Origin of the sequence: Kitasatospora sp. NPDC052896, from assembly GCF_044547075.1 — a bacterium.
GTDB lineage: Bacteria > Actinomycetota > Actinomycetes > Streptomycetales > Streptomycetaceae > Kitasatospora.
Window position 1 is genome coordinate 116,097 of sequence record NZ_JBITZU010000014.1, and the last position, 57,671, is coordinate 173,767.

At 69.8% G+C, this 57,671-nt stretch carries 51 protein-coding genes and 2 pseudogenes (2 of these 53 cut by a window edge); 10 read left to right on the forward strand and 43 right to left on the reverse strand.

Features of this window, described 5'->3' with window-relative positions; translation table 11 throughout:
- The 6 genes from ACIGXM_RS25190 to ACIGXM_RS25215 all read right to left on the reverse strand — a co-directional run.
- Positions 1-88, reverse strand: partial view of an esterase gene (locus ACIGXM_RS25190; protein WP_396564533.1) — the 5' portion only. It extends 248 nt beyond the left edge of the window; only the first 88 of its 336 coding nucleotides appear in the window; it begins with the start codon at positions 86-88; its stop codon lies off the left edge, out of view.
- Between the two features lie 97 nt (positions 89-185).
- Positions 186-398, reverse strand: coding sequence for a hypothetical protein (locus ACIGXM_RS25195; protein ID WP_396564535.1), 213 nt, complete (start codon positions 396-398; stop codon positions 186-188).
- Positions 399-445: 47 nt separating this feature from the next.
- A complete protein-coding gene (locus tag ACIGXM_RS25200) occupies positions 446-715 on the reverse strand; it encodes a hypothetical protein (RefSeq protein ID WP_396564537.1) in 270 nt (89 codons plus the stop codon).
- A 29-nt stretch (positions 716-744) separates the two neighbouring features.
- Positions 745-1,086 carry a MarR family transcriptional regulator gene (locus ACIGXM_RS25205; protein WP_396564539.1) on the reverse strand — a complete coding sequence of 114 codons (342 nt, stop codon included), beginning with the start codon at positions 1,084-1,086 and terminating at the stop codon, positions 745-747.
- Between the two features lie 58 nt (positions 1,087-1,144).
- The gene (locus ACIGXM_RS25210) at positions 1,145-1,582 is read right to left on the reverse strand and encodes a hypothetical protein (RefSeq protein ID WP_396564541.1); all 438 of its coding nucleotides are present in this window, start codon (positions 1,580-1,582) and stop codon (positions 1,145-1,147) included.
- A 47-nt stretch (positions 1,583-1,629) separates the two neighbouring features.
- A complete protein-coding gene (locus ACIGXM_RS25215) occupies positions 1,630-1,953 on the reverse strand; it encodes a DUF317 domain-containing protein (protein WP_396564542.1) in 324 nt (107 codons plus the stop codon).
- Positions 1,954-2,172: 219 nt separating this feature from the next.
- Between ACIGXM_RS25215 and ACIGXM_RS25220 the strand changes: the two genes are divergently transcribed.
- Positions 2,173-2,439 (forward strand): hypothetical protein, encoded by a 267-nt coding sequence (locus ACIGXM_RS25220; RefSeq protein ID WP_396564544.1) that lies wholly within the window; start codon positions 2,173-2,175, stop codon positions 2,437-2,439.
- Positions 2,440-2,443: 4 nt separating this feature from the next.
- On the opposite strand, the gene ACIGXM_RS25225 is transcribed toward ACIGXM_RS25220, so the two are convergent.
- The 33 genes and pseudogenes from ACIGXM_RS25225 to ACIGXM_RS25385 all read right to left on the reverse strand — a co-directional run bounded on the left by ACIGXM_RS25225 (position 2,444) and on the right by ACIGXM_RS25385 (position 29,829).
- Positions 2,444-2,938, reverse strand: coding sequence for a hypothetical protein (locus ACIGXM_RS25225; protein ID WP_396564546.1), 495 nt, complete (start codon positions 2,936-2,938; stop codon positions 2,444-2,446).
- Positions 2,939-2,963: 25 nt separating this feature from the next.
- A complete protein-coding gene (locus ACIGXM_RS25230) occupies positions 2,964-3,491 on the reverse strand; it encodes a hypothetical protein (protein WP_396564548.1) in 528 nt (175 codons plus the stop codon).
- Between the two features lie 22 nt (positions 3,492-3,513).
- Positions 3,514-4,377: a DUF317 domain-containing protein gene (locus tag ACIGXM_RS25235; RefSeq protein ID WP_396564550.1), complete on the reverse strand. Its 864-nt coding sequence runs from the start codon at positions 4,375-4,377 to the stop codon at positions 3,514-3,516.
- 21 nt (positions 4,378-4,398) lie between these two features.
- A complete protein-coding gene (locus ACIGXM_RS25240; protein WP_396564552.1) occupies positions 4,399-5,232 on the reverse strand; it encodes a DUF317 domain-containing protein in 834 nt (277 codons plus the stop codon).
- 95 nt (positions 5,233-5,327) lie between these two features.
- A complete protein-coding gene (locus ACIGXM_RS25245; RefSeq protein ID WP_396564554.1) occupies positions 5,328-6,155 on the reverse strand; it encodes a winged helix-turn-helix transcriptional regulator in 828 nt (275 codons plus the stop codon).
- Between the two features lie 37 nt (positions 6,156-6,192).
- Positions 6,193-6,750, reverse strand: coding sequence for a hypothetical protein (locus ACIGXM_RS25250; RefSeq protein WP_396564556.1), 558 nt, complete (start codon positions 6,748-6,750; stop codon positions 6,193-6,195).
- 23 nt (positions 6,751-6,773) lie between these two features.
- A complete protein-coding gene (locus ACIGXM_RS25255) occupies positions 6,774-7,271 on the reverse strand; it encodes a hypothetical protein (protein ID WP_396564558.1) in 498 nt (165 codons plus the stop codon).
- Positions 7,268-7,918 carry a hypothetical protein gene (locus tag ACIGXM_RS25260; RefSeq protein ID WP_396564560.1) on the reverse strand — a complete coding sequence of 217 codons (651 nt, stop codon included), beginning with the start codon at positions 7,916-7,918 and terminating at the stop codon, positions 7,268-7,270. The genes ACIGXM_RS25255 and ACIGXM_RS25260 overlap by 4 nt, the downstream gene beginning before the upstream one ends.
- Positions 7,915-8,382, reverse strand: a complete 468-nt coding sequence (locus tag ACIGXM_RS25265; protein WP_396564562.1) for a hypothetical protein — start codon at positions 8,380-8,382, stop codon at positions 7,915-7,917. The genes ACIGXM_RS25260 and ACIGXM_RS25265 overlap by 4 nt, the downstream gene beginning before the upstream one ends.
- Positions 8,379-9,137: a glycosyl hydrolase gene (locus ACIGXM_RS25270; RefSeq protein WP_396564564.1), complete on the reverse strand. Its 759-nt coding sequence runs from the start codon at positions 9,135-9,137 to the stop codon at positions 8,379-8,381. The genes ACIGXM_RS25265 and ACIGXM_RS25270 overlap by 4 nt, the downstream gene beginning before the upstream one ends.
- Positions 9,134-9,721 (reverse strand): DUF4913 domain-containing protein, encoded by a 588-nt coding sequence (locus tag ACIGXM_RS25275; RefSeq protein ID WP_396564566.1) that lies wholly within the window; start codon positions 9,719-9,721, stop codon positions 9,134-9,136. Before ACIGXM_RS25275 ends, ACIGXM_RS25270 begins: the two co-directional genes overlap by 4 nt.
- A gap of 133 nt (positions 9,722-9,854) precedes the next feature.
- Positions 9,855-10,553, reverse strand: coding sequence for an HAD family hydrolase (locus tag ACIGXM_RS25280; RefSeq protein ID WP_396564568.1), 699 nt, complete (start codon positions 10,551-10,553; stop codon positions 9,855-9,857).
- A 31-nt stretch (positions 10,554-10,584) separates the two neighbouring features.
- Positions 10,585-11,790 carry an MFS transporter gene (locus ACIGXM_RS25285; protein ID WP_396564570.1) on the reverse strand — a complete coding sequence of 402 codons (1,206 nt, stop codon included), beginning with the start codon at positions 11,788-11,790 and terminating at the stop codon, positions 10,585-10,587.
- A 784-nt stretch (positions 11,791-12,574) separates the two neighbouring features.
- Positions 12,575-12,826 (reverse strand): annotated as a pseudogene (locus ACIGXM_RS25290) (DNA cytosine methyltransferase); the annotation flags it as partial.
- A gap of 115 nt (positions 12,827-12,941) precedes the next feature.
- Positions 12,942-13,121: pseudogene (locus ACIGXM_RS25295) on the reverse strand (DNA cytosine methyltransferase); the annotation flags it as partial.
- A gap of 1 nt (position 13,122) precedes the next feature.
- Positions 13,123-13,695 (reverse strand): hypothetical protein, encoded by a 573-nt coding sequence (locus ACIGXM_RS25300; RefSeq protein WP_396564572.1) that lies wholly within the window; start codon positions 13,693-13,695, stop codon positions 13,123-13,125.
- Between the two features lie 77 nt (positions 13,696-13,772).
- The gene (locus tag ACIGXM_RS25305; protein ID WP_396564574.1) at positions 13,773-14,918 is read right to left on the reverse strand and encodes a DnaB-like helicase N-terminal domain-containing protein; all 1,146 of its coding nucleotides are present in this window, start codon (positions 14,916-14,918) and stop codon (positions 13,773-13,775) included.
- Positions 14,915-15,133: a hypothetical protein gene (locus ACIGXM_RS25310; RefSeq protein ID WP_396564576.1), complete on the reverse strand. Its 219-nt coding sequence runs from the start codon at positions 15,131-15,133 to the stop codon at positions 14,915-14,917. The genes ACIGXM_RS25305 and ACIGXM_RS25310 overlap by 4 nt, the downstream gene beginning before the upstream one ends.
- A gap of 36 nt (positions 15,134-15,169) precedes the next feature.
- Positions 15,170-16,093 carry a hypothetical protein gene (locus ACIGXM_RS25315; RefSeq protein ID WP_396564578.1) on the reverse strand — a complete coding sequence of 308 codons (924 nt, stop codon included), beginning with the start codon at positions 16,091-16,093 and terminating at the stop codon, positions 15,170-15,172.
- Complete coding sequence (locus ACIGXM_RS25320) at positions 16,090-17,877, reverse strand: type IV secretory system conjugative DNA transfer family protein (RefSeq protein WP_396564580.1); 1,788 nt, start codon at positions 17,875-17,877, stop codon at positions 16,090-16,092. Before ACIGXM_RS25320 ends, ACIGXM_RS25315 begins: the two co-directional genes overlap by 4 nt.
- A 102-nt stretch (positions 17,878-17,979) precedes the next feature.
- Positions 17,980-18,414: a hypothetical protein gene (locus ACIGXM_RS25325; protein WP_396564582.1), complete on the reverse strand. Its 435-nt coding sequence runs from the start codon at positions 18,412-18,414 to the stop codon at positions 17,980-17,982.
- 29 nt (positions 18,415-18,443) lie between these two features.
- Positions 18,444-18,950 carry a hypothetical protein gene (locus ACIGXM_RS25330; RefSeq protein WP_396564584.1) on the reverse strand — a complete coding sequence of 169 codons (507 nt, stop codon included), beginning with the start codon at positions 18,948-18,950 and terminating at the stop codon, positions 18,444-18,446.
- A complete protein-coding gene (locus ACIGXM_RS25335) occupies positions 18,884-19,681 on the reverse strand; it encodes a hypothetical protein (protein WP_396564586.1) in 798 nt (265 codons plus the stop codon). Before ACIGXM_RS25335 ends, ACIGXM_RS25330 begins: the two co-directional genes overlap by 67 nt.
- Positions 19,682-19,695: 14 nt before the next feature.
- A complete protein-coding gene (locus tag ACIGXM_RS25340; RefSeq protein ID WP_396564588.1) occupies positions 19,696-20,973 on the reverse strand; it encodes a hypothetical protein in 1,278 nt (425 codons plus the stop codon).
- Positions 20,974-21,097: 124 nt separating this feature from the next.
- Positions 21,098-21,595 (reverse strand): hypothetical protein, encoded by a 498-nt coding sequence (locus ACIGXM_RS25345; protein WP_396564590.1) that lies wholly within the window; start codon positions 21,593-21,595, stop codon positions 21,098-21,100.
- Positions 21,596-21,622: 27 nt separating this feature from the next.
- On the reverse strand, positions 21,623-22,399 hold the full coding sequence (locus tag ACIGXM_RS25350) for a hypothetical protein (protein ID WP_396564591.1): 777 nt from the start codon (positions 22,397-22,399) through the stop codon (positions 21,623-21,625).
- A 138-nt stretch (positions 22,400-22,537) separates the two neighbouring features.
- On the reverse strand, positions 22,538-24,040 hold the full coding sequence (locus ACIGXM_RS25355; RefSeq protein WP_396564593.1) for an ATP-binding protein: 1,503 nt from the start codon (positions 24,038-24,040) through the stop codon (positions 22,538-22,540).
- 32 nt (positions 24,041-24,072) lie between these two features.
- Positions 24,073-24,525, reverse strand: coding sequence for a DUF6238 family protein (locus ACIGXM_RS25360; protein WP_396564595.1), 453 nt, complete (start codon positions 24,523-24,525; stop codon positions 24,073-24,075).
- 36 nt (positions 24,526-24,561) lie between these two features.
- Positions 24,562-26,019, reverse strand: a complete 1,458-nt coding sequence (locus tag ACIGXM_RS25365; RefSeq protein ID WP_396564597.1) for an SCO6880 family protein — start codon at positions 26,017-26,019, stop codon at positions 24,562-24,564.
- Positions 26,020-26,160: 141 nt separating this feature from the next.
- Entirely contained in the window at positions 26,161-27,558 is a 1,398-nt protein-coding gene (locus ACIGXM_RS25370) for an ATP-binding protein (RefSeq protein WP_396564599.1), read from the reverse strand.
- A 25-nt stretch (positions 27,559-27,583) separates the two neighbouring features.
- Positions 27,584-28,291: a hypothetical protein gene (locus ACIGXM_RS25375; RefSeq protein WP_396564601.1), complete on the reverse strand. Its 708-nt coding sequence runs from the start codon at positions 28,289-28,291 to the stop codon at positions 27,584-27,586.
- Positions 28,291-28,599, reverse strand: coding sequence for a DUF6112 family protein (locus ACIGXM_RS25380; protein WP_396564603.1), 309 nt, complete (start codon positions 28,597-28,599; stop codon positions 28,291-28,293). The genes ACIGXM_RS25375 and ACIGXM_RS25380 overlap by 1 nt, the downstream gene beginning before the upstream one ends.
- A gap of 87 nt (positions 28,600-28,686) precedes the next feature.
- Positions 28,687-29,829, reverse strand: coding sequence for a C40 family peptidase (locus ACIGXM_RS25385; protein WP_396564605.1), 1,143 nt, complete (start codon positions 29,827-29,829; stop codon positions 28,687-28,689).
- Positions 29,830-30,414: 585 nt separating this feature from the next.
- On the opposite strand from ACIGXM_RS25385, the gene ACIGXM_RS25390 reads away from it, so the two are divergent.
- Positions 30,415-31,161: a DNA-methyltransferase gene (locus ACIGXM_RS25390; RefSeq protein ID WP_396564607.1), complete on the forward strand. Its 747-nt coding sequence runs from the start codon at positions 30,415-30,417 to the stop codon at positions 31,159-31,161.
- Between the two features lie 91 nt (positions 31,162-31,252).
- Here ACIGXM_RS25390 and ACIGXM_RS25395 read toward each other — a convergent pair whose 3' ends face one another.
- Entirely contained in the window at positions 31,253-32,197 is a 945-nt protein-coding gene (locus ACIGXM_RS25395; protein ID WP_396564609.1) for a DUF5655 domain-containing protein, read from the reverse strand.
- A 308-nt stretch (positions 32,198-32,505) separates the two neighbouring features.
- On the opposite strand from ACIGXM_RS25395, the gene ACIGXM_RS25400 reads away from it, so the two are divergent.
- From ACIGXM_RS25400 to ACIGXM_RS25425, 6 genes are all read left to right on the forward strand, one after another.
- On the forward strand, positions 32,506-33,657 hold the full coding sequence (locus ACIGXM_RS25400) for a serine/threonine-protein kinase (RefSeq protein ID WP_396564611.1): 1,152 nt from the start codon (positions 32,506-32,508) through the stop codon (positions 33,655-33,657).
- 180 nt (positions 33,658-33,837) lie between these two features.
- Positions 33,838-36,858 carry an SNF2-related protein gene (locus ACIGXM_RS25405; RefSeq protein ID WP_396564613.1) on the forward strand — a complete coding sequence of 1,007 codons (3,021 nt, stop codon included), beginning with the start codon at positions 33,838-33,840 and terminating at the stop codon, positions 36,856-36,858.
- A complete protein-coding gene (locus ACIGXM_RS25410; RefSeq protein WP_396564615.1) occupies positions 36,858-42,257 on the forward strand; it encodes a hypothetical protein in 5,400 nt (1,799 codons plus the stop codon). The genes ACIGXM_RS25405 and ACIGXM_RS25410 overlap by 1 nt, the downstream gene beginning before the upstream one ends.
- Positions 42,254-49,039: a DEAD/DEAH box helicase gene (locus ACIGXM_RS25415; protein WP_396564616.1), complete on the forward strand. Its 6,786-nt coding sequence runs from the start codon at positions 42,254-42,256 to the stop codon at positions 49,037-49,039. The genes ACIGXM_RS25410 and ACIGXM_RS25415 overlap by 4 nt, the downstream gene beginning before the upstream one ends.
- The gene (locus ACIGXM_RS25420; protein WP_396564618.1) at positions 49,036-51,354 is read left to right on the forward strand and encodes a UvrD-helicase domain-containing protein; all 2,319 of its coding nucleotides are present in this window, start codon (positions 49,036-49,038) and stop codon (positions 51,352-51,354) included. The genes ACIGXM_RS25415 and ACIGXM_RS25420 overlap by 4 nt, the downstream gene beginning before the upstream one ends.
- A gap of 75 nt (positions 51,355-51,429) precedes the next feature.
- Entirely contained in the window at positions 51,430-52,524 is a 1,095-nt protein-coding gene (locus ACIGXM_RS25425) for a hypothetical protein (RefSeq protein ID WP_396564620.1), read from the forward strand.
- Between the two features lie 23 nt (positions 52,525-52,547).
- Here the strand turns inward: ACIGXM_RS25425 and ACIGXM_RS25430 are convergent, their stop codons facing one another.
- Positions 52,548-52,829, reverse strand: a complete 282-nt coding sequence (locus ACIGXM_RS25430) for a hypothetical protein (protein ID WP_396564622.1) — start codon at positions 52,827-52,829, stop codon at positions 52,548-52,550.
- A 129-nt stretch (positions 52,830-52,958) separates the two neighbouring features.
- On the opposite strand from ACIGXM_RS25430, the gene ACIGXM_RS25435 reads away from it, so the two are divergent.
- Positions 52,959-53,645: a ribonuclease H gene (locus ACIGXM_RS25435; RefSeq protein WP_396564623.1), complete on the forward strand. Its 687-nt coding sequence runs from the start codon at positions 52,959-52,961 to the stop codon at positions 53,643-53,645.
- A gap of 112 nt (positions 53,646-53,757) precedes the next feature.
- Positions 53,758-54,558 (forward strand): trypsin-like peptidase domain-containing protein, encoded by an 801-nt coding sequence (locus ACIGXM_RS25440; RefSeq protein WP_396564625.1) that lies wholly within the window; start codon positions 53,758-53,760, stop codon positions 54,556-54,558.
- A gap of 36 nt (positions 54,559-54,594) precedes the next feature.
- Here ACIGXM_RS25440 and ACIGXM_RS25445 read toward each other — a convergent pair whose 3' ends face one another.
- Complete coding sequence (locus ACIGXM_RS25445) at positions 54,595-55,488, reverse strand: PIN-like domain-containing protein (RefSeq protein ID WP_396564627.1); 894 nt, start codon at positions 55,486-55,488, stop codon at positions 54,595-54,597.
- A gap of 655 nt (positions 55,489-56,143) precedes the next feature.
- Positions 56,144-57,671: the 3' portion of a DUF6119 family protein gene (locus ACIGXM_RS25450; RefSeq protein ID WP_396564629.1), read on the reverse strand. 152 nt of this gene lie beyond the right edge of the window; the window shows 1,528 of its 1,680 coding nt (coding positions 153-1,680); the start codon falls outside the window, past its right edge; it ends in the stop codon at positions 56,144-56,146.

The following is a 57,671-nucleotide window of genomic DNA, read 5'->3' on the forward strand; positions in this document are numbered from 1 at the left end:
AGCTGGCGGGCAGCCACCGGACGTCCAGGGGGCCGTCGGGGCGAATGGTGACGCGCTGGACGAGCGCGCCGCGCGCGCCGGGCGGCATCGGCCGCAGGGCCAGATCCGTGAGGGCAGTGGGGCTCGTCGTGGGGTTGTGGGTGATTGGGGCCTCCTGGCTCGGTGGGGTGGACGCTGGTGGTCGGTCATCCCCAAGTGAGGGCGTCGCGGACGGCGGGCGGCAGGTAGCCCTCCTGGCCGTCGTCAGCGATGAAGGCGTCACCGTCCTGCACGACGATGTCGGCGCCGACGTAGTGGGTGAAGGGCCAGTCGGGGTTGACGGCGAGTCGGATCGGCAGGCCAGGGTCGATGTTCTGGAGCTGGCGGAGAAGGTGGCCGACGGTCAGGTACTGGGGCACGGGGACCTCCGGGGTAGGCGGGATCGGGGCGGCGGCGGGAGCTGGAGTTACTCGGCGTCGAGGCGGAGCAGGTCGCGCAGGACCTTGGGGCCGCCGGGTGTGGGCTTCGGGTTTGTGGTGCGGTGTCGCTTGCGCTCCTCGTCGGCGTAGCCCTTGCCGGGGCACTGGAAGTCCCAGCCGCACGTGCAGGCGGCTCGGGTGTAGGCACGACCGGGGCAGTCGGGGTGGGTGGGCTTGCCGGTGACGGTGTACTTGTGCTCCTTCGGACAGATGGAGCTGTCAGCGTGGTGGTTGGTGAGGGTGGTCTTGTGGGGCACGAAGGTGTCCGTTCCGTTGCAGGGCGGGGTCAGAGGCTCAGGCTGAAGGTGGTGGCATCGGAATCGGCGGTCGCCGAGTGCCTGACCGCAAGCCCGTCAGCAACCAGGTTGGACAGGGTGCTCGCGGCGGTTCGGGGCCGAAGGCCGAGTGCGGAGCTGACCTGCGCGGCGGAGGCCAGCGGGTGGCGGGCAAGGTAGGCGGCCACGCCGACCTGGTGGCCCTGCGCGGCGCCTCTGACGATCTCCGTCGCAGTGAAGAGCGCCATGGTGGCGCCGAGAGTGAGCCAGGAGTGGTACCAGGCACTGGTGCCGACGGACGCGCAGGTCAGGGCGGCCGTGGTGATGGACACGATGGTGTTGGTGAGCTTCAAGTGGGTTCCTTTCGTAGGGGCGGCCCGATGCGATTCGGGCCGCCCCGGTGGCGGTCGGTCAGGCCGACAACTGGTAGGTCGGCGTGGCCAGCAAGCTGTTCCGGCTGCCGTGCTGTTCGTGAGGAGGCTGGCGGGCCTTGAGCCAGGCGGAGACGGCCGAGACGCAGGCGGCGGTGTCCTCGGGGTGGGAGAGGGTGCCGTCGCCGATGTAGACCTCAAGGGGCTCGTCGTCGATGTCGTCCTCGACGCTGCGGTAGAAGCAGGCGACCCAGGTGCTGTGGAACTCGGCGGGTCGGGCGATCTGGGCGTCGTCGTCCGTGATGAGGATTTCCCCGTCGGGCAGTTCGAGCCACAGGGCGAAGTAGCCGCCACCGGTGTGGATGGGCTCGAAGGGCAGACCGCGTGCCTGGAGGGTCTGGTAGAGGAGGCGCCCGGCGATCGGGGACTCTCCCTTGGGCAGGTCGTCGGCGAGCGCGGACTCGATGCTGCGGGACACGGTGGTTGCTCCTTCGGTCGGTTGGGCCTATGGGGTCGCTGCTGGTGTCAGCCGGTGAGTGTGGCGAGGAACGCGGCGACGGCCTCGGAGGGGGCGTCGATGCTGAACTCCTGGGTCCAGGGCTGGCCTTCGCGCGGCGTGACCTCGAGCCGCCACACGATTCCCCGCACCCAGGCGCCGGGGTCCTCAGGGAGCCACGCGAGGTAGAGGCGGGTGTCCGGGCTGGTGGCATGGAAGTTGGCTTCGGGAGTCTGGACCACGGTCCAGCCCAGGGCGTCGAGCAGGAGCAGGACGTGCTCCGCGCAGTGGTCGCTGACGAGGCGGTCGCGGTCCTGCGGGGTGTAGTGGGCGAGGGTTGCAGAGGCGGTCACGGTTGGACGATCCCTTCGTTGACCTGCGGTTTTCCCGACACCCGTACGTTGGCATGGCGCATGCCGAAGTACGTAGTCGTTTCACGGGGATGGGCGTCTGCCGTAGGCGAACTGCCAGAGGTAAGGCGCGCCGCAGACACGCACGGGAATGAATACGGCCCTGTCCGTGTCGTAAGTGGGTTGCGGCGAACGGCCGCAGCAAGACGAAGGGGGAACGCAGTGACCGAGCGGGCAAGCAGACACCGGGACGGGGCGGCGCTGGAGCGCAAGATCCGGTCGGCCGGACGGCCTTGGACGGTGGGTGACATCGCGATGGTCGACGACGGGCAGTGGGCGGTGCGCACGCGCCGGGAGCGGCCGGCGCTGGATGCGGTCGTGCGGGAGCGTGCCGCAGACGGCGGCCGGATCGAGCTGACCCTGGACGAGCTGGCCCGCGCGGTCGGCTCCTCCTGGCAAGGCGCCGACCGCGAGCAGCACGAAGACTGAACCGCTATCGCCTGGGCCCGGACACGGCCGCCGCAGGGCCGCTGGAAGCCAACGGCGCCAGCTCACCGGGTGGTTGGCCCAGAGGGCGCGGGGCGTGCGCGGAGCGGGCCACAGCGGCCTGCGCGAGGCGGACCGCCGGCGGCTGCCCTGCGGCAGTGGCGGCATCGCGGGCATCGATCACGTAGCCGATGGCCTGCAAAGCAGTGCGGCTCTCGGCGTGCGCGACCCGGAGACCGGACGCGGAGTCGGTGATCCGCTCCAGGTCGTAGAAGGCCGGGGTGTGCCCTGGCCGGGTGAGCGCGTGCAGACGGTCTTGGTGGACCGCGATGTTGGTGCTCAACACGACCAGGGACGAGCGGATGCGCATTGCTGACCGCAGCAGTGGGTCGTCCACTGGGCGGCGAGGTGCGAGGGCTTCCAGTTCCTCGATGGGGCGTCCCCAGGCAGCCGAGATCAGCGCATCGGCCTGGTCGAGGGGCGAGGTAGCGGAGTCGGGCACGGTGGGTTCCTTAGACATGGAGGGGTCACCGCCGGGGTGCGGTCGAGGGCCGAGGAGCGGCGGCGGGGCCGGCGGCTGACGCCGACACAGTGACGCTGTGGGAGCGGACTGTGGAACGCGCGAAGAAGGCGGCGACGCGTGGGTCGGGCGGCGCCGGGGCCCCTGCGTAGCGGTCTGCGGCTTCGAGTACGAGGTTCGCCTGGCGCTGCAGCGGGAGGGCGTCGATGGTGGCGAGGTAGGCCGGCATCGACGGAGAGAACAGGCCGGCAGGCGGGAGCCCGGCCGCTTCAGCGACAACACGGGCGGCCTCGGCCTCGACAAGCGGTCCGAAGGACTCGTCGAGCCCTTCCAGCTCGCACATGAACTCGCCGCCACCGCAGAGGGCTTCGGAGAACACCAGCTCGTCGTCGAACCGGTGGACGAGGACATCCAGCAGCGCGAGCGTCGCGTTGCTGAGCCGCGCCATGACGTCTGCGTCGGTGTTCCAGGACGAGTCCAGGGTTGGCGGAGCGGCAGCCTGCTGGCTGTGGGCGGGGTCGGGCGCGTTGTTCACTGTTCCTCCGAACAGGACTGGATCAGCGGCGGCTGAGTTGGGCCGGGATCTTGGGCAGCGAGTGCTGGCGTGCGGCCGGGCTGGTGCTGTGCCGCGCGGCGGCGGGGTGCCCGATGGGGGAGCGTGCGCGGGCGGCGTGGGCGCGGCGGACATCGAGCGGGGTCGGCGCGGGCGGTGTGACAGGTGTTGCCTTGGCCTGTGGCGGCAGGAGGCGCACATCGTCGCCGTAGCGGATGACGGGGGCCGGGTCGGTGAGCGCCCAGTTCATCGCCGTCACCAGCGCCGGCGGGGTGTGGGAGGAGGCGGTGGCGTACCACTGCTGGTCAGGCGGGCCGGCCAGGGTGAGCCAGCGTTCTCGATTGCCGGCCATCTCGGCAGCGTTGTCGAGGTGGTTGCGGCGCAGGTGGACCTCGGCCAGGCCGTCGGGAGACTCGAAGATGACGTCGGCCGCAGTGAATCGGTGGCTCCAGCCTGCCGCTACCAGCGGCGTGCCGACGTTGAGCTCCGCCAAGTCACCGCCGCGATCGGCGAGGTAGGAGTCGGGGCCCTCGGCGTGGGCCTTCGCGAGCGCGGTGGTGAACCCGGTGACGATCTCCGTGGGAGCGCTGTCCTTGTAGGTGACCAGCCACCGGGGCGCCGCGAAGGCATTGGAGTACGCCGTGATCTGCCACAGGGCGTCGTCCTCGCCTTCTGGCAGGTAGCCCAGGCGGAGCTTCTGGTCTGGTGAGTTGACGTAGACGTTGCCCAGGTCATCGTGGTTCAGGTTCCAGCCCGCGTCGAGCAGGGGGCGAAGGGCAGGATCGCCGGTGAACGTCGGTCCGGCCAGGTAGCGCGGGCTGACGTGGTACTCGTCGGGCCACCGCTCGTCGTTCGGGTAGTACGGCACGGCTCCTCCAATCGGTGCGGGTCAGCGGCGGTGGGTTGCGGTCGCGGCGGCGCTGGCGGTCGTCGGCGGGGCGGCCGGTGCGGGGCCTGGCTGGCGGGGCTGGGCGGTGCGGGCGAGGGCGGCCGACTGGCGCGGCGCGGCGGCTTCGGGCACGCGCCGCATCCGGACGTACGAGAGGTTGCGCTCGGGGACGGCCAAGAGCGCCCGGACGACGGGGTTGGTGCTGCTGAACGCCACCACGGCCTCGCGCACCAGGTACAGCGGGGTGGATCCGGTGAAGTCGGCGTGCCAGCGCTCGCCGTTCTCACGCTCCACGCAGGCGTGAAGCGTCCACTGCGGTGGGCCCTGCTCCAGCAGTTCGGCCTCCTCGTCGAGGTGGAACTTGCGCATCCGAAAAGCGGCGTGGCCTTCGGGGGCACGCTGGTACAGGTACTGCTGGGCCTCGTTGTCGGTGATCCACCCGCGGTCGGCGAGAGCGCCAGCGGGGCTCGGAGGCTGGAACTTGGACCCACCGTTGAGGTAGTCGCGGTGGTTGCTGCGCAGGCCGTCGACGAGGGTGGTGGTGAAGGCGGAGGTGATCTCGGCCGGGGTGTTTCGGGTGAAGGAGGCGGCCCAGACCGGCGGGCCAAGGGGCTCGCGGTGGGCGAGGACCTTCCAACCGCCGTACCAGCTGCCCGGCACGTGCGCGATGTGCACGGTCTGGCACGGACTGACGTAGTGGGTGCCAGCGTTGGTGACGGCTTTGCCCCATCCGGGGGCGGCTTCGAGGGGGCCGGTGATCAGCTCGGGGTCGCCATGGCCAGCGAGGTAGACGGGGCGGACCAGCATCTGCGGGTCGGGCGGTGTGAGGTTCATGGTGACGGTGCTCCTGGAGACAGGTGGGCCGCGCGCCCGCGGGCGATGGCAAAGGCGCCAGGGTGGGCGCGCGGCGGGGGCGGGTCTGGCGGTGTTCATCGCGTGCGGCCGGGGGTTGACCTTGCGGTGATGGCCGCCGGCACCCTCGGCTGCGGTGCCGGGGAGTGGCTGAACAGGCCGCTCGGCGGTGCGGCGGTGCGGCGCAGGGCGGCTGCCGTGCGGGCGGTTCCCACCGTGATGATCTCGGGGCTGGTGCGGACGCGGGACGCCCCGGGGGCGGCTGCGGGCGGTGGCGCGTTCAGCGACTGGCCCCAGCGCTCGACGGATTCGAGGATCGGGAGCGCGGCCAGGCCGGCTTCGGTGAGCGTGTACGGGTCGCCGTGGCGCGGTCCGTTGCGGGTGACCAACTCGTCTCGCTGAAGCCGGTTCAGGCGGTACTGGAGCGATGGGAGATCCAGGCCCGATGCCTCCGCTGCGTGAGTGAGCCGGAGGGGGCCGTGGGCTTCGAGGGTCTGGATGACGGCCGTGGTGTTGCGGGGGGCGAGGCGCCGAAGTGCGTCTTCGACGCGCTCGGCGCCGGCGAGCTGGCCGAGGCGGGGAAGGTGGGTCTGGGACCAGTCGGCGAGGGAACGGTGAATCGGCGCGAGGGCGCGCCCGGCTTCGCTCAGCTGGTAGGGCGCTCGCGTCGCGTTCGCGCGGGTGAGGAGCCCGCGGGACTCCATCTCGGCCAGGCGCTTGGACAGGAGCGTGTTGTGGACGAAGGGCAGGCCGGCGTTGATCTCGCTGACTCGCATCGGGCCGTGGTGGGCGAGCGTCTGTACGACCCAGGTGGTCCACTTCGGTGCGACGACCCGAAGAGCCTCCTCAACGCGCACCTCATTGAGAGCGCTGGCTTGGGAGTTGGGTGCGGTGGGGGTGAGCATGGCGGAACTCCATTGAACGGGCGGTTGGTTCTGGCGGTCACAGGCAGCGGCGTACGACGCGGTGCGGTGCGGTGCGCTCCTCGCGCAGTCGCCGCAGGAGCACGCCGAGCCGCTTGTTGCTGACCGGGATGCCAAACGTGCGCAGGCCCTCGCGCAGGCTGTCGCGGGTGAGATGCCGCAGGCCGGCGGCGATCTCGCGGGCGGCGGGCATCAGGTGCTCGACGTCGAGCACCGTGTGGCTCGGCAGCGTTGCCTCGGAGTGGCGGGCGGAGGGCTGGTCGAGGAGAAGCCGGACGTCGAGGAGGTCCCAGATGGCCTCGGCCTCTGCCTGCTTCTGCCGGTCGAGGTCGAGGAACTCGGCGGCGTAGAGCACCAGGAGTTCGCCATCGCCTTCCGGGCACTGCCCCTCGACCTGGAGGCGGCAGCGGGCGTCGCGTCCCTGCTCCTCGGTGACGGCAAGCGCGGTCAGCCGCCGCAGGACGATCGGAAGGACGGGGTCGCTCGGCGCGCGGCGAGCGGCACTCAGCTGGAGTTCGGCCACGGTGCGGCCGTACCGGTGCTCGACCAGCTTGCGGGTGTGGGTCTCAGTGGACATGGTGTTACCTCTTCTGGGGGGATTCAGCGGGAGCGGGCGGGCTTGACCGGCGTGGCGGCGGTTGAGGCAGGAGCGGAAGTCGGTGCGGGTACGGCAGGCGGGGCCGGTGAGTGAGGGCTACGGCTGAGCGCGGCGGTGGCCGTTGGCGCGTTGACGGGTGCGGGCCGGCAGCGCTCGTAGGAGTGGACGGCGCGGGTCAGCTGCTCGAATGCCTGGCCGCGCCTAGCCGCGAGCACCCCGATCTCGCCGCCGGTCGATCGGCGCACGCCGCTCGAGTCCCACAGGTCGGCGCTTGGGTCGCGGGTGAGCCGTTCGAGGGTCTTGATCGTTGTTCCGGCCCGTTCCAGCAGGGCGGAGTGCAGCTGGTCGGCGTCCCGGCTTGCGTCGGCGACGAGCGCGGCGAGCATGCTGAGGGGGCTGCGGGAAGGGTGGAGGGTGACCAGGGATTCGGGGTCTTCGACAGCGAGGACCTCGAAGACCAGGTGGGCACCGGGCTGTTTGGTGGCGTCGTGCGGGTTCACTCTCCCGCCTCCATCCGGGCCAGGAGGGTGCGCACCAGGGTGGGCAGGCTGTCGGAGCCGGCGGCCGTCCACAGGTGGTCGCTCGCCTCGCCCCGCACGCACCGCGCGTCGTCCAGCAAGCCGTCACAGATCTCGGCGCAGGCATCCGCGATGCGGGAGTCGGCGAGCAGGGACAGCGACAGCAGCTCGACGTACTGCCCGGCGCTGAGCCCGGCAGCCTGCGCGGCCGTGTGGATGGCGTCCAACTCCGCCGCACTGAAAGGGAAGCCGAGTTCCTCCGCGCCCTGGACGGGCGGGTCGGCGGGCGGGGTGTCGGAGATGCCGGCCTTCGTGCAGATCTGGTCGACGGTGGTGGTCAGTTCGGCGAGGGACTCGGTCAGCCAGCCGAGCGCCGCGGCGACGGACGCGACGGTGAACAGGCCAGCGGGCGTGGCCGGTAGCGGTCGCGAGACCAGCGTCTCGAAGCGCTCGTTCAGCTCGGTGATCACGCCCGGCCCCGCGGACAGCGCACCGAGGACCGGATGCAGGTAGGAGCGGGAGGCAGGGGTGGGGTACTCGGCGTCGAGGATCGCGGAAATGCTCTGCGCGGATTCGGCGAGCAGGGCGGCGAGTTCGGCGCGGGAGGCGGGAGCGTGCTCGGAGATCACGACAGGACCCTTCGGCTGGTCGGCGCGGTGGTGGGGACGGGCGGTGCGGCGGCCGGCGCTGGGGGCGCGCTGTCCTGGCCGAGAGGTGAGCGGGCCAGGGCCGCCTGGGTGCGCAGGTCGGCGGCCGTACGTGGCGCGCGGTTCGTCCGCTGTTGGGCGGTGCGGTAGACGGCGTAGTCCGCGCGAGGCCCGGCGGCGACGAGGAACACCTCCCGCTTGTGCTTGGAATTGGCCGGCGCGTCGCGGAACTGCACCACGAGCCGGTGCGTGGCCCAGGTGCCTCCGACGCCGAGAACGACCTTGTGAAAGCCTTCGAGGCGGCCGTCCAGACGTGTGGCGACGCGTTCGCCGTGGACGAGGTCCTGCAGGTGCAGAAGGGCCTGGTCGCGGATGCCGTCGGGCAGTTCGCGAAGGTCGGCGATGGCGTCGGGGTGGGCGGCGAAGGCCATTCGGGCCGTGGTCACAGTGTCCTCCCTCGGGTCGGCTGGTTGGCGGACGAGGGTGTGGCGGCGCTGTCCTGTGCTCCGGCCTTCGGGCTAAGCGAGGTGCCTGCTGAGCGGGACAGGGCCGCGCGGGTGCGATGGTCTGCCGTGGCGGGGTTCGCGGGTGGCTCGGGCAGCGGGCCTGGGCGCTCGTCCAGCCAGGCGCGGGCGGCCTGCTCGTCGGCGAATGCGCCCTCGCGCACCGTGTAGGTGCCGCCATCGAGGTCGGCCTCTTCGAGGAAGACCCGCACGGGCTGCTCGGTGGCGCGCGAGTCGCGAACCAGGGCCCACGTCTCGCAGGGCTCGGAGTCGTAGGTATACGTGTCGAGGACCCGGTAGCGCTCGCCGGATTCCCGCACCCGCTGCTCGGCCTGGGACGTCAGGTCGTCTGCGGGCTTCAGGAAGTCGTCGCTTGGGATGAGCTTCTCCGGCGGACAGCCTCGCTCGGCCAGCCAGTTCTGAGCGAAGGCCGCCTGAGCGTGGCGGGCCGACTCGAGGGTGAATGTCCCGTCGGCGAGATTGCGGGCGATCTTGATGGCGACGAGCTGAGGCTCGCCGGGCACGCCCCAGGTCACCGAGCCGTCGTGCGCGACGACGTAGCTGTGTGATCCGTTGGGAGTGGTGTGGTGTTCGGCCAGCAGAGTCAGATCCCCCAGCCACAGGTCGCTCTCCGCGCGTTCGGAGGCGGCGTCGGCGGGCTCGAAGCCGTCGAGGCTGAAGTCGAGTTCGGTGATCACGCGGCTAGCTCCAGCTGTTCGGGAGCCGGGGTGGCCAGCAGCCGGTGGTTGGGTCGGTTCGCCGAGGTGGTGCAGGCGGCGAACGGTCCGTCGGGCGCGCGCAGATGGACGAGGGCCTGGTCGCAGTGGTCGCGGTGCCACGTAGAGGGACCGGAGAGCCCCGCCTCCACGTCGGTTAGCTGCTGCCACGCGAGCCACAGAGCATGGAGGCGAGCCACGGCCTCGGGGTGCTGTTCCCACTGGGCACACCATGGGCGGGTGGTGCTGATCTCCCGGCCGTAGACGGGCAGGAAGAGGTGGTTCACCCAGTCGCGCAGCGCGGCTATCTCGGTGTCGTACTCCGCGCCGCCCAGGGCGAGGATGAACACGGACGTCGGCCCCGCGTCCTCCTCAGCCCCGGTGGCAGGGAGGTCGGTGCGGTGGGTTTCGGAGGGGGCGGCGTCCTCGGAGCTGAGGCGGTCGAGGAGGACGCCGTGCTGGCGAACCTCGGCCATGGTCTTGGCGAGGGTGGTAGCGAGGTCGTCGAGGTCGTCGTCGGGCACGCGGAAGTGCTCGTCGGGGGTGCCCTGGATGGGGTCGGACATGGCGGGTTACTCCTGGCTCTGTGGGAGGACGGCATGGGGAAGAGGATCCGGGGGTTCGGCGATTTGGCGCGGCCGGGAATCTGCGCTAGAAGCGCCCAGGCACAGTGGAGTTGGGCACTTCGAGGATCGGGTCTCATCGCGCCGGTGCGAGGTCGGCGGCCAGGCGCAGGCCCAAGGCGATGGCCTGGTCGAGGCTGTCGGCGAGGGGGTGGCCGGCGGCGGCGAGTTTGGCGGGGTGGTGCAGTCCGCCGGTGTGGAGCACCGCGACCGCACCGTTGGCGTGGGCGGCGTCCGCGTCGTCGATCGCGTCGCCGACCAGCAGCACCCGCTCGGGCCTGGTGGCCAGGCCGAGGGCGTCGAGGTGGGCGGCCAGCGCCGCGGCCTTGGTGCCGCCGGAGGGGCCGGTGCGGCCGTCGATCTGGTTGAAGTAGGCGCCGATTCCGGCCTGTTCGACCTCGCGCAGCAGGGTCTCGTGCGGGCACAGTGAGAGCAGCGACTGGGTGTGGCCGGCCTCGCGCAGCGCGTCCAGCAACTGCTCGGCCCCGGCGCGCAGCCGCACCGGCTGGGCCTTCAGGTGGGCGAGGAACGCCGCGTCGCTGGATGCCCACTCGGCATCGGTGATGGTGCGCCCGAGCAGGCGGGCGTAGAAGTTCGGGATCGGCACGGTGTGCTTGGCCCGGTAGGTCTCCCGGTCGACCGGCGCGCCGCCGAGCGCGGGCAGCGTGGCGTTCAGCGCGGAGACGTGGTCGTCGAGGTCGTCCTTGATCGTTCCGTTCCAGTCCCAGACAACGTGAATACGGGAGACGGAGGTTGCGGCGGCGAAGGTGTTCACGGTGGTGCTGCTTTCGGTTGGGTGTGGCGGATCAGAAGGTGAGGTGGCGGCGGGCGCGGTGCAGCAGGGCGAGGGCTGCTGCGGCTCCGGTGAGCGGGACGGCCGCGCAGACGAGGGGGCCAGCGGTCGCGGCGAGGGAGGCAAGGGCGGTGCCGGCGGCCTGGCCGGTGCCGATGACGGCGATGAGCCAGGCGAACGCCTCGGTGGTCTCACCACGCGGGGCGAGCGCATCGACGGTCAGGAAGGAAGCGGTCAGCAGCGGCGCGAGGAACAGACCCGGCAGTACCGCGCAGACAACGGCAACGCTCGGCGCCGGGTCGGGCAGCAGCGGCAGCCATCCCGCGGTGAACCCGGCGGTGACGGTGACCAGATGGGCCACTGGCGAGCCGGGCCAGGTCCGGCGTCCGTATAGGAGTCCGGCGAGCGTGCTGCCGACGGACAGTGCAGCGGGCAGGAGGCCGGCCAGCCATCCGGCGTGGTGGCGCTCGGCCGCGCTCAGCGCCAGCACGTTGACCGCCCCCAGCGCCACACCGATGCCGGCGAGCGAGGCGAACAGAACACGCAGTCCGGGCACCCGCAGCGGGCCGAGCCAGTGCTGCTCTCGGGCGTTCGGCGACCAGGTGTGGGACGGCTCGGCCGAGACGACCATCCCGGCCCCGAGCAGGCCGAGCGCCGCGGTCGCCGCAACGGCGGTATGTGGACCGGCTCCGGCCGAGAAGGCGGTGGCCAGCAGCGGACCGGCGACGAACACCAGGCCCTGCGTGGCGGAGTCCAGGGAGAGCGCGGCACGCTGCTGGTCCGGATCGGGCACCAGCACCGGCCACAGCGCCCGAAGGCCGGCCTCCAGCGGCGGCGTGCTCAGCCCGGCGACGACCACAGCGAGCGCCGCCAGCACCGGGTGGCGGGTCGGGCTGGCACACGGCAGCAACAGGAACGCGGTCGTTGCTGCGCCGGTGGCCCCGACGAGGACCCGGGTCTGACCGTGCCGGTCCACCATCCGGCCTAGCAGCGGCTGGCCCACGGCGGCGGCGAGGCCGAACAGCGCGGACAGCAGTCCGGCCAGCGCGAGCGAGCCGTCCTCGGCCCGTACGAGCAGCATGATGGCGATCGGCGCCATGCCGGTGGGAAGGCGGCCGATCAGGGTGCCACCCAGCAGACGGGCGACGTGGCGCCTGCCCAGGACAGCGCGGTAGCCGCTGTCCCGGGCAGGGCCGGTGGCGGTGGAGGACGTGCTCAAGGAGGACCTCTCGGTGCGGGTAGAGCCGGTGGCGCGCGGGCAGGCGCCCGGCGGACCGGGACATGCGCTGGCATGCAGCCCCCTTGGTCAGTGCGGCTGCCGGAGAGAAGGGTCCGGAGAATCCGCGATTTGGTACGGCCGGAAAAGCCCGGTAGAAGCCCCCGGCGAACCCGCGCAGCGCGGGCATCGGGGGAACGGCGGAGCCAACAACTCCAGTGCTCGCTTGGCCTGTTGCGGTACGACGCCGTTGCCGAGGGCGGTGAGCTGGGCTGGGCGTCCGAGCCCTGGCGTGGCTGTCACCCAGCCCGGCGCGAGCCCTTCTCGTCCACTCGACGAACTCCGCCCGCAAGCGCCCGCCTTCATCGGTGGGCGCCGGCGCCGGGCGGGTGAGCATCTCCCACCGGGCAACGGCGGAGGCGTACGGTCCCCACCGGTCGCCTCCTCCTGCGTGCAGCCCTCCGGCCACAGCGGCAGGGCCACCGCCGAGGGCGGGCGGTTGTCCCTGCCCGGCCGCCGCCCCGGCGTGGTGCTCGCCCTGAGCGAGGCCGCCGCCGAAGGCAGGGTCAGGTCGCCGTTGCCGTGCCGCTGGTTCGGCGAGCCCTTGATCCCGTCGCTGGCCTTCGGGGTTGGCAGCAGCCACTCCACCTCGTCCGCGAGGTTCGGGCCGTGGCCGCCGCTCTTCCTCTTCGAGGGGTGCTGGCTGCCGCCGTTCTTGCCGATGTTGCTGGTCGGCGTCTTGAGCAGGGTGTTCGGCGGGCCAGGCGGCGAGGAAGGCCCGCTCCCTTCGGTGTGGCGCTCCGACGTCGGAGGCGCGAAGCACGAGCCACCGAGCGTCGTACCGGAGGTCGGCCAGGCTGCCCAGTACGGCACCAAGTGCTCGCAGAGGAGGCTGGGTTGGGTCGTCTCCCAGACACCACGGGCAGGGTTCCACGTCGCCAGGGGAACCTGCGGGGGAGGTGAGGAGACCTCGGACATTCTCGACCACCAGGAGGCAGGGGCGGAGGGCCTCGACCGCACGCGCCACGTGCAGCCACAGCCCGGAACGGGTGTGCTCGTTGAGTCCGGCACGGCGGCCGGCGACCGAGACGTCTTTGACAGGGGAAGCCCGCCGTCAAGACGCAAACCCTCGGCACATCGGCCCAGTTGATGGCGGTGATGTCGCCCAGGTTCGGGACCTCGGGCCAGTGCCGAGCCAGGATGCGCGAGGCGTCAGGGTCCACCTCCGCGTGCCAGGCCACCCGGCCGCCGAGGGCAGCCTGAAGGCCAAGGTCGAGACCGCCATAGCCTGAGCAGAGCGATCCGATCAGCGGCTGAGCGGGAGCGTCGTTCATGTCAGCGGCCCCGAACTCGCAGGGTGGCCAGCTCGGTTAAACCTTCCTCGGGCGCTGCCAGGACATGGAGGCGCGAAGGAGTCGCCCGCAGTGCGGCGAGGTCGTCCAGGGCGGAGGGCTGGTCGTGGGTGAGCTGCTCGGCGAGGAGGCGCAGGGAGCCGGCGGCGGTGACCAGGATGGTCTGGGCGTCGAGGAGGTCGAGGTAGACGCGCACGGTAGCGGTTGGCAGGTGCGTGGCGCGGGTCCGGGCGATCTTGTGGTCGGCGGCGATGAGTGCGGCGGACGCTGCGGTGATCGCCTGGCCGATCACCGGGGCGAGCAGAGCGTGTCCCAGCACCGCGCGGTGATAGGCGTGGACGTTCTCGGCGCAAAGGTCGCCGGTCTCGTTCACGTCGCCGGCGCAAGAGAGGACGTACTGCTGCAGGGCAGCCAAGGCGGCCAGGACGTCGGAAAGCGGCTCAGGGGCGGGCAGCCGGGCGGTCGGGCTGAGGCGGGCCAGATGCCGCGCTCCGTCGGTGAGTTGGTCGGCGAGCGTGAGCAGCTGCTCGCCCTGGCTGATGATGAAGCGGTCCATGGGTGCTCGTGGGCTCTCGGTCGCAGGGGTGGGGTGGGTCAGCGATTCGGCTGGTGGCCGTGTGCGGCTGGGCCGGGTCAGGAGTGGTGGCGGGCGCCCGGTGCTGCGGCCGGCGCGGTCCGGGCGGCAGTCGGGGCGGCGGCTCGGGGGGTCGGTTGCCGGTTGCGGCTGCGGGCCTGGGCCGCGGCGACCCGTGCGGCTGGCGGGGGCGGTGTGGTGGTCGGGGCCGGCGGGTCGGTGGCGGTGCGCCACCGGGTGCGGACCTCGTCGAGCTGGCCGAGTGCGTGCAGGGCGTGGCCGATGAGCTGGCCGGGGGCCAGGGCCTCGTCCTCGGCGGCAGCACGGATCGCGGTGGCGCTGGTGGCGGCCGTGCGCGTGAGCGAGGAGCGCAGGATCTGCTCGCCGAGGTACTCAGCGGATCCGGCACCGGCCCCGGCGCACAGGTCGCGCACGGCATCGGGGGTGAGAGTTCCGTCGGCCAGCAGGCCGCGCCGTTGTGCCTCCCAAAGAACGGTGACCTCGTCGACCGGCTCGCCGCGGTGGTGGAGCGCCCCGAGGCAGCGGTAGAGCTGGCCGTGGGCGTGGTCGGCGAAGTCGGCGGGCCGCAGCCAGCCGACGACCTCGTCCATCGCACGGGGCTGATTGGTCAGCACGTCCAGCAGCAGCTGCTCGTCCTCGAGCACCCGCTCGCCGACCGGCGGCACGGCGACAGGGGCCTCGCCAGTGGGCCGGGCGGCGGGGCGTGGCTGCGTGCCCCAGCGGCGGGCGAGGTCGCTGAGCACACCGGCGAGGACGTCGGCCTGGTGGAGCGCGCCGTCGACCTCGCCCTGGAGGGCGTCCGCGCGCGCTGCCTGGTGCAGGCGCACGGCGTGCTCGGTCACCGTGCGGTGGATCGCGCCCTCCAGCACCATCCGCCCGTACATAGCAGCGTGCCCAGGTCGCGGGCACGCAGCGATCAGCGTGTGCGCGTAACTCGGGCTCAGGCCGCGGACATTGCGGCTCGCCTCGGCCACGGTGCCGGTCACCCAGTCCAGCGGGACGTTGCCCTCGGCGTCCAGGACGGGCTGGCCGGCGTGGTGCAGGTCGCGCATCGCGGCGAACAGCGCCCGGTGGGCGGGCCGGTAGAAGTGGCCGGGCTCGAGCCAGGCCAGCGAGGCGAGCTGGGCCGGGTCGAGCAGGACGGCGCCGAGCACCGCCTGCTCGGCCCGCAGCAGCGGCCTCACCGCCGACCCCGGTCGGCGCGCAGCTCGGCGACGGCCTGATCGGCGGCGGCCATCGCCGCGGCGAAGCGGTCCAGCTCGCCGGTGAAGACCGGGTCGGTGGACAGGATCGCTCCGCTCCCGGTGACCAGCCACCACTGGCCGCCACGACGGACGACCGGCGAGCCGGCCAGGCGCTCCGAGCGGGGAACGCGCGAAGAGGGGTTCTTCGAGGACATCAGATACTCCGGAAAGGCGTTGAGGAGAAGGGGATTTCAGGCGGTGAGGTCGAACCCGTCGGGCACCGGGGATCCGGAGCGGCAGGCCCACGGCGAGCAGCCGTCCGCATCGCCGTTCTCCAGCTCGGCGTCCGCGATGGCGTCGAAGATGTCGCCCTGACGCCCGGACCACTCATGCGCCGTGACCCGGTCGATCGGCGCCTGGTCGAGCGGGCGGCGCGAGCGGTGCAGGTACGCCTGGCCGAGCAGCGGAGTGCCCTGCGCGGTGGCCCGCGCGTTGCCCTTGCGGATGGCGTGGTCGAACTCCACGACGTCCTGCCACTCCTCCGGCGAGCCGTCGCGCAGCTGCCTCCACTGGGAGTTGCCGTGGTACGGGCACCCGAGGCACGCACTCTTCGGGGTCTCACCGAACCCCCGCGAGCGCAGGAGCCGCAGGCAGTCGGCGCGAGAGAAACCCAGCTCAAGCAGGGGGAAGCGGTTCTTCATGTAGGCGACGTCGGCGTCCTTAGCCCGGTGCACCTCATCCACCGAGATGCCGATCCACTGCTCGACGAACACCCCGGCCGGAATCCGCAGTGGGTGCGGGTAGCCCAGCAGTCGGCGGGCCTGCTCCTTGATCGGGCGGATCTTGTACTGGCCCGTGCACTGCCTACGTGAAAGCCCTTCCGTGCCTTGGGGGTTGAGGATGTGCAGCGGCATCGACGCGAACCGCTTGGACGGGTCCAGGGCGTCGTCGCGGATGTTGCCGGAGGACACCCGCAGTATCGGGATACCGGCGGGCTCGGCGATCTCCCGCTCGATCCGGTCCAGGTGCGCATAGACGGAGCGGGGCTCCCAACCCGTGTCGGCGAAGATCGCCACGTCCAGCCCGGGGAGATGACCTTCGGCTGCCAGGAGTAGAAGACAGGTCGACTGGACTCCGGCGCCGAGTGACAGCGAGCGGAGCTGCGGGGCGCTCATGCCGACAGTCCGAAGTCGTCGCGGCTGGCGTTCTTGGCGATGGCCCGTTCGGTGATAGCCCGCGTGGCCAGGACTGAGGCCGGGCCGATTTCCTTCGCGGAGGGCTCCTTGTACCAGGGCCGCAGCTCGAGCATCGCCGCTCGGAGACCTGTGGCGAACAGCAGCGCCTTGCCCTTGGGCAGCGCGCGGATGGCGTCCGGGGGCAGGATCCGCTCGGTGCGCATCGACACCGAGGTGGACTTGCCGCCGTCGCTGGTGGAGACGGAGGTGGTCTGCACGTCGTGATCGCCGATCAGGCGAGAGAGGCGGTCCGCGAAGTCGCTGTCGTCGATGCCGCTGCCGATGATCTTGACGGTGGCGGCGCTCCACAGCGAGTCCATGCCGGCCTCGCCCCAGCACTTCTGGCCCTGCCGGTAAGACTGGAGGATCGTCATCGGGATGACACCGCGACTGCCCAGGTGCGAGTACAGGTCCGGCAGGTCGCTGATTCGGCAGACGTTGGCGGCCTCGTCGAGGACGCACAGCGCCGGCGGGTCGAGCCGTCCACCGGAGCGCTCGGCGACGATCACTGCCGCGCGCATCACCGCGTCGGCCGCAGCCGCGATGATCGCCCCGGCGTTGCCTCCGCCGTCCTTGCTGAGCAGGTACAGGGTGTCCCGGGAGGTCGCGAAGTCGGCGGGCTTGAACTCGGGCAGGCCCTGGGTGGGCGTGACCCACGCGGCGATCTCCGGATCCAGCAGGCAGCTCGCGTACTGCCGCGCGGTCTCGTAGATGCCGTCACGCGTTTCCGTCGCGCCGGACACCGTGCCCTGGAGCTGGGCGGCGACCGCATGGTGGCCGGCATCGGTCAGCAGGTCCACCGGGGTGCGGTCCGCAGGGGAGGCCAGCCAGGCGAGCACGTCGGTGATCGGGCGCCGGAACGAGGCCGCGGCCAGGAACAGTGCCCCGAGGGTGTTGCTCGCGGCGGTCGACCAGAAGTCGCTGCCGTTGGACTCATCCACGCTGGCAGCGACGAAGTGCCCAGCGAGGCGCTTGGCGCCGGCGAGGTCGCGGGCGTCGGCCAGGATGTCCCACCACATCTCGCGCGGGTGGTGGGCGATCTGCTGCGGGTCGAGCGTCCAGATTGTGCCCAGCTTCGCACGGGCGTCGACCGTCACGGTGAACGCGTCGTTGGCCGCCTTGTTGCTGGTCAGCAGCACGGGCCCGGGGGCGGCGAGGATCGCGGGGATCGCCAGCCCGGAGGTCTTGCCCGAGCGGGGCGCCATGATCGCGACGAACACGTCCTCCCAGGAGCCGCGGACTTCCGCGCGGCCGGGCGAGAGGGTGCCGACAAGGATGCCCCGGTCAGCGGGGCGGATGTCCTTGGGCTTGAGGTCGGACAGGCTCGGCCGCAGGCTCTTCGCCTTGGCGGTGATCTCCTTGTCCAGCAGCGGAGCGAGATCGGCCTTGCGGGCAAGCCCGTTCTTCGCGCCGCCGCGACGACGCAGCACCACGCCGAGCGCGATGCCAGCCAGCAGGGCGGTGAGCAGGCCCGGGACGATCCTCGCCCCGATCTGCAGGGTGGTCGGCGCGAGGTGCGGCCACAGGACATGCGGGTGAAGGAGTGCGTCGACCGGCTTGAACGGACACCACGGGCCGGTGCCGAGCAGGGAGTTGGTGAGGTTGCCGGTCACCCAGGCGAGGGAGCCGAAGGCGAGAGCGGCGCCGACGAGGCCGAAGAGGAGGTAGAGGAGCGCGTCGGTGCCGGTGGTGGTCGACGGCGCGCTGGTACGCGGAGCAGGCATGGGGAGTCCAGGGGGTGGCGAGCGGGCGGTGGGGCGGGGCGCGCTCGGCTCTGCTGCGGATCACGGCACGGCTCCTTTGCTGGTCGAGGGAGAGGAAACGTTTCAGCGCTTGCGCTGCTGAGGGACCTTGGCGGCCGGTACAGGAGCAGCGGTGGGCGGCTGGGCAGTGGCGTTGGTTTGTGCGGCAGCGGGGGACGTCTTCCGTGCGGCGGCCAGGCGCTGCCCGTCTGAACGGACAATGGTGTCGCTGCCGATGTAGCCGACGACCAGCTGATGCTCGATGGCGACCTGGTACAGGCAGTCGTCCAGAAGACCGGCTGCACCGGACGCGGCGAGAAGTTGGTCGGCGCCGGGCCGCTTCGGCTGGAGGCTGTAGGAGGCGGGGTTGCCGGGGTCGAGTGGGGCGGTGAAGCCGAACTGGCGAAGGGTGCGGTCGATGAGCCCTGGGGCGCCAGTGCGGGAGTCGGCCCGGATCTGGCCGTCGGTACTGCGGTAGATCTCGACATCGGTGCCGCAGTCGTCGGCGAGGTTTCCCATCGGATGCTCCTTGAGACGGTGGGGTCGGGTCAGCGGGTGCGCGGCGTACGGTCGGCGGGCCCGAGCTGCGTTGCGGGCATCGGGGAGTTGAGCCGGGTGCCCTGGTTGGCCGACGGGCCGGCGGTGGGTGAGGATGCACGGGCGGCGTGCAACCGGGCGGTGGCTTGCTCCTGCTTGTACTGGTCGTAGCTGTCCATCGCGCCGGGTGCGGACAGCACCGACGGTTCAGCGGGCCCGCGGGCGGTGATGCCGGTGGTGCCGCGCCGGCGCTGGAGGAACTCGGGGCGGTTGGAGCCGACCGGGGCACGGGGGACAGCGGCGGCCTCCTGCGGTGCCTGGCGCAGGTCGTGGTGGATCTCGGTGAGCATCGAGGTGCACCCGTTGAGTCGCATCCACAGCGCGAAGGCCGGGTTGTCGTAAGGGTCGTCGAACGTGACCCGCGCTCGAACCCAGTCGGTCGCGGCGGCGGTCACCTCGGTGAGCGCGCCGAGGATCCCGTGCTCGGGGTCGAGCACCTCGTGCAGGACCTGTTCCACCTCGGCCGGTGTGGAGCTACGGCGGCCTCAGCCGCCTCGCTGGACGAGTGGACGTCGGGCCTTGCGGATGCGAGGCCGGGCAGGGCGAGCCGGCCGCCGCGGGAGATCAGCCAGTCACGGACGTGGTCCGTGCTCTCCTCGGGCGCGAGGGCCCACCACAGCCCGTGCTCCGGGACCTCGCCGCCGTCCCTCGGCTCGACCTGCCACAGGATGCCGTCCTCCCAAGCGAGGTAGAGACGGTAGGGCACATCGTCGAAGGCGACGGGAACCTCCACCGAGACGGCGGAGCCGCCCATCCCAACGGCCTTGCAGGGGATGCCGTTAGCCGAAAGGTGGCCGGCGAGCCAGTCGGCGCGCGCCTGCTCGGACATCGTCTCGAGGTCGGCTGCGGCGGGGGAGGGCGGGCCCGGGGTCAGGGCGACCTTCGCGCCGTTGGCAGCGAGCCATGACCACACTCGGCTGGCCGACTGATCTGGTGTCAGGTCTTCCAGGGTGCCCTCGTCGAGGTACTCGATGGCTTCGGGGTCCTCGGTCTGCCACCGCAGGGTCTCCTCCCACTGGAGGTTGAGGTGGCGGCGGTCGCCGTCGAGCACGATGGCGATCTGTGCGGAGTAGCAGGGGCCGCCCATGGCGACTGCCCTGGCCGGCAGGCCGTGCGCGGTGAAGTGCGCGGCGAGCCAGTCGGCCTGGTCTTCGTACGGCATGGCGTAGAAGTCCGTGTCGGTCGGCACAGTGGTCTCCTCGTTCATCGGGTCCGCCGTGCTGCGGAGTTGGTCGCTGTGGCCGTTACGGGAGTGGTGCGGGGAAGGGACTGGCCGACGCCACGCGCGGACGCGGCGGGGGAGACGGCGCGGGCGGAGCTGGTGACGGCGGTCGCGTAGTAAGTGGCGACCTTGGCCTGGTAGTCGCCGCCCCGCATCTGGGACGACTGGTCGAGAGCACGGACCTCGTCTGCCGCACCGGTCAGCTCCTCGCTGATGCTGGTGAGCTGCTCGGAGGCGGCGGTGAAGCGGTCGGCCAGCTCGTATGCATCGTCGTCGAGGTCGCTGATCTGCTCGGCAGCGGCCTCCATCGCCTCCTGGAGTCGGACCAGGACGCCGTCGGCGGGGTCGAGGAGCTGGTCGAGGGCGTTCGCTGCTGCCCTGGCGTTGGCGGCGCCCCTGATCTGGTCGGTGAGCCGCAGGATCTGGCCGCCGACGACGTGCAGGCCGTGCGGGTCGGTGGGGGTGGTCAGCCGGCTGGCGTCGAGATCGGGGTCCAGCTGGACGGTGTAGCGGGCGGCGCGGAGCATCTCGGCGGCGTGGGTGGCGATGGCAGCGCGGTCGCTCTGCACGGTGGTCGTGGGCAGACGGTGGCGTCGGCCGTACCAGTCGCTGATCTCGCTGAAGCCGGCGTGCTTGAGGAGCGTGGCGGACAGGTCGTCCGTGGCGCCTTTGGCCGAGACGCTGCCGCTGGGTTCGATGTTGATGGTGATGAACGGCGCAGGCACGGAGACCTCCGGGGAGCGGGGCGCGGGGATGCAGGCGCCGGGAAGGTGGACGAGGTCGGCGGCGAGGCGCTGGCACTCGGTCTGGACGTGGAAGGCGTCGCGGTAGGTGTTGTGGAGTCGGCCGTCCTCACGCACGAGGGTCGCCACGACGTGGACCTGGCGCTCCTTGTTGCGCACGGCGATCCACCGGCAGGCATCCGGATCGCCGTCCGGAGCGATGCCACTGGCGGCTGCCACGCGCCGGGCCACCTCGCCCCACTGGGCATCAGTCAGGTCGCCGTGCCGGGGGTCGGAGCGGACCGAGCAGATCCACACCGGCTGCACCGGTGTCCGGGTGCCCAGGCGCTGGAGCGGCTCGTCGAGCACCTGAGCGAGGTCGGGCAGGGCCCCGGAGCGGTCGAGCAACAGTATCGGGGCACCGTGGCAGTCCCCGCCGACCAGGCGGGCACTGCCCTGCGGGCCGCGCTCGCCCGACCCGTACAGCTCGGAGAGCAGGCCGGCGGTGGTGCTGGCACGACGCAGGTGGGCGATCACGGGAGCTACCTCGAAGGAGAGCGGCGGTCCAGCCGCCCGCGGGTTCGGGCGGCCGGGGAAAGAATCCGAGGATTCGCCGGTTTGGTACGGCCGGAACCGCCTGGTAGAAGCCAGGCCGCTCGCCTCAGAAGTGGGGGTTCTCGACGGGCCGGTCCCGCTCCGTTGCCGCCTCCAGCAGCTCCGTCAGGTCGCCGGGCTCGGAGGCGCGCTGGTCGATCCACCAGCCGGCGCGGGTGATGGTGCGGGCAGCGTCCTCGATCCCCTCCCACTCGGCCACGCTCGTCTCGCCTTCGAGAACAAGGGCCGTGTATGCAGCGGACAGGATCTGGTGCCGGCAGCGCACGCCCCAGGCGACGGCACGCTCGGTGCCCTCCAGCGGCGGCATGCGGTACTGCTCGGACCAGGCTTCGGACTCGGCCTGCTCTTCGGCACGCTTGGCCTCCAGCCAGGCGGCCTTGTCCTGCTCGTCACCCTCCTTGGAGGCCCGCCAGCAGTCGGTGCACTCCTGCTTGGCGAGCCACTCGGCGTAGCCGGCGCGCCGGTCGGCCGGGCGGCCGGAAAGGTCGCGCTCGGCTTCGTGCCCGCAGGAGTGGGTGATCTTCCAGATCTTCTTCACGGCCATGGGGACTGCTCCTTAGAGGCGTTGGGGTCAGCGGTGGCGGGAGAAGGCGATGCGCGGGTCCACAGGACGCGCAGCCGGGAGGGAGGAGCTGGGCTCGGCGGCCGGCGCCTTGCCCGGTACACCGGCGCGGGCCGGGCTCGCGGCGAGGGCGGCTGCGTTGAGCGGGAACCGGTGGGTGGTGAAGCCCTGGCCGTTTTCGTGCCGGACAGAGGCTGCCGGAGCCCGAGCGCCTCGAGTGGCGGCCTCGGCGAGCTGCGGCTGGACGGCGACCTGCAGGTCGCCCGCCCGCTGCATCGCAGCTGTGGCTCGGGCGAGCTTGCCGAACGCCTCACCTCGCTCGGTGGCGGCGGGCAAGGTGTAGACGTCCAGCTCGTAGTCGAAGCGCCAGCCGTGCGCTTCGAGGATCGCTCCACCGCGTTCAACCGCGTTCATGGTGTCGGCGGTAGCGGCGACGACACCGAGCTTCGGGTGCTCGGCGAACGCGACGTCCGGCTCGGAGCGCCCGTTCACCATCCAACGGGTGGACGCCGGCTCCGGGTCGAGGCCGCTGTCGGCGTGCACGTTGTAACCGGCATTCCGGAGCATGTCCACGGCGGTGGTGGCGCGGCCCTGGCCGTCGAGATGCTGGTCGGCCAGCGCATACATGACTTTGCTGTCGGGGACGCGCCGGAATCCCAGGCGTTCCAGCATCCAGTCGGCGCCCGCGAGTTGGCGCGGGTTGGCTGCGCAGATCCCGAGTCCGGGGTCGCGGCCGATGGCGATGTCCGGTTGAAAGCGGGCATGGTCGAGATTGGGGTTGGGCATGGCAGGTCCGTCCGAGGGGAGGGGGGTTGGGGGAGAGCGCGTGGTGGGGGCGGGATCTGCCGGTGCGGTTCAACGGGATTACTCCTGAACTGAATTGGGATTGGGGTCAGCGGGCAGTCGCGGCGGTCAGCTCGACGCTCACGGCGTCATTCGGGCGTCGGTGTCGAAGAGCGCCTTCTCGGCGGGGTGCAGGATGTGCTGCACGATGAAGCTCCGCCCGGCGACCTTCCACAGGCCGCGCCCCCGGGTGAGCGAGGCAACCGCTTGGGTCTCGACGCCGGTCAGCCCCAGTAGGGAGGCGGCGGTGGCGAGTTGGTCGCTCTCCTGGCGGTAGATGACGCGCGTGCTGCAATCGGCGAGCAGGCCCTCGGCCAGCACCCGGCCGCGCGAGCCGGCATCGCCGGCGGACAGCAGGTCGGACAGCCGGTGGATCACCATCAGGTTGGCGATGCCCAGCCCGCGGGAGAGCTTCCACTGGCTCTGCATCCGCTCCAGCAGGCCGACATGGCGCATCACCCGCCACGCCTCGTCGTAGATCACCCACCTGCGACCGGCCTGCGGATCGGCGAGCGCGGACTCCATCCAGGCGCTCGCGCAGGTCATCGCCAGGACGAGTGCGGTGTCGTCGCCGCTGCCGCCCAGGCGGGAGAGGTCGATCGTCAGCATGGGGACGCTCGGGTCGAAGGTGAAGGTACTCGGGGCGTCGAACATCCCGGACAGGTCACCGTGGACCAGGCGTCGCAGAGCGTGGGCGAGGTCCTCGGCGGCCGGACCCATCCGCCCGCCCTGCTCGCCGAGCGCGGCATCGAGGCGCTCGGGAGAGCCAAGGGTGTGCGCGATCTCGCCGAGTAGCGGCACCGTGCCGTTCGCCTGGGCGTCGGCGACCACCAGGTCCAGCGCGAGGTCGAGGGCGGTGTGCTCCATCGGCAGCAGGTCGCGCCCGAGCACTGTGCGGGCAAGGCCGGCCAGCAGCATGAGGCGCCGCTTGCGGACCTCGCCCGCCCAGTCTTCCTCGTTCACGCCGTCCGGCCGCGCGGGGGCGTCGAGCGGGTTGAGCCTGCCCTTCAACCCGGGCCCCAGCGCGATGGTCCGCCCACCGAGTTCGTCCGCGAGCAGCGTCCACTCACCCTTTGGATCGGACGGCACGTAGACCTTGTAGCCGTGGGCGATGGACCGGGTCGCTATCGACTTGGCCAGTGCGGACTTGCCCATGCCGATGATCCCGGCCAGCACGGCGTTGGGGTTCGTGAAGCCCTCGACCTTGCCGCTGTTGTAGAGGCTGAACGGGTCGAAGCAGAACGAGCCTTCCGCATGGACGTCCCGGCCGACGAACATCCCCTCGGAGCCGAGGCCGCCCTCCGCCAGGAACGGATAGGCCCCGCTCGCCACGGCGGTGGTCATCCGGTGGGCCGGCAGGTGGACCTTGCCGCCTCGGGCGGAGGTCGGGCCCGGTCGCCCTGACGGCGGATAGGTCGCCCGAAGCTCCGGATCGACTCCCTCCTGCTCGCGCTCGGGCGGGGTCTCGGCGAGGCGGGCCTTGCGGCGGGCCAGGTCGAAGTCACGCCGGGCGGAGCGCAGTTCGGAGCGGGAGGACTTGCGGGGAACGAAGAGGGGGCTGGCACTGGCGCGGGTCTTGGGCATGGCGATGGGCTCCGATGGGTGGCGGGAGAGGGTTAGCGGCGGATGAGGCCGGTGAACGGGGTGTGCAGGTCGGCCGGGGTGGTGTGGCGCCGGACGCGGTGTGCGGTGCGCTGGTGGCGCTGGCAGATCGTCAGCTCGGGTGCGCCTTCGGGAAGGCCGGCCTGGCATGCCTCGCGGTCGGGCACCTCGGCGGTGCCGGGCCGGGGAGAGGCGTGGTAGGCGGCGTGCACGTGGTCGGTCGCCTGCCAGATCCGGGTACGGGCGGCCCGCAGCTGCTCGCCCTCGATCGGCACGAGCGCTCCGGTCCGGCCGGCGTGGGCGTCGAGCAGGGTGTGGAGGGAGACGAGGTGGGCGTGCAGGCTGTCCAGCTCGGTGCGTGAGGTGACCAGCGGGCCTGCGGGGATGTTGAGCGTGCGGTGGAAGTCGACCGCCGCGGTCGCGAAGGGAAGGAAGTCCTCCGCGAGGGGAGTGGTGGTGCGGGGCATGGCGGTGCTCTTTCCAGCGAAGTGGGGATGGGTGGTTCAGGCGGCGAGGGCGAGGGGGAGCGCGGCGGTGGTGAACGCCTCGGCCTGCTGCCAAGTGAGCGGGCGCAGGTCGAGCTGGGCGGCGACGGCGGCGGTCTCCACGACGGCGCAGGCCGAGCGAAGTTCGTCCTCGGTGTCGGCGCTCACGGTCAGCAGGCCGGTGAGGGCGACGTCGGCGTGGCCGGCGATGAGCTGGCGTTCGCGCTGCTTGACGTCCTGGTACTCGACCGAGTCGGCTTCGCTGTCGACCTGGCCCCGGCGGGCGCGCTCGGCGGAGTCCGCGATGATGCTGGCCTTCTTGCGCTGGACGTCGCGCATCGCCGCGTCCAGGCCCTTGGGCTCGTACGCGAGCGACAGGGTGCGCTGGACCCCGCCGCTGAAGAGCAGCTGGTGCAAGAACCCGGGGCTGGTCTCGGTACGCGGCCAGTTCTCGACCCAGTAGGTGGAGTGGACGGCGGAGTCGGTGGCGATGTGGCCGGCCTTCTCGACCACGACCACGGGCCCTGCGGCGGCCGGGTCGGCCTCCGGGCGGCCGGATGAGGACCAGCGCTCCAGCCCGGTCAGGGACTTGGGGTCGTACGCGGTGCGCACCACGGCGGCGATCTCGGTCGCGGAAAGCCAGCCGACCGGGTTGAGACCGGCGGTGCGGGCGGCCTGGTCGAAGGTGGCGGTCAGCTGGGCCAGCACCGAGAATCCTCCGGCGAGGCCGCCACCGGCCTGATTGATCAGCCGCCGGGCCGCCTTGAAGTCCAGCGAGACGGCGACGTATGCCTCGTGCGGGGCGGCGGCCGGTCCGGCGTTCTTGACCAGCTCGCTGTAGATCTGGCCGGCGACCGGAGCATCGGGGTTGCCGGTCTTCTCCCAGTAGCGCCGAAGCGCATCGCCCGAGGCCGGCATCGTGCGCTCGATCACCTGGATGCGGGCGATGTGCCCGGTGCGGGCGAGCGCCGCCAGCGCCCGGCCCCAGCCGCCGACGTTCGCGTTCTGGGTGGCGGGGTCGAGCAGCGCGTAGGCGCGGCTGCTGACCTTGACGACTGCGGTCAGCGTTCCGGCGCGCGGGTCGTGGACCGCGCCGTACCGGCGGTCGGGTGCGGTGACCACCCGAAGGCTCGCGGAGGTGCCGGGCAGGTGCAGCAGGCCCTCGCGCACCGGCCGCCGGGAGGGCCGGGCGAGCCAGACCAGCTGGCCGCGCATGCGCCGCAGCGCGTAGCGGGTGGCGATCGGTGCCCAGTCGGCCAGGGAGCGGCCACGGTGGCGGACGAGGACGAACAGGGCGACGGCGGCCCACAGCGGGGTGAGTTCGAGTGCGCCGACCACGCCGCGGGACAGGACGACAGCGAGCAGGAGAAGGCCGGCGAGGGAGGCGACGATCAGCTGGGCAGCGGTCAGGCCGAGCAGGATGCCGCGCTTGGAGCGGTGCGGGAACTTCACCGTGGCAGGGGAGGTGTCAGACATCGGGGATCCAGGGGTGCGAGCGGGCGGATGGGGGCGGCGGGCGCGGGGATCTTCTGGAAGCCATGGCGGAACTCCTGTTTGGGGGTAGGCGGGGCGGGCTGTGGCCGTGGGGTCAGCAGCCCGCCCCGAGGCGGCGGGTGGTCAGGAACCGGAGGGCGGCTGCTGGGGGAAGACCCAGCGCTGCGGTGCCGGCGAGCCCTGCGGCGGCGGTCCGCTTGGTGCGGAGCCCGGAGCATGGGCGGTGGCGTCCGAACGCTGGCCGACCGGCGATCCCTCGGCGGGCGGTGTGCTCTGGCTGGGGGAGCCTCCTGCCTCCGGGGCCTGAGCCGCCTCCGAACCGGAATTGCCCTCACCGCTGGGTGCCCGGGTGATGAGTGCGGGGATGCCCGGACGCTGGATGAGTCCACGACCCCGGTCGCCGCCAGCGCTCGGGTCCTCGCCGAAGCGGAACTTGGTGGGCATGGCCGGCGGCCCGGCGTCGATGCCTTCCTTGCTGAACCGCCCGGACGGGTCGATCCCGGAGGCGACACCGTCCTGGCCCATGCCCGGAACCTGGGAGGGGCCCTGCGGTGCGGGTGTGCCGGTGCCCACCTGCATCGCCAGGCTCGCCGCGGTCTTGGCCGCGCCTGCGGCGACCGCCATCCCGGCGACGCCGGTGCGGTGCAGGTCGTCGTGCCCGCCGTTGTCCGTTGCCCAGTGCACGAACTTGTAGGTCGCGTAAGGGCAGAGGAGGACCAGGACCATCACGACGATGCCGGCCATAGCGTCGGAGAGGGCCGACATGCCGTCCTTGGCATCGCTCTTGCCCATCGCGGAGACGCCGATCAGGAACACCACGGTCATCAGCAGCTTGCTGACCACCAGCGTGGCGGTGGCCTCGATCCAGCCGCGCCGCCAGCGCTTGGCGACCTCCCAGCCGCCGCCGCTGCCGGCGAAGACCGCCAGGGCGACCAGGATCAGGACGCCGACCTTGCGGGCCACCATCGTGCACCAGTAGAGGAAGGCGCCGATCGCACAGCCCAGTGCGACCAACGACGGCACGCCCCAACCGAGTCCGTACATCGCGCCGAGTTCGTTCACCTTCACGACGCGGCGGATCGCGTCCTCCACGGACGTGTTGGCGGCTTGGAACAGGCCGTCGCTCAGCCCGTCCACCACAGTGATCGCCACGCTGGTGAAGGAGATCGCGCAGAAGGAGAACAGAACGCCGGTCATGGTGCCGATCGCGGCTTGGGCGAGGGCGCGTTCGTCCCGGCGCCACGCGGCGAACATCAGCTGGATGCAGAACGTGCCGACGATGATCGACAGTCCGATGGGCAGCAGCAGGGCGTAGTTGTCGCGGAACCAGGGGGCGTTGAGGTCGATGCTGGTGGTCGCGTTGACGGCCTTCGCGGCGAGGTCGGCCGCGCTGGCGGCAAGCTCGCCGGCGGACTTGGCGATCCACGCGCCGATGCCGTCGGTGATCGACTTGCCGGGATCGGAGACGAAGTTGGCCGCGTCGCAGACCGTGTTCATCAGGGGAAGGTCACAGACACCCATGGGGGTACCTCCTTTCAGGAAGGGGTCAGGGGGAGATGGTCGGGAAGACGCCGGCGAGCGTGCAGTTCTGGGACGGGCGGCACTGCACGGCGAGAGTCGTCGAGCGGGCCTCGGCGCCACCGGCTGGCGTGCCGTTCCAGCCGATCGACTGCTGGCCGGAGACGGTGACGGCGTAGACGTACGCCTGCGTGATCGCCCCCGGATCGGACTGCAGAGCCTGGGTGAACGAGGCCGGGAAGTGCGCCTCGTTCACGCTCGCGGTCGCGTACTGGCCGTTGTCGGCCATCCGGCCCCACAGGACCGGCGAGGGCACCAGGGCATCGACCGAGGCGGTGTCGGCGTACTTGGCGTCCGACGGCATCCAGTTGTGCAGTGCGGCCAGCAGTTCGGGCTGCGCGTACGAGCGGGTGTCGTACGTCCACAGCGCGGATGCCGCCGCCTTGCCGAAGGCGATCGGATCGTGAGTGGCGGGTGGGATGGGCAGGGCAGCGCGATCACCGGGTGAGGCCGAAGCCGAGGTGGCGGAAGGCGCGGCGGAGGGGGAAGACGCGGAACTCGCAAGGGCAGAAGGGCCCTTGGCGGGCGTCCTGCCGTCGCGGGTGAGATACGCGAGCAGCCCGGCGAGGGCAACGAGCACGGCCAGAGCGGCGGTGCCGAGCAGCGCCCGGCGGCGCACGCGAGATGCGCCGCCGGGGTTGCCGCTACGGTCAGCGGCAAAGGAACGCTCGCGCATCAGTGGACCTGACCGCCGAGCGCCGAGAAGAAGGCCACGATGCCGTTCGCCGCACCGAGCAGCAGGGCAGCGCCCGCGCTGACCAGGACGCCCTTCTTGCCGTTGGCCTCGGCCTGGTGACCGCCCGAGTGGTGGCCCCAGGCCCACACGCCGGCACTCACCGCGAGCGCTCCGACGACGGCGATGATCCCGAACAGGTTGATCGAGCCCATCACCTGCTTGAGGACCGCGAGGCCGGGCAGGCCGCCTTCGTTCGGCTGGATGCCCGGGTCGTAGGCGAGCTGGATGGCCTTGTTGGCGAGATACATGTCGAACTCCAGTTCTATTTATGGCACGCGCTAGCCCGGATCGGGGGAAGAGGCGGTGCGGTGAAGGGGGGAGGGGAGAAGCGCCGGTCAGACGACGCGGCGGGCCGCGAGAATCTGCGGTTTCCAGTCGGCGAGGGTCGAGATCTTGACCACGTCGCCGGTGTGCGGGGCCTGAACGACGAGGCCCTGGCCGATGAACATGCCCACGTGATTGGGCGCTTGGGCCGTTCCCTCGGTGAACAGCAGGTCACCCGGCTTGAGGGAGTCGACCGAGACGGGCTGGCCGTCGGTGACCTGTTCGTAGGTCGTCCGCCCGAGGGTGACCCCGGCCGCGCGGTAGGACGCCTGCATCAGCGCCGAGCAGTCGCACCTGGCCATCGGGTCCGGCCCGTGAGGGGCGGTACAGGTGCCGCCCCACTGGTACGGCGTGCCGAGCTGGCCCAGCGCCCACCGGATCGCGGTCTGCACCTGGGGCGGGGCGTCGGCCGGGATCGTGTATCCGGCCGGCAGGGTGCCCGGTGGGATGGCCCCGAAGCCGGAGCCGTCCCCGCCGCTCGTACAACCGCTGCCGCTCGTGGCCGGTGGGGGACTGCTTCCGCTGGCGGGGCTGGGACTCGGCGTCGCGCCGGTCTTGGCGAGCAGCGGCTCGATCGCCTTCTGCAGCGCGGTGGCCAGCGGTTCCCACTTGGCGTAGGCGTCCGGATAGCCGGAAGCCTGCACCGCCTGCGCGGCCTGGGTGACGGTCATCGACTCCCAACCCGAAACCTGCTGGAGCGCCGAGTAGAACTCGGTGCTCGCGTGCACCGGGTCGAGGATCTGCTCCGCGGTGCCCCACCCCTGGGAGGGCCGCTGCTGGAACAGGCCCAGGCTGTCGCGGTCCCCGTAGGTGAGGTTGCGCAGGCCGCTCTCCTGCAGCGCGGTCGCCAGCGCCACGATCTGCCCCCGAGCCGGGATGTGCATCGCGACACCGGTGGCCTGGATCGTCTTGGCGTTCGGCACCTGCTCGGCCGGGTTGTCCAGCCCCGGCACGGCAACGGTGCTCTTGTCGCCGCCGTCCAGAATGGCCTTCACCTGAGAGGCCACCGCCGAGGTATCCACAGCCTGTGCACCGTTGTTGGAACAGGACGTGGCTGCGGCGGCGGATCCGGCTGCCGCGACGAGGACCGGAACGGCCAGCAGCAGCGGACCGGCAGCGGCGAGACCGACGACGGCTCCGGCGGTCTTCTTCATCGCCGCCGCCAACAGTCGACGGCGTGAACGGCCTTGACCGGATGAAGGGTTGGGCGCGGCGGCGGGTGTATCAGGGCATGCTGCATCGCAGCGGCTCCTCGCTGGTCGTAGGAGACGCGGTGCCGGCTTCTCGCGCAAAGCCGCCGGCACCGCGCCGTTGTGAATCCGCCCCTTGGAGGCGGGCCCGGGTCAGGGGAGTTGGTAGCTCCCGGACGCCGGTCTCGGGTCATGCGCGGCAGCCAGCCGCGCTCGTAATCTCAGGTGGTACACGGGGGGCTCTCCTCGGATCACGGAATCGGGGTTCGAATGCGCCGACAGCGCACCGCAATTGGACGGCACAACATGAATCAGCACAGGTCATCAGGGGTGGAGCTGGGCTCCGCCTCGGTGACGGGCCAGACATTAGACGCGGATTCCGGCCGCACCAAACGACCCCGGAAAGGGCCCCGGAAACGGGCGGACGCCTCATTAGGTGCAACCGGATATCGCGGCTAACCTCCGGCGCATCCCCACTCCGAGCGGCTGCCGCATCGGCGTCGCTCGGAGTGGGCCCAGTTCCGTCACGCCCTGAAAGAGGCCCCGCGCATGAGCTACACCCTGCACCGAGGTGACGCCCTCACCGTGCTGAAGACCCTCCCCGACGAGAGCGTCGATGCGGTGATCACCGACCCGCCGTACAACTCCGGCGGACGCACCAGCTCCGAGCGCACCGCCCGCGACGCCCGCGCCAAGTACGTCACCAGCGGCTCCGCGCACGACCTGCAGACCTTCCCCGGCGAGAACCGCGACCAGCGCTCGTACCGCGCCTGGCTGACCGCCCTGCTGACCGAGGGGTACCGGGCCTCGAAGGAGCACTCCGTCGCGATGGTCTTCTCCGACTGGAGGCAGGAGCCCACCACGTCGGATGCCCTGCAGATGGCCGGGTGGACCTGGTGCGGCACAATCCCGTGGATCAAGCCCGCCAGCCGCCCGCGCAAGGGCGGCTTCAAGCAGTCCGCCGAATTCATCACCTGGGGCGTCAAGGGCAGCCTCAACAAGAACAGGGAGATCTACCTCCCCGGGCACTTCATCGCCTCCCAGCCCCGCAAGGACCGGGTCCACATCACCCAGAAGCCGGTGGAGATCATGCAGCAGCTCGTCAAGATCTGCCCCGAAGGCGGCACCGTCCTCGACCCGTTCACCGGCTCCGGCTCGACCGGCGTCGCCGCGCTCAAGGAGGGCAGGAAGTTCGTCGGCGTCGAACTCTCCACCCACTACGCCAACGTCGCCGAACAGCGACTGCGAGCCGAACTAACCCAGGACGACTTCGTCCTGGCCGGGCCCGAGGCATGAGACGGGCGACGGCCGAAGCCGGTAGACCAGAGGCGCAAAAGGGCGGCTGTCACATCGAGTTATCGATGTGACAGCCGCCCTTCGTCGTAGGTCAGGCAGCCTCGAAGGCCAGCTGTATCAGCGGCCTCGACTTCTCCAGGTCCTCCGTGGTCTGGATCCGTACTTCAAGGTCCCCTGTCCCGAGATGGTTCTTGGCGCGCATGTCCCGCGTGAAGCCCTCTTCCAGCGTGACCGTGGACGGATCGACCTTGAGGTAGAGCATGATCGTGTCTGCCTTGAGGAACCACACGGTCGCCACCGTCACGAACCGACGGAAGACGAAGTAGCGCTTCGTGGCCTCTGCCTCCACGTCCCCCGAGGACGTAAGCGCCTCATGCAGCTCTTGGTAGAGAGCTCGGAGGGCGGCAGGCTTGGCTGCCAGGTCTTCCTCAATAGGCTTCATCTCGGCGTCGCCGGACGGATCTGTGCCTCCGCCGAGGTCGACGGGTGCTGGCCGAGCCGTCGCCGGCCGAGGTGCCCCGGCGCCTCCCGGCGTGGACTCGACCAGCTGCAGGCTCAGCAGCCCACCGTCGAAGATCCGGTACCGCACGAGGTCGATACGCTGATGCATCTTGTGCACCGCAGTCCGCGCGTGCCGGGTGAACTCCCCAGCGATGCAGACCACACGAGGGTTTCTCCAGTTGATGGCGTTGGCTGCCTCGTCGCCGAGCTTGTCTTTGACCAGAGCCTGGAACTCGTGGTGGCTGGCATCCAGCCAGGAGAGGTATGAGACCGCCTGAACGATCACCCCGGGATCGTTGCCTCGTTTGTACTCGATGATCACCGGGGTGCCGTTCTCGTCCAGCCCGAGTGAGTCGATCCGACCGCGGTGCAGCGGACCAGTCGGGTACTCGCTTGCCAGGAAACGGATCCCGAGCATGGTTTCCATGCTCGCCTCGATCCGCTCCTGCAGCTGCGACTCCAGAGCCGCCAGCGATCCCTGCACCTCGACGTCCCGCTTGTCGGCATCGAGCCGAAACAACTTCAGGTCGGTCACCTGCGCACCCCTCCAACGATTGCTTCGAGGGGACCAATCAAGATCGGTGGGCAGGTATTCCAGCCACTTCGAGGTGATTCGCCTGGTGGGCCCCTCAGGCGGTCCGACCCACATCAATATCTGACCGGGCCGCCGACACAGACCCACTGCCGCTATCGAGCGGTGGGGAAGACACCCTGGTGGCCGGATCTGGGAGGTATTCGATCTCTGCCATGCGAGGGCGCTTCAGCCACTAGGCTGACCAGGGACGACCATGGCGGTGGCAGTGCCGCGCGTGTGCGAAAGGGCTGAGTGGGAGCATGCCGGGGATGCCCGAGCGGATCGGCCGATTCACGGTGGCGCGGAAGCTGGGCGCCGGAGGCATGGGTGAGGTCTTCCTGGCTTACTCACCCGCTGGGGATCCCGTCGCGGTGAAGTTGATCCGCGCAGATCGGCTGGACCCGGTGACGCGGGCGCGTTTCGAGAAGGAGGCGCGGGTCGCTCGGGAGGTGGTGGGCACCGGCCGCGTCGCGCGGTTCCTGGACGCGGACCCGTATGCGGATCGGCCGTGGATGGCGATGGAGTACGTGCCGGGTCGCACTCTGCTGGAGGCGGTGGACGACGAGGGGCCGCTGCCGGCGGTCCTGGTGGCAAGCCTCGGTGCCTTGCTGGCGGAGGGGCTTGGCGCGGTGCACGCGGTCGGCCTGCTGCATCGTGATCTGAAGCCGCAGAACGTCATCCTGGGCGACTACGGGCCGGTGATCATCGACTTCGGTCTCGCGGCGTTCGCGGACACGACGCAGGAGTCCCTGTCGCACAGCGGGATGATCGTCGGGACGGTGCGGTGTATGCCTCCCGAGCAGGCCTCGGGGCATCCACGGGTGACCACGGCGGCGGACGTCTACGCGTTGGGCACCGTGCTGCTATATGCGGCGGCTGGGCACTATCCGTACGACGGGACCCGGTGGGAAGCAATAGTGGCTCAGGTAGCCAACCCGGCTCAGGCCCCGGACCTCAGCGGTGTGCCGGAGCCACTGCTGCCACTGATCACCTCAATGCTTGCGCACGAGCCGGAGGACCGGCCGACGCTGGAGCAGGTCGGGCATGAGTGCACCGGACTCATGACTGTGCTGGGGGTCGCAGCGGTCTCTGCGCGGCAGGCGCTGATCGCTCGGACAAGTGCGAAGGCGCCTGGTGGGTCCGGCGCGGAGTTGCTGACCTTGGAGGTCGAGGAGCGGCTGAGGGCGCTTCTGGCAGAGGAACCCTCGTCTTACGCGCTGGAGGCTCCCGCTAATGCTGCGAGCGATGCCGTCGGTTCAGCTGCAGGGGAGACCCCAGGCGAGCAGGCCCCCGTGATCCCGGCAGCGGCGAACACGGAGGCAGCCCCGGAGGGGCCGCGTCGTGCACGTCCTCGGATTCCGGCGTCGCAGCGGATCGCTGACGAGCTTCTGAAGGCGTACGCTCCGCAATCCGCTCTGTAAAAGGGTGGTGGGGAGCCGGTGTCGGTGGTGGGTGCGAGCCTGGTTGGATGCCTGTGAGGGCCTGGCTGAGACTGGTCGCGCACATGGAGTGATCAAGGTGGGGCGGTAATGGCGGCAAGTGAGCAGGAGTACGGAGTGGCGGTCGAGGCAGGATCCGGTGATGGGGCGGGAACCGGGTCAGTGCCAACCGACTGGAGCGCCTGGGCTCCGGAACTCGCCCTGGACGCCATGCCCCTGCGGGGAGCTGCTGGGCCGGGGTTCGCTGCTGGGGCGCAGGTGCTGGTGCGGGACGAGCAGTGGCTGGTGCGCAAGGTCGACCCGACCGAGCACGACGGCTGGATGGTCGAGGTCACCGGGGTGTCATCGTTCGTGCGGGGTACGGACGCGGTGTTCTACAGCCGGCTGGACGAGATCCAGGTCCTTGACCCGCGCGAGACCACGCTCGTGGCGGACGATTCGCCCAACCATCGCCGGGGCCGGCTGTATCTGGAGGCCGTGGTCCGCAAGTCGTTCCTGCCACAGACCGAGCACGGCCTGGCACTCGCCGACAACTTCCTGATGGACGCGCAGACCCACCAGCTGCGCCCGGCCGAGCTCGCCCTCTCGATGACCAATCCGCAGCCGAGGCTGCTGATCGCGGACGTCGTCGGCCTAGGCAAGACGTTGGAGATCGGGATCCTGCTGGCGGAGCTGATCCGGCGCGGCCGGGGAGAACGGATCCTGGTGGTCACGCCGCAGCACGTGCTGGAGCAGTTCCAGCGCGAACTGTGGACGCGTTTCGCGATCCCGCTGGTGCGGCTGGACTCCACCGGCATCCAGCGGATCCAGCAGGAGATCCCGTCCGGGCGGAACCCGTTCGCGTATTTCAAGCGAGTGATCGTCTCGGTCGACACCCTGAAGCGTGAGGGCCAGTACGCCCACCACCTGGAGAAGACCAAGTGGGACGCGGTGGTCATCGACGAGTCGCACCGACTGGTCAACCGCGGCACGGACACCAACGCCCTGGCCAAGCTGCTCGCGCACCAGACGGACGCGCTGCTACTGGCCTCGGCGACTCCCCACAACGGTGACGCCAAATCCTTCGCAGAGCTGATCACGCTGCTCGATCCGGCGGCCATCGCCGACCCGGGCAAGTACGAGGTATCCGACCTCGAACACCTCTATATCCGCCGCACCAAGACCACACCCGAGGTCCGCGACTCGCTCAAGGGCGCCTGGGCCGATCGCGGTCCCTCCGTCCCGGTGCACGCCCCGGCGAGCGACGCCGAGCTCGCGGTCTTCAAGGAGCTGGCCACGCGCTGGATCCCCGGTGACGAGCCGGCCGACTCGGTGGCCTGGAGTCAGCTGGACGCCTACAACCTGCTGAAGTCGTTCCTTTCCTCCCATCACGCACTGCTGCAGACCATCGCCACCCGCAAGAAGTCCCTGACCGAACGCACGGACCTGGCGAAGGCGGCGAAGGACCCGGCTCGCGCACAGCGCCGCAGGCGCACGGACGAGGAGGCCGCGAGCGAACTCGCTGCGCTCACCGACCTCGAGCAGCTGGCGCGTCGGATCGGTCACGACGACTCCGCGAAGTTCCAGGCCCTGGTCACCGAGCTGCGCGACCTGGGGGTCGGGCCCGGCTCGGACGTACGCGTCGTGGTGTTCTCCGAGCGCGTGCCCACCCTGAAGTGGCTCGCCGAGGCGGTGCCGGCGGCGCTCGGCTTCACCAAGGGCCCCGGCACCGATAACAAGAAGCCCTGGCTCGCCTACGGCCACGGACACGGCGGGACCGGCGCGGTCCAGGTCATGCACGGCGAGGCCACCACCGACCAGGAGCAGATGCGCCTGATCGAGAAGTTCGGGCTGCGCGACGACCCGGTCCGGCTGCTGTTCACCGGCGACGTCGCTTCCGAAGGCGTCAACCTCCATCAGCAGTGCCACCTGCTGATCCACTACGACCTGCCGTGGTCGCTGATCCGCATCGAGCAGCGCAACGGCCGAATCGACCGTTATGGCCAGACCCGGCGCCCGCAGTTCCGGGCCTTGGTGCTGACCAGCGACCTGCCCTGGCGCACCGATCCGGTCACCGGCGAGCCGCGCACCCTGGACGACAGGCTGGTCGGTGAGAAGCTCCTCAAGCGCGAGGAGGAGGCCCACAAGATCGAGGGTTCGGCCGAGGCCGTCACCGGCATCTACCGCGCGCAGGAGGAGGAGAACCGGCTCACCAAGGACTTGATCGCCGGCCGCACCGTCGAGGAGTCGATCAAGACCTCCCGGCAGAGCGGCGGTGGGATGCTCGCCGGACTGCTGGCCCAGGTCGGCGCAACTCCAACCCACCGTGCGGTGCCCCGTGCCCGTGTTCCGCGGCTCTTCGCCGACACGGCGGAGTACTTCGAGGCGGCCCTGCGGCAGGTCTGCCGCACCAACCCCGAGGACGAGCTGACACTGCGCCGCGACCCGGACGGCACGATCGCCTTCGAGCCGCCGCGCGATCTCGCCTACCGGTTCCGCGCGCTGCCCAAGTCCTACCTGGACGAGCAGCACATCCTGGGCAGCAAGAAGGGCCCAGGTCGCCTGCGGGTGACGTTCTCCAAGGAACTGGCGGGCAAGCGCCTGCAGGTCGCTCGTGACTCCTCGGACACCCTGTGGCCCAACGTGTCCTTTCTGACGGACATCCACCCCGTCATCGACTGGCTCACCGACAAGGTCCTGGTCGAGATCGGCCGCCACGAGGCGCCGGTGCTCGCCGCCAACGTCGCGCTTCCGACCTTCCTCGTCCAGGGCATCCACTCCAACGCCTTCGGGCGTCCCACCGTGGTGGAGTGGATGGCCGTCCACGGCCTACCCGGCGAGCCGGTCGTCGAGACGATGGACAACGCGTTCCTCGCCCGGGTCGGGGTCGGCCCGCAGATGCCCGGCCGCGCCACCCCGCGCGACCTGCCCGCCCTGCAGGCCCTCGTTCCCGCCGCGATCGACGCCGCGACTGAGCATCTGACAGCTCGTGAGGACGACTACCGCCGACAGGTCGAGGCCACCCTGGAGCCCTACCGCAAGCGGCTGACCCACTGGAAGCAGGAAGCCCTGTTCGCCGGCACCCGCCCCGACAAGCACCAGGTGGCGCGCACAGCCAGCGACCGCTTCAAGCTGGTCAAGTCCCTGGAGACCTCCGGCGCCCCCATGCTGCGCCTGCTCGCCGTCCTGGAGAACTCGCACTGATGAGCACCGACTTCGACTCCTTCAGCAACCGCGGCGAGTACTTCGCAGCGCACTACTTCGCCGAACAGCTCGCCGCCGACCTGAAGAAGCACGTACTCGACACCTGGACGCTGCGCGAGGGCGACGAGAACGACAAGCGCACCACACCGCGCGAGCGGATCCGGACCCTTCGCACGCCGTACTTCAGCGACGAGCTACGCGGCTTCTTCGCCGAGGCCGACCGTGCGGACGCCGAGGACAAGTACTCCCGCCGGACCCACGGCAATGAGGAGTGGACCAAGCGGCTCGGGGAGTGGCACCAGCAGGTGCTGTACGCCCTCGGGTTCGACGACGCCGGGCCCGGCGAGCTGACCGTGCACCGCGCCGGACGCGAGCACGCGGTACAGGTCGCCTACCACGGGCACGGTGTCGTCGCGCTGGACTGCGGCTGGGCAGCGGAGAACGACGCCGCGCTTGACGCGGGCGGCTCCGGGCGGCTGCTCCACCCGCTGCGGGTCAGCGCCGCCGAGAGCTACAACGACGGTGCTGCGCTAGCCTCCTGGCTCTTTGCGAGCAACCTGGGTGGCGCGGACGGCACGCCGCCGCGCTTCGTACTGCTCCTCGTCGGTGGCGTCCTGGTGCTGGCCGACCGCAACAGCTGGGGCGAGGGCCGATACCTCGCCGTCAACCTGGACGCGGCGCTGGAGCGCAACGACCGCAGGCAGGGCGGTGAACTCGCCACCATCGCCGCCCTATTCAGCCAAGAGATGCTGCGGCCGGGCGAGAACAGCGCGAACCCGTTGCTGGACGAGCTCCTCAAGGCGTCCAGCACCAACGCGGTCGGCGTCAGCGGGGAGCTGCGCAGTGGCCTCCAGCGCTCCGTGGAGATCATCGCCCAGGAGGTCCTGGACCGGCTCGCCACCACCGGTCTGGCGCCGAGCGACATCGATGACGGCAGGACGCCGTTCGCCAAGCAACTGACCCGCGAGTGCCTGCGCTACCTGTACCGGATCCTGTTCCTGCTGTATGCCGAAGCCCGCCCCGAACTGGGCATCCTCCCCGCCGACGACGGCAGCTATGAAGCCGGCTACTCCATGGCCCGACTGCGCGAACTCGTCGCCCGCGACGAACAGCTCGTCGAGCCCACAGCCCGAGTCGGCTTCCACCTGCACGAGTCCCTCGCCGTGCTTTTCGCCAAGGTCAACTACGGCCACCGCCCCTACGGCAGCGAGCCGGACGACGAACTCCCCGGGGACGACGAGGACACGAAGAAGGAGAAGCGGGATCGACGCAGCGAGGACCGTGGCCTGCGCTTCGAGCCGCTGCGCAGCGAGCTGTTCGAGCCCAAGTCGGTGAAGCTGATCGGGCGCGGCACCCAGGACCCGCGCGCGGATGAGGACGAGCCGGCCTGGCTCGACTTGCGGATGCGCAATGCGGCGTTGCACGAGGTGCTGCGGCTGCTGACCATGAAGGACGCCAAGAGGGGCGAGCGCGGCGGTTTCATCTCCTACCGCAACCTCGGCATCAACCAGCTCGGCGCGGTGTACGAGGGTCTGATGTCCTACACCGGCTTCATCGCGGAGGAGGAGCTGTGCGAGGTCGCCAAGGGCGGCGACCCGAAGGACGGCTCCTGGATGATCCCCGCCAGTCGGCAGGACCAGTACCCTGACGACGTCTTCGTCCAGTACGACGAGCACGACGCCCGAAAGGGGTTGCGCGGACGCAAGAAGTACGCGCCGGGCTCCTTCGTGTACCGGCTTGCCGGGCGGGACCGGCAGACCACAGCCTCGTACTACACGCCGGAATCGCTGACCAAGGTCACCGTCGAGCTGACGCTCAAGCACCGGCTGGACCAGGAGAAGGACGCGGACGGCAACTCGATCCGCACGCGGGCGTCCGAACTGCTCAAATACAAGATCTGCGAGCCGGCACTGGGCTCGGGGGCGTTCCTTAACGAGGCGATCAACCAGGTCGCGAAGGAGTACCTGCGCCGGCGCCAGGACGAGTTGGGGACCACCATCCCCACCAGCCGGGCGCTGACGGAAGAGCAGAAGGTCAAGGCGTACATCGCGCTGCACAACGCCTACGGCGTCGACCTGAACGCGACAGGTGTCGAGCTCGCCGAGGTGTCCCTGTGGCTCAACACCATGCACCCGGGCATGCGGGCACCCTGGTTCGGGCTGCATTTGCGGCGTGGCAACTCGCTCGTCGGCGGGCGGCGGGCGGTGTACAGCGGCGAGGAACTCGCGAGCAAGGAGAAGCTCTGGCTCAAGGCCAAGGGCACGCTGGCGCCGACGGTGCTGGCGTTTCTGAAGGATGGTCAACGGCAGGAGCTACCTGAGGGCGCGGTACACCAGTTCCTGTTGCCGGCGGTGGGTTGGGCCGCGGTAGCGAGTGAGAAGGAAGCAGCATCGCTCGCACCAGGACAGAAGCTGCAACTGGCGGCCTGGCGCAAGGGCGTACTGAAGCCGCCGAACACCAAGGCGCCGCGTGGACAAGCTTCGCAGCTGAAGCGGCTTCAGGCGGTGGCCCGACGCGCCGAGTTCCTCTGGGAGCTGGTGGTTCGGCGCATGGAGATCTCCGAGAAGGAGATCTCCCGTGCCATAGACGTGTGGGGGGCTCGCGCCGCGGATGGTGAGGAGCAGGACGAGTACGCTTTTCTCCGCCGTCCCGAGGGCGCGGTCGCGAAGGAGAAGGTGTACCGCGACCTGTTCGAGACCCCGGGGGCGCCGTACTGGCGGCTCAAGACCCTGATGGACACGTGGTGCGCGCTGTGGTTCTGGCCGCTGCAGGAGACCGGGCTACTGGACGGCAGTGCGGCTGTGTACGCGACGGAGGACGCGGACCTCGCGAAGGCGGCCCTGGCCGGGCTCCCGCAGGTCGGTCTGCCGGAGCCGGAACCTGCCCCCGCAGCTGTGTTCGCCGTCCTCGAGCAGGCATCCCTGTTCAGCCTGGACGGCGAGCAGGCATCCTTGCTTCCGGCCTTGAGCGAGGCGGGGCCGGCGCCGGAGACTCAGTCGAAGAAGGCGCCCACAGGGCCCAGGCGTCGCCAGCCTCCGACCCGCCGACGGGTCATCGCGCTCAAGGACCTCGCGGACTGGCTCGACTTCGCCGAGGCGATGCTGGGGACGTACGACGCCCCGACGGACTCGTTCATCGCCGACCTCGGCTCGCTCGACGCCATCGAGGCGTACGAGGACGGGCTGCCGCCGTTCATGGGCATGGACTCGGTGTCGAAGTTGGACGAGCGGTTCCCGTGGTTGGGAGTTGCCCAGCGCATTGCGGAGGAGCAGGGCTTTCTGCACTGGGAGTTGGACTTCGGGCTGGTGTTTGCTCGCCACGGGGGTTTCGACCTGCAGGTGGGGAATCCGCCGTGGGTGCGGCCGCGTTGGGACGAGCCGGCGGTGCTGGCGGAGCACGAGCCGTGGTTCATGCTCACGGAGAAGGCATCAGTCGCGGAGAAGCAGCGACGTAAGGCGGAACTGCTGCGTTCGCCCAGCTCTCAACGGTATGTGCTTGGTGAGATGACGACCACCAGCGCCCAAGTCTCGCTGTTCGGCTCGGAGCAGGTCTATCCGCTGTTGGCGGGTACCCAGCCGGATTTGTACCGGGCGTTCATGTGTCAGGTTTGGGCTCACAGCGCGGCGTATGGCACAGCTGGGCTGGTCCACCCAGACACGCATTTCACGGGCGAGAGGGAAGGAGAGATCCGGGAAGCAGCCTATCGGCGGCTGCGCGTCCACGGTGACTTTGTCAACTCCGGTCAGAGGTTTTTCCCGAGGCCCGTTGGAGATACGTCTCATTTTGGTGTCCACGTCTATGGAGGTGAGGGTGAGATCGACTTCAGCCACCTCTCCTGGCTGGTCTCGGTGGACGCGCTGAGGTTCTCGGCGAGCCACGATGGCTCTGGTGACGTGCCCGGAATCCGTTATCGCAACGGGGAGTTCGATGAGCGACCGCATCGGACTCGTGTCATCCAAGTCGACCGTGAGCTGCTGGCCGTCTGGCAGCGACTACTGGACGAGGAGGGACAGCCGGTGGAGCAAGCCCGCCTGCTGTTTCCAGTAAGCACAGCGGAGGCTGCCGCCATCGAGGCGTTGGCCGACTACCCGTCACGCCTGGCTGCTCTCCTGCCGCAGATCTCACCCGGCTACCACGAGAGCGGTACGAAGGATGCGGGGGTGATCGACTACAACCGCATGGATGGCCCACGGAAAGCGGAACACCAACCGGACCGCTGGCGCCAGGTGATCCTCAAGGGTACCCAACTGAGCGTTGCCACACCGGTCTTCAAACGCCATGACGCCAACAGTAACGACCCGTATGGCGCTGATCTCGTCTCTCTCGCGGACGACTATGTACCCGACACCGCATACGTGCGTGTGAAGGGGAAGAACCAGGAGTACCTGGCCGCCCAGGACCGCTGGATTGACTACCGGGAACTTGTCCGCCTGCGTGCGGATGATGCGGCCTTGGCTTGTGCCCGTTCCTATATCGCTAGCCGCGAGCAGATCTCAGAGGGCGAGGTCACACCCGAGGAGATCGACGCTGTGCTCGTCGCCCGATCCCGTAGACGATACGCGATCTTCCACCGTTTGGCCTGGCGCCGTCAGGTCGCCCCGAACACGGAGCGGGCCCTGTATGCAGCCCTGGTGCCGCCGGGCACGGCACACGTCGACGCGATCCACAGTCTTGCGATGCCGGACAAGCGACTGACCGCCCTGGTAGCCGGATTTTGGGCCGCGTTGCCTCTGGACTACTTCCTCCGGGCAACAGGCCGAGGTGATCTGAGGATCGCGGGTGCCAAGGCCATGCCAGCTCCTTCTCTTAACCATCCGCTCGCCTCCGCCCTGCTCTTGCGTGCTCTCCGACTGAACTGTCTCACCCGCGCTTACGCGGGCCTGTGGTCCGAGCTGTACGACCACACTTGGCCGACGTACGAACCGTGGGCCTGCGCCTGGCCAGGTCTCCAGCCGCTGCATGAGGTCACGCCGCACTGGCGTTCCGACACCCCACTACGCTCCGAACGCGCCCGCCGAGCCGCTCTGGTGGAGATCGACGCCCTCGTTGCGGTCTGGCTCGGCATGGACGCCGATGCCCTGATCGCGGCCTACCGTGGACGATTCCCCGTCCTGCAGAAGTACGAGGCCGTGACCTGGTTCGACGCAAAGGGCTGGAAGCTGGCAGGCAACGCCCGTACTGCCGGCCAGCGCCAGAGCAAGGAGAGCTTCACACAGCTCGTGTCGTTCCAGGCCGATCCCGCCACCGCCCCCGTCCCCACCGGCTACACCGCCCCTTTCCACAAGGCCGACCGCGAGAGCGAGATGCGCGAGGCGCACGCCGTCTTCCAGGCCCGCTTGGACGAGGCTGTCGCCTGCGGCGAGTGGGATCCGATCAAGCAGGAGGTGTCGCGTTCATGAGGCCGACGTTGGAGGCGCGGGCGCTCAAGGAGAGCCTGCTGCAGTACCTCTCGACCACCTACGCGCTCACCGACGAGGGTGCGCGGTTGGCGCTCCACGGCTTTCTGGGTGACGAGACGTCAGGGATGTTCCGCGGGCCGTTCCTGCGGATTCGCACGCCGTTCATCCAGGCGGGCGCCGACTGGCGGCAGACACTGGAGTGGGCCCCCTCCGGCGGCTGGACGCCGTACGCCCACCAGGCTCGCGCCTTCGCTCGCCTCTCGTCGGCACACGGTCACACCCCGGAGCCGACCCTCGTGACCACCGGCACCGGTTCCGGTAAGACGGAGTCATTCCTCATCCCGGTCCTGGACCACTGTCGCCGTGAGCGGGCGGCCGGCCGGGCCGGCGTCAAGGCCGTGCTGCTGTACCCGATGAACGCCCTGGCCACGGACCAGGCGCTGCGCATCAACGACCGTCTTCGCAAGGATGATCACGCGCTGTCGCAGGTGACGGCTGGCCTCTACATCGGGGACGTCGCCGCCACTCGCTACGAGCGGGTGGAGACGAACCGGGCGGCGATGCAGACCACGCCTCCCGACATCCTGATCACCAACTACAAGATGCTCGACCTCCTCCTCCAGCGCCGCGATGACGCACCGCTGTGGGAGAACGCGGACGTGCGTTACATCGTGGTGGACGAGTTCCACACCTTCGACGGCGCGCAGGGCACGGATGTGGCGATGCTGCTGCGCCGCCTGGCGTCTTCGCTCGGGGTCTCGGAGAAGGGCCGGCCTCTGGGTGGGATCTGCCCGGTGGCGACCTCGGCGACGCTCGCGTCCGGCACCGATGAGGCCGGGGCGGTGGAGCTCCTGCAGGTCGCGAGTGAGGTGTTCGGGACGCCGTTCACGTCGGAGGCGGTGGTCGGGGAGCGTCGACTGACGGCGGAGGAGTTCGTTCCGTCGGACGCGATCGAACTGCTGCCGGTCCCCACCCCGGAGCAGCTGGCCGCGATGCCCGATCCGTCGCTGAGTGAAGAGGCACTCGGCGATCTGGCGGAGGCGGTCACCGGGGAGCGCGGGCTGGATGTCTTCCAGCTCGGCGCTCAGTTGAAGAAGCACATCCTGACCCAGGCCGTGATGATCGCCTTGGGCGGGGAGTTGAAGTCCACCGACGAGATCCTCGCTGTGCTGTGGCGGGCGGGCGCGTACTCGTGGGGGCAGGCGATCACGCAGCGCCCGGAGCAGGCCGCCGAGGCGTTGGCCCGGTTCGTCGCGCTGCTGTCCGCAGCCCGGGACCCGGACTCCACCCCCGAGCTTCCCCGGCCGCTGGTGCAGGTCGAGGTGCATCAGTGGGCGCGGTCGGTGTCCCGGCTGCTTCGGGGTGTACTGCCGTGGCCGAAGGCGCAGTTCCAGTGGGACGCGGGAGATGCGCCGCAGCAGAGCGGCTCGGACCGGACGCGCAACGCGCCGGCGACGACGGCCACCAGCGGGGAGGCCGCGAACCTGTTCCTGCCCGCGGTCTACTGCCGGGACTGCGGGCGGTCGGGCTGGGCGGTGTTCTCACCAGAGAGCGACGACTTGGCGGTGGAGGTCAATCCGGCGAAGATTCGCCGGGCCTCTGCCACGCAGGACAAGATCCGGGTGCGGAACCTGATCGCCGCGACGAATGCGGAGGCCAAGCAGGCGGCTCCCGAGGCGAAGGTTGCCGTTTCGGCGCGAACCAAGGGTTCGAAGGGTGCCGGGCAGGGCCAACTGCACGGCGTCGGCGGCGATCTGATGGTGCTGGACGGCACGCAGCGCCGACTGCGCCTGCCCAACCCGATCGGTGACTTCGACCCGGAGTCGGGAGAGCCGCGTCTGGGCACTCCGGACTCGGCGTTCGTCTGGGTGAACCGGGGTGCGACGGCCAACACCGCGGCGAAGGAGGACTGGTGTCCCAAGTGCGGTGAGCGCAACGCGATCCGCTACCTGGGCACCGGGCAGGCCTCGTTGGCGGCGGCCTCGATCACTCGGCTGTTCACCGGTGGTGAGCTGGACGACGATCTCGGCGAGTGCAAGACGCTGATGTTCAACGACTCGGTGCAGGACGCCGCGCACCGCGCCGGATTCGTCGCGAACCGCTCCTACACCTTCTCGCTGCGCGCCCTGCTGGTCGCACATCTGTCCGAGTCCGAGCCGACGGCGCTGCACGAGCTGATCGCGAAGGTGATCGCGGACACCACGAACCCCAAGACGCTGGCTGCGGTGGTGCCGCCGGACCTGCACGACCTCAAGGGAGTTGAGCGGCTGCTGTCGGGCAAGTCCCGGGGCGGAGACCAGGCGACCTGGCGGCTGATCGGTGAGCGGCTGGCGTTCCAGACGCTGATGGAGTTCGGACTGCGGGCCCGGCAGGGCCGGACCCTGGAGCTGACCCGGACCGCTGCAGCGCATGTGCGGATCCCGGATCCGGCGGCCTCCGTCGCGCTGGTCCGCGAGGCGCACCGGGAGACCGTGCGCGCCGAGGCGCTGGAGCCGGTGGACGATGCGCGGTACTTGGCGTTCCTGCGGGTTTTCCTGGAGCGGCTGCGGTGGCGAGGCGCGATCAAGCACCGCTGGCTGGAGAAGTACCTGGCCGAGACGGGCACCAGCCGCTACTTCATCCGGAACCGCCGGCCCGCAGGGATGCCGGCGTTCCCCAAGGGGGTCGGTGCCCCGGTGTTCCTGATGTCGGGGCAGAAGGACGGCAGCGAGTTCGACCCCGTCACGGGCCGGCTGGTCTGGCACGAGCGGTGGACGGGGCGCTGCCTGGGAATGCCGCGCGAGCTGTCGCCGGAGTTCTGGGGGCGGCTGCTACCCGCGCTGCACTCGGCGGGGCTGCTGTCGATGCGCACAGCGAAGGACGGAGCGACGCGGATCTACGGGCTGCAGCCGGGCGCGATAGACGCGCTGCTGCTCTCCGACAACGATGTCGAGACCGCGTACGTGCGCTGTCCGGTGTGTTTCTGGGAGCAGACCGTGCACCCTTCGCTGCTGGAGCAGTGGCATGACGCGCCGTGCCCGTCCTACCGGTGCACGACGGGCCGGCTGGTGGCAGGGACGCACGCACGCGAGGCGAATGTCCACGCCCGGGACCGCAAGTTCCGGGAGGACTACTACCGTCGGCTCTATCACCGTGCGGGGACTTACCAGGTGATCACCGCCGAGCACACCGGGCTGTTGGACCGCCAGGAGCGTGAGACCGTAGAGGCGGCCTTCCGCAGAACGGGCAAAGAGCGTGGGTTCAACGATCCGAACGTGTTGTCGTGCACGCCCACGCTGGAGTTGGGCATCGATATCGGTGACCTTTCGGCTGTGGTGCTGGCCTCGCTGCCGCGCACGCCGGCGAACTACGCCCAGCGCGTGGGCCGGGCCGGCCGTCAGACAGGTAACGCGTTCCTGCTGACGATCCCCGAGAAGCGCAACCGCGACCTGTACTTCCTGGAGCAGCCGAAGGAGATGATCGCGGGGCGGATCGTGCCGCCAGGCTGCTACTTGTCGGCGGTGGAGATCCTGCGGCGCCAGTACCTGGCGCACCTGCTGGACCTGGCCGCGCGCGGGCGCCTCGTCGACGGCCAGGGACGGGTACTGCCGGGGCTGCCGCGCAAGGTGAAGGGCCTGTTCGGCCCGGACGGCTACCTGGCCGACCTCGTCGAACTGGCGATCAGCCAGGGCGAGGTACGTGTGAAGGCATTCCTCGAGCTCTTCCCGACCGGTGTGTCCGACCAGGCGAAAGCCGACTTGTGTAAGTACGCCACGGGCGGTCTGCGTAGCACGGTCGACGAGGCACGCCGAGTCTGGCTGGCCAGGGAGGAGTCGCTGCGCTCGCGCATCCGTCACATCAATGACGCGCTGGGGGAGTTGCACGAATCGGATCCCGAGGAGGCCCGGCAGAAGGCGGAGCTCGAGGCGGAGCGGCGCGGCGTGGGCCACCAGCTAGGCCACCTGCTGGATGACACACCCGCGCAGAGCGCACTGTGCGACCTTGGCCTGCTGCCCAACTATGCACTGGTCGACACCTCCACGGTGCTGGAAGCCACGCTCTACTGGCCCGAGGGCGAGGAAGCCCCCGGTGGTCGGACACGCTACGACTCGGCGCTGCGTACCTACGATCGCCCCCAGCGCTATGCACTTCAGGAGATGGCGCCGGGCAACACCTTCTACGTCAAGGGCTACCGTCACGAGATCACGGGCCTGGATGTCGGCACTGCCTCACAACCGGGCTGGAAGGTCTGGCGGGTGTGCCCGCAATGTGGATTCGTCCGAACCGAAGGCGCCAAGGACGATCGTGACCCGTGCCCGCGCTGCCGCACAACTGCCATCGCGGACGACGGGTCGTGCTTGTTCAGAGTCGTCCAGCCACGCCTGGTGACCTCGCGGGACAAGCGCGAGGACGCGAGGATCCGTGACGACCGTGATGAGCGTGACCCGCGTTTCTACGAGATGGTCCACGCGGTGGACATCCCCGAGGAGGCTCTGGAGCGTGGCTCGTGGCGGCACGCGAAGGAGACCTTCGGCGTGGACTTCTGCCGCACCGCCATGATCCGAACGATCAACCTTGGGCCGGCCCGCTTCGACATCCCCGCCGCCGACGCCTTCGCCGGGCACACGGTTCGCCTGAACCCCTTTCATGTGTGCACCGGGTGTGGTGCGGCCACCGCCGACGGCCGCCCGGTCTTCGACCACGACACCGACGCGCTCAGCGCCTCCGATGCCCGTGACCCGCGACTGAAGCACCACCGGCCCTGGTGCCCGGTGCGTCGTGGCAAGCCGCGCGAGGCCGAGCAGCTGCCGGTGCTGCTCGCGCACGAGCTGCGCACCGAGGCCCTTCGAGTGCTGCTGCCAGCCGCGACCGTCCTGGTCGAGGAGAAGATCCACTCGTTCCGGGCCGCGCTGCGGCTCGGGGTGGACCGGCAGTTCGGCGGCGACCCGCAGCATCTCGATCACACGCTGGCGTCCAAGCCGGACGCCGGCACGGGGGAGCGGCGCCACTACCTGGTTCTGTTCGATTCCCTGCCCGGTGGCACCGGCTACCTGCACCGGCTCACCGACCCGAAGGTGTTCCGCGCCACCCTGTTGAAGGCCCATCAGGCGCTGGTGGAGTGCCCGTGCAAGGACGAGGAGCACCGCAAGGCCTGCCACCGCTGCCTGCACCGCTACACCGCAGAGCGGCACCAGGCCCAGGTGTCCCGCGTCGAGGCCCTGGAGATGCTGGAGTCTCTCCTGTTCGACGCGGAGGGCAACGACGCCTGGCAGACCACCAAGGTGGCGTCCACCGGGCTGGTCGGCCTGGAGCGCCAGCTCGAGTCCGACCTGGAAGCCCGTTTCCTGGCCGCGCTGCGCACGTGGAGCGTGGCCAGCCAGGACGCCGTGCTGGACGAGGACGGGCGCGCCAGCGGGCACCTGAAGATCAGTACAGAAGGCGAGCGGCTGCACTGGCGGCTCACCGCGCAGGAACGGCTCGTCGGCACCCGCACCGACTTCACGTTCACCCGCGTGGACGGCCCGCCCGGCAGGGTGAAGGTGTACCTGGACGGGCGGCGCAACCACGCCGCCCCCGATCGCAACCGCCTGGCCGATGACGGGGCTCGCCGCGACCGGGTGCGCGCGGACGGCGCGATGGTCTTCCAGCTGACCTGGCACGACCTGGACCTCTTCGAGAGCCGCCCCACCCGTGCGGTACCGGTGTGGCCGCCGTACGACTGGGCGGCGCAGGAAGCCGCGAAGGGCGCGTACGAGGCGATGGGTGGAAGCCGCCCGCAGCTGGCGGGTGCGGTGTTTGCCAACCCGATGGACACACTGCTGGCCTACCTGCGCGACCCGTCACCCCAGCTCTGGGCACGTCGGGTCAACGCCATGGTCAGCGGCCTGACCGCACACCCGGCCACCGCGCTGGCCGGCTCCAGCGCGCAACGCGGCCAGCTCGTGGCCACGCTGCGCGCAGCGCTCGGCGAGGCGTCCGGGCAGGCTCCGGACGACGACGGACAGACGGGGCTGGTACACGTACTTCGCAGCGCCGACAACCACGGGCTCGCCCTGGTGCTCGCGGTGCGCGATGCCGACCAGCAGGCCCCGGCCTGGACCGTGCTGGCCTGCCTGGACGACGAGTCGTCAATGCTGGCCAGCGAGGAGCACAAGCTGCGGTGGCGAGCCTGGCTGTACTGGTCGAACCTCCTCCAGTTCCTTGCCTATGCGGGAGGGGACGGCGTACAACTGACCAGCAGTCGGGTACACGGCTATCCGCTGGACACGCTCGCAGTGTGCGGAGGCGCTGGCGAACTCCCGTCGCTCTCTGCCGTCGGGCACCTCGCCCTGGACGGCGAGCCGCCGGCCCAGGCCGTGGCGACGCCCAGCCCGGAGGCTGACTCCAGTTCCTCCTTTGAGGAGCAGGTCATCGCGCTGCTGCGCGACCATGCCTGGGACACGGACTTCCTCCCGCACATCGACGCCCAGGAGGAAGCCGACCTGCTCGCCCTCGCCACTCGCATCGCCGACCGTGGCAAGAAGGCGCCCACCGTGTTCGGCTTCGAGCTCGGCGGCAGCCGCTGGCCGGCCGACTTCGTCTGGCAGGGCGACGGTGTCAAGATCGCTGTTGTCCCCAGCCCACTACACGGCGCCCCCGACGCTGAGGATGAGGCCGAGCGCCGCGATGCTGCGTACCGGGCAGACGGCTGGATCGTACGGACCGCCGCCGACTGGCTCGACCACCTTGACTCCCTGACCGCCCTGCTCCCCGACGCGCCCTCCGCCGGCGCAGCACCCGACGTGGAAGGCTCCCTTCGATGACCGCCCGGCTCAGCCTGTACCAGAAGGCCGAACAGGAGCTGTACAAGCTCGATCGTCAGGTGAAGGCGAAGTTCTACGACTTCAGCCACCTCTTCCGCCAGGACCCCTGGCATGTCTCTTTGCGGCTGAAGCCGCTCAAAGGCGACGGACGGATCTATTCGGCCCGCATCGACCCCTCGTACCGGGTCCTGCTGACTCAGACCGGTATCGGCGCGAATGGCGAGGAGAGTTGGCTGGCGATCGCGGTGCGCCACCGCCGCGATGTCTATGAGCAGCTGTCCGTGGCAGTCAACCGGGTCACGGGCGAGATCGAGTTCGTTGACCTGTCGGTGGTCGGCGAGAGCGCCCTTCGACGCGCCGGAATCCAACTCACCCCCGCCGAGCCGGACGCCGAACCCGGCGAGGACGCCCCGCTAGCCCCTCCCACCCCGTCGGCGCCTGTCGAGGAACCCGAGCCTGCCGCGCCGCTGCTGGCGGCCTACGACGCCGAGCTGCTGCGCGAGCTGGGCGTGGCCGAGGCCCTGGTAGACCTCGCGCTCGTGGTCACTACCAGCGACGAGCTCGACCAACTGGTCGACGGTGCCCCACTGCTGACCAAGGACGTCCTCTACGGCCTCGCGGCCGGACTCCCGCTCGACGACGTCCGTCGGGAGATCACCGGCGCGGTCGAACTTGAAGAACGCCCCAACCCGGAGGACTTCACTGCGGCGCTGGCACGCACCATCGTCACCACGGTTGATGACGCCCTACGCGCCGTCATCGAGGAAGGCGACTTCCGAGCCTGGAAGATCTTTCTCCACCCTACCCAGGCCCGCCTGGTCAACCGCACCTACAGTGGGTCCGCCCGGGTCTCCGGCGGACCCGGCACCGGCAAGACCATCGTGGCCCTCCACCGCGTGCAGCACCTGGCCAAGCAGCTCCCACCCGGTCAGAACAAGCCGATCCTGCTCACCACATTCACCAAGAACCTCACCACCGACCTTCGCGCCCGCCTCGCCTCCCTGATGGAGCCCGAGCTGTTGGCCCGGGTCGAGATCACCCACATCGACCAGCTCACCGCGCGCGTGCTGGGCGAGAATGCCATCTCCGGGCGCTCCAAGAGCCGAGTGGACAACCAGGTCGCCGTGAAGGAACTGCGCGGCCTGCTCTTGGAGCTCGACGAACGCACCTGGGAGCCCGAGTTCCTCTTCGAGGAGTGGGAGCAGGTCGTCCTCGGCCAGGCCGTGCCCACCCGCACCGCGTACCTTCAGGCCCGTCGGGCGGGACGTGGGCGACCGCTGAGCCGGATCGAGCGGACCGCGGTATGGAAGCTCCTAGAGCAGTTCACCGCCCGCCTCGACAAGCTGAACATGGAGACCTGGAGCCAAGCCGCCGAGCGCGCCGCCCGCTTCGAGATCGAACGGGCTGACAAGATCCGCGCTCGCGCTGAGCACAAGGAACAGGTCGACGGCCGAGAGCTGATCCATCGAGACGCTACCGACTCCGCCATGCGCTACCTGCGCCACCGCTACCAGCACATCGTCGTCGACGAGGCCCAGGACCTGAGCCCCGCGCACTGGAAGATGCTCCGCGCGATGGTTGCCACCGGCCCCGATGACCTGTTCATCGCTGGCGACACCCACCAGCGCATCTACGACAACCAGGTGGCACTCGGCGCCGTCGGTATCCACATCAAGGGCCGCGCTGCCCGACTTACCCTCAGCTACCGCACCACCAAAGAAATCCTCGCCAAGGCGATCACCGTTGTCAGCGGCAAGAGCGTGGAGTTCGACGACCTCGACGACGGCACCGACACCCTCGCCGGCTACCGCTCCGTCCTGCACGGCCCCGACCCCAAGCTGGTCGGCCACACCACCTGGAGCGAGGAACTCGCAGCCCTCGCTGACACCCTGCGTACCTGGCGCACCGAACTCACCACCGACGAGGTCGGCAACATCACCCGCGACGCCCGCGGCCTCATGGCCGTCTGCGTCGCCGACCGCAACAAGGTCAACGAGGTCATGTACTACCTCACCACCCAGGCAGACATCACCTGCGCCGAACTTACCAAGGACGGCGCCCGAGGCGACGGCGAAGTCCACGTCGGCACCATGCACCGCTTCAAGGGCCTGGAGTACCAGAGGCTGGCCATCGCCGCCGCGAGCGACGGCATCCTCCCTCGCGCTTCCATCGAGCAGTACCGCGACAGCGATCCGACCCGCTACCAGCGGGAGCTACGAAAGTCCCGAGCCCTGCTCTTCGTCGCCACCACCCGCGCCCGCGACGCCCTCACGATCTCCTGGCACAACAAGCGCAGTCCCTTCTTGCCAAGCTGACTTACCATCCGCTCCCATCAGCCTCGGGGTCACAGCAACGCGTAGTGACCCCGAGGCAGTTGACCAAAGGGAACCATGCTCACGAAGGCGCACCTCAAGGGCTACCTCCTCGAAGAAGCCCTGGCCTGGCTGCTGCGCAACAGCGGCTACCGGCTCCTCGCTCACACGCGCGACGACCGTGCCGAGCTGACTACGTCCCAGGACGGCTCACTCGCCGTCCGCGGACGTGGCGCCCGCCATCAGGTTGACGTACTCGGGCAATTCGCGTTCACTCCCGCGTTCTCGCTGCCGGTCCGGATGTTTCTCGAGGCCAAGTCCTACAACGAGCGCTGCGGCCTGTCGATTGTCCGCAACGCCCACGGCGTCGTTCACGACATCAACCAGAACTTCGCCATTCCCGAGCTGAGGAAGCCGGCCAGCAGCGACCACGGGAATGCCCGGCCACGCCGCCGCTACCACTACGTCTACGCGCTCTTCTCCACCAGCGGTTTCACCAAGGACGCCCAACGCTTCGCACTCGCCCACCAGATATCCCTCGTCGACCTGTCCGGCGAGTCCTTCAAGTGGCTACGCGACAGGATCGGAACCGCAGCAGACCTTCTCTATACCGTCAGTACCCAGAACGGCATCACGAAGTTCCCGGTCAACTGGCTCCGGGCCGTTCTGCGCAACGAGCTCAAGACCGCAGACATCTCCGAACCAAGCGACATCTCCACGAACGCCCCCCAGTTTCGAGCAGCCGCGCTTCCCATCGTCCAGAGCTTCGTCCGCAAGCTCACCGAGAAGCTGGACACTGAACTCCTCCTAGGGTTTCCCGAAGCCCCCTTCATCATCCCCTTCGTCACCGCTGACGTCCCGCAGTTCCTCCAGCACGCTGACGCCCAGCCGACGCACCTCGTCCGCCTCTGGCGCACCGGCCATAACTCCGACGCCGAGTGGAACGTTGCCCCGGTCGGAAGCGGCCCCGGCTACCACCTCACGTTCAAACTCTCCCGCGAGATCGAGGAGTGGATCAGCGAGGTCGAAGACGACGAACGCGCCCGCACCATTTCAGTCAAGCGCGATTTCTTCCCATCCATCACCATCTACCGGGCCCGGCCGACCGGCGGCGTCGACACGTACCAACTGCGCTATACGTGGGAAGGACGACGCAGCCCCGAGGGAACCTGATCGCCTGCAGCAGCAACCGGGCGTCAGTGTTGTTCCGGTGGCGGTGTCTTGGACGCGAGCGCGCCAGGGGCTACGAACCTATCCGCGTGCAGCAGTGAGCTCAGGAAGACGTCGGCCGGCTCGGGCAGACGGTCGTCAACCCGGCTGGAGTTGTAGCCAGCCATGGTGGCTATCGCCGTGTCGACCTGCTCATCGCTCAGCGTGCCGTTCAGCGGGGTGAGGTGGTACGGCGGTTGTCCGGCGACCGGCCAGAACTCGAAGGCGGGGAGCGATCCGGTCTCCAGTACGGGGTGTATGACGATCACCGACCCAGTGTCGTGGACGCCCGCCCGGAGCGCCGCCGAATACCGGCTCTACTGGCAGCGAGCCGTTGCGACCGATGGCCTCCCACCCCGGTTGTGGTCCATGCTTCCTGGGTCCTGCATGATCGGTGCATGGTCGAACGAGTCATCGCAGCTTGTGACGGAGCAGTCAAGGGCAACTCGGGCCCAGCGGCCTGGGCCTACGTGGTCGCGGACAGCGCCAGCGTTCCGCCGCGCTGGCAGGCTGGTGCACTTGGGCACGGCACCAACAACGTCGGTGAGCTGTCGGCGTTGCAGCAGCTGCTGGTTGCGACGGATCCAGCCGTGCCGCTGGAGGTGCGCCTCGACAGCATGTACACCCGTGACGCGGTGACGAAGTGGCTGACAGGATGCAAGCGCAACGGCTGGAAGACCGCCGCAGGCAAGCCGGTGGCCAAGTGCGAGCTGATCCAGCGCATCGACGCGATCCTGGAGGGGCGGGATCTCACCTTCGTCTACGTTCCCGCCCACCAAGTGAACGGCGATCCACTGAACGCCATCGTGGACAAGGCCGTCAGCGACGCCGCCCGCACCCAGCAGGACGCCGGCGGGACTGCTACCAACCTCTCTGTACTGGAAGCGGCTCCGAGCTCTTCATCGCGTGGCGGACGCCGCTCGTCCTCGTCCCTGACGAAGCGGAGTTTTTCGGGCGGCTCGCGGACTCTGTCCGAGCGTTACGCCGGCGCCTGCCCGTGCCTCCGCCCCTACGCCAAGGGCGACAAGATCACCAAGGTGCGCAACAGCTGGGGACACCCGCAGTGCGCGGACGCCCACGTCTGAACACGGGCGCGCGGCGCCGGGCTCCGGCAGGATCTACCGGACGGCTGACCTGCTCGGTGGCGGTCGGTTGCAGTGCGCCGTGCCCGACCAAACCCCAGAATATGGAGACCAGGTGCCCATCTCGCCGCTCTCGGCCGCCTCGTTGATGCTCACCCCGACGGCCAACGGCCATGCGCTCGGAACGGCGACCGGCTTTGTGTACGCCCATGCCGGAAAGCAGTTCCTCATCACAAACTGGCACGTCGTGTCTGGCCGGAACCGGGTCAGCGGCCAGCCGATTCACCGGTCGGCGGCGACACCCGATGCCGTAGCGGTGCGATACCTGATGGATGCTGGTCGAGGCACGGCCAGCAACGTGATGCGTTGGACGGATATTTCCGAGCCGCTTCTCGGCGAGACTGGTGATCCGTTGTGGATTGAGCACCCTGTGTTCGGGCGTCGCGTGGACGTGGTCGCGCTGCCCTTGACACGAACCGGGGGAACGACGCGAGTGCCCTACTCCACCGAGATGACCGTGCAGACGCTGAGGGCGGGAGTGTCCGACTGGGTCAACATCCTCGGATTCCCCTTCGGTGTAGCAGGTGGTGGGTCCCTGGCCGTGTGGACCAAGGGCGGGATCGCCACCGAACTGGAGGTGGACTTCGAGGACATGCCCTGCTTCCTGATCGACTCGCGCACCAGACCCGGACAGTCCGGCTCGCCAGTCATCGCATACTCCCCTGGAGGGGCGACGGCTATGGCGGATGGCGGGACAGTGACGGCTTCCACCGCGATGGTCAACCTGCTGGGCGTCTATTCGGGAAGGATCAACGAGGAATCGGATCTGGGCCACGTCTGGAAGGCCACGGTACTTCGCACGATCCTGGAGAACGGCGTCCAGGGAGACAACGCGCTCCGCCCGGCCTCGCGATGAGGACGTGCAGAGCTCGGACGAGACGGATCTTGCGCGCTACTGCCCAGCCTCCGGCAGAGCGAATCCCCCGGTGGACGGTGGAGCGACAAGAGTAGTGGGCAGCCACTCGAAGAGCCTGGCGGCTTGCTCCACCGAAGACTCATCGATCCGGATACCCAGCATCTCCCGCCCTACGCGGAGCAGAGTGTCTGGCTGAACCATGGCGAAGGACCGCCCGGTTCGCTCCCGAAACTCCCTGCACAGCTCCACCCGCGGCCCGACGAGCTCCCCGTGGACCCGGCGCCACCAGTCTTCCTTGAGGTCCCCGGTGACCAATAGCACGTCCACACTCCGGTGCTGGGCCTCGCGCAGAATCTGCTCCCACATCACATAGTCGCTGGCCGCTCCGTGACCGGACTTGTGACGGTCCAGGTAGCCGGGAGGGATCTGCTCCTGAGTGCGGCGCGCGGCCTCCTCGATCGCTACTCCGTGGTCCGCAGCTGATAGTTCGGTTCCCACCCGGCCGGAAAGCATCGGCCCCAGAGCTTGGATAACCGGATCGTCTTTGGCGGCGTGAAAGAAATCGAGTCCGTCATCCGCCGAGTGCTCGACGACAGCCTCAGCCAGAGCCGCGTACGCAGAACTCAGGTCCTTCGTCAAGGCATCCCTGGAGGCTTCGTCGATCCCCTTCTGCTGCGCCCAGGATTTCACCGCATATAGGCTGTCTTGAGCCTTCTTCTCCAGGGTCTTCAAGACTTCGTCCAGGCCGCGACGGCGGTTCATCATCACGGGTTCGCGGTTGGCCCAGAATCCGGCGACGACCTGATGGGGAACCCAGAGCTGGTCGTTGATCCGGCTGAGCACCGATACGAGGTCCTGGCGCGTCTGCTGACGGTACAGGTACATCCTCAGCAGGATGCTGGTGTCGAGTACGACCAGCCCCTCGGACATGAGCCGACGGAACTCATCCGCGCTCGGAGCCAGGTACCCTTCGAAGCCGTCGAACAGCCCATTTCCCTGCCCTGCGCCAGACACTGCCGCTCCCGTCCCCTAGTGACGAGAACGAGGCTATCGGGTACCGGTGTGACAGCGCCTGATCGGGGGCGGTGACCGCCAGCACAGGTTGGTGAGTCCGGACGGGCCCTTCCGGTCTCAAGGACAGCGACCCTTGCACCCGGAGCTGGTGTCCCGGCGGACCGCAAACTGGGCGGTGACCATGGCAAGTGGGACTCTGCCGCCCGCTGCGCCTGGGGCGTGTGCACGGCTGGAGGTCGAGGGCGGCGAAGTGACTCTGGCAGGAGGTGCTGAGGGTGCGCCCGCCGGGCCCAGCCGGGGCAGCCTCCGCTCGTCGAAGCGGGAGTGGAGGCTGGGAAGCCTTCGAGTCCGGCGTCGATCCGGAGCGGTGCCGGTGGAGGCCGTCCCGCGTCGCAGGGTTGTAGCTGGGGGAGTGGCGGGTTTGCGCTGCCGTAGGCCACGGATGACGCAGTGCCAGGGCCTGCGGCGGGACGGTGACGGCCGCGTGGATCACCGGGAGAACGCGGTACGTTCCGCGTCAGCCGAGGTGGTCGGCGAGGCCAGCGGTGATCGGGCGCGGGCCGAGCCGGCGTTAGCTGGTGTGCTGTGCGTCGCGGTGAATGGAGACGACCTCTACGCGGGCGCCCATCCCTTGGAGGGCGGTAGCGGTGTGGAGGAGGGAGACCTGGGCGAAGGCGAAGAGGGAGTCCACAGTGATCGGTTGGCCGTCTTTGAGGAGGATGCCGAAGACGACGGTCGGGCTGGCGAAGGACCGGTCGACGGGATGGTCCGGAGCGTGTGCGTCGAGTTTGGCGAGGAACTTCTGCCGGGCTTCCTCGTCGTGGCGTACCGTCTCGACGGCGACCCGTCCCTGGGCGAAGAGGTGGTTGAGTGGTGCGGTGTCCTTGGCCTTCTTGACGTGAATGAGTTGGCCGTCAGGGCCGAGCACGTCGCAGATCTCCAGCCCGCCACCTCGCAGGCGCTTGGTCCGGACGGTGTCCTGGTCGAAGCGGACGTAGCCGTCCTGCTTGGCGACTTGCCTGTTGTACCAGTCCTCGTCGTGCTCCTCGGTTGGTGTCCAGGGCGGCAGGCTGACGGTGGCGGGGCGAGCGAGGAGCTCGGTGACGCGCCGGCGGATGGCGGCGAGGTAGTCGGCGCCGATCTCGTACCACTGGCCTTGCCAGTAGAAGTAGTGGACGCTTCCGTGCGGAACCTCGGCGGTGAGCCAGTGGTCGGCGGGTATCTTGCGGCTGAGTCGGTCGCTGCCTTCGGTGTCGGCGAACATCTCGATGCGTCCGTCGCGTAGTGCTCTGAGTCGGCTCCCGGGCGGCCGGTGGCGCACGGCGGCGACGAGGTGGTTGAGGTCGAGGTCTGAGAGGGTCCCCGAGGTGCCGGTGAGAGTCACCTTGAAGGATTCCGCGGAGTCGAAGCGGTCCTTGCTTTCGCTAGGGACGGCGAGTGCCATCCGCGTGGTGTCACCGATACCGAGCAGGGCGTCGAAGCTGGCGTCCAGGCTTTGGGCCAGCTCGGACTTGGCGCTCAGCGGACGGACCTGGGCTATGAACTCGAACTCCGGCAGCGGGTCTGCCCGTGCGCAGACCTTCTCGATCGCGTGCAGGTCGCGCAGCAGGTCTTCGGGGTTGACGCCGAGGTGGATCTTGATCGAGCGGTCGTTCCCGGTGATGTGAGCGGAACGGGACTGGTCCTTGGTGAAGGTGAGCGGGACCTCGCTGATCTGACCGGAGATCTGGCTGACTATCTCCCCGAACTCCTCGATGCCGAAGCCGCGGATGTTCTCGCCACCCGTCGCCGAGTTCTCGTCGGTCCGGCCGCGCGCGTCCATGACCTGGCGCCTGACCTTGGTGACGTGATCCTCGTGAAGGCAGCGTACGGCGAACTCGATACCGAAGCCGGGATCGATCCGGGCAGGGTCGATCATCAGGTGACCCATGCCATGGCTGAGCGCGTACACCGCCCTGTCGGTGCGCACGAGCAGAAGTCCGGCCGAGGTCCGGTTCTCCTCACGGACGGTGAGACCGCTCAGCGAAGCCAGAGCAGCGCACCAGTCGGCCGGTCCGGGAGCGATCGTGCCGGTCACCAACAGTCCCTGGAGAACGCCG

Excerpts from the sequence above, each read along its gene's own strand:
- ACIGXM_RS25310 (WP_396564576.1), bottom strand. The coding sequence starts at position 15,133 with ATGTCCTCGAAGAACCCCTCTTCGCGCGTTCCCCGCTCGGAGCGCCTG.
- ACIGXM_RS25400 (WP_396564611.1), top strand. The coding sequence starts at position 32,506 with ATGCCCGAGCGGATCGGCCGATTCACGGTGGCGCGGAAGCTGGGCGCC.
- ACIGXM_RS25350 (WP_396564591.1), bottom strand. The coding sequence starts at position 22,399 with ATGCCCAACCCCAATCTCGACCATGCCCGCTTTCAACCGGACATCGCC.
- ACIGXM_RS25360 (WP_396564595.1), bottom strand. The coding sequence starts at position 24,525 with ATGCCCCGCACCACCACTCCCCTCGCGGAGGACTTCCTTCCCTTCGCG.
- ACIGXM_RS25420 (WP_396564618.1), top strand. The coding sequence starts at position 49,036 with ATGACCGCCCGGCTCAGCCTGTACCAGAAGGCCGAACAGGAGCTGTAC.
- ACIGXM_RS25435 (WP_396564623.1), top strand. The coding sequence starts at position 52,959 with ATGGTCGAACGAGTCATCGCAGCTTGTGACGGAGCAGTCAAGGGCAAC.
- ACIGXM_RS25415 (WP_396564616.1), top strand. The coding sequence starts at position 42,254 with ATGAGGCCGACGTTGGAGGCGCGGGCGCTCAAGGAGAGCCTGCTGCAG.
- ACIGXM_RS25385 (WP_396564605.1), bottom strand. The coding sequence starts at position 29,829 with ATGAAGAAGACCGCCGGAGCCGTCGTCGGTCTCGCCGCTGCCGGTCCG.
- ACIGXM_RS25315 (WP_396564578.1), bottom strand. The coding sequence starts at position 16,093 with ATGAGCGCCCCGCAGCTCCGCTCGCTGTCACTCGGCGCCGGAGTCCAG.
- ACIGXM_RS25445 (WP_396564627.1), bottom strand. The coding sequence starts at position 55,488 with ATGTCCGAGGGGCTGGTCGTACTCGACACCAGCATCCTGCTGAGGATG.
- ACIGXM_RS25425 (WP_396564620.1), top strand. The coding sequence starts at position 51,430 with ATGCTCACGAAGGCGCACCTCAAGGGCTACCTCCTCGAAGAAGCCCTG.
- ACIGXM_RS25300 (WP_396564572.1), bottom strand. The coding sequence starts at position 13,695 with ATGGACCGCTTCATCATCAGCCAGGGCGAGCAGCTGCTCACGCTCGCC.
- ACIGXM_RS25345 (WP_396564590.1), bottom strand. The coding sequence starts at position 21,595 with ATGGCCGTGAAGAAGATCTGGAAGATCACCCACTCCTGCGGGCACGAA.
- ACIGXM_RS25325 (WP_396564582.1), bottom strand. The coding sequence starts at position 18,414 with ATGGGAAACCTCGCCGACGACTGCGGCACCGATGTCGAGATCTACCGC.
- ACIGXM_RS25355 (WP_396564593.1), bottom strand. The coding sequence starts at position 24,040 with ATGCCCAAGACCCGCGCCAGTGCCAGCCCCCTCTTCGTTCCCCGCAAG.
- ACIGXM_RS25410 (WP_396564615.1), top strand. The coding sequence starts at position 36,858 with ATGAGCACCGACTTCGACTCCTTCAGCAACCGCGGCGAGTACTTCGCA.
- ACIGXM_RS25320 (WP_396564580.1), bottom strand. The coding sequence starts at position 17,877 with ATGCCTGCTCCGCGTACCAGCGCGCCGTCGACCACCACCGGCACCGAC.
- ACIGXM_RS25250 (WP_396564556.1), bottom strand. The coding sequence starts at position 6,750 with ATGTCCACTGAGACCCACACCCGCAAGCTGGTCGAGCACCGGTACGGC.
- ACIGXM_RS25275 (WP_396564566.1), bottom strand. The coding sequence starts at position 9,721 with ATGTCCGACCCCATCCAGGGCACCCCCGACGAGCACTTCCGCGTGCCC.
- ACIGXM_RS25240 (WP_396564552.1), bottom strand. The coding sequence starts at position 5,232 with ATGAACCTCACACCGCCCGACCCGCAGATGCTGGTCCGCCCCGTCTAC.
- ACIGXM_RS25380 (WP_396564603.1), bottom strand. The coding sequence starts at position 28,599 with ATGTATCTCGCCAACAAGGCCATCCAGCTCGCCTACGACCCGGGCATC.
- ACIGXM_RS25370 (WP_396564599.1), bottom strand. The coding sequence starts at position 27,558 with ATGGGTGTCTGTGACCTTCCCCTGATGAACACGGTCTGCGACGCGGCC.
- ACIGXM_RS25365 (WP_396564597.1), bottom strand. The coding sequence starts at position 26,019 with ATGTCTGACACCTCCCCTGCCACGGTGAAGTTCCCGCACCGCTCCAAG.
- ACIGXM_RS25390 (WP_396564607.1), top strand. The coding sequence starts at position 30,415 with ATGAGCTACACCCTGCACCGAGGTGACGCCCTCACCGTGCTGAAGACC.
- ACIGXM_RS25375 (WP_396564601.1), bottom strand. The coding sequence starts at position 28,291 with ATGCGCGAGCGTTCCTTTGCCGCTGACCGTAGCGGCAACCCCGGCGGC.
- ACIGXM_RS25245 (WP_396564554.1), bottom strand. The coding sequence starts at position 6,155 with ATGCTCACCCCCACCGCACCCAACTCCCAAGCCAGCGCTCTCAATGAG.